Origin of the sequence: Streptomyces sp. NPDC015242, from assembly GCF_043079125.1 — a bacterium.
Classification (GTDB): domain Bacteria; phylum Actinomycetota; class Actinomycetes; order Streptomycetales; family Streptomycetaceae; genus Streptomyces.
Genome location: NZ_JBIBUF010000001.1, coordinates 1,243,380 through 1,301,050 on the forward strand (window position 1 = coordinate 1,243,380; position 57,671 = coordinate 1,301,050).

Here is a 57,671-nt window from a genome sequence, read left to right on the forward strand (position 1 = left end):
GCTGGAGGGCCAGTTGCGCGGTCTGCAGGCCGTGCATCACCCAGAAGACCTTGACGTGGGGGACGTTGTCGAACAGCAGCCGCGACACCGCGAAGGTCTTCAGCGCCTCCGCCCCGGTCGCCATCCGGGTGCGGGCCTGGAGCCGGTTGCGGACCTTGCCGTCCTTCATGTCGACGAAGTCGTGCTGGTAGCGCAGCGGGATGAAGACCTGGAAGCCGCCGGTCTCGTCCTGGAGCTCGCGCAGCCGCAGCACGTGGTCCACGCGGTGGCGGGGCTCCTCGATGTGCCCGTACAGCATGGTGCACGGGGTCTTCAGCCCCTTCTCGTGCGCCAGCCGGTGGATCCGGGACCAGTCCTCCCAGTGGGTGCGGTGGTCGACGATGTGCTGCCGGACCTCCCAGTCGAAGATCTCCGCGCCGCCGCCGGTCAGCGACTCCAGACCCGCGTCGATCAGCTCGTCCAGGATCTCGGAGGCGGACAGGCCCGAGATCGTCTCGAAGTGGTGGATCTCCGTGGCCGTGAAGGCCTTCAGCCCCACGTTGGGCAGCGCCTTCTTCAGCTCGCGCAGGGAGCGCGGGTAGTAGCGCCACGGCAGGTTCGGATGCAGGCCGTTGACGATGTGCAGCTCGGAGAGGTGCTCGTTCTCCATCGCCTTCGCCAGCCGGACGGCCTCCTCGATGCGCATCGTGTACGCGTCAGCCTCGCCCGGCTTGCGCTGGAAGGAGCAGTACGCGCAGGAGGCCGTGCACACGTTGGTCATGTTGAGGTGACGGTTGACGTTGAAGTGCACGACGTCACCGTTCTTGCGGGTGCGCACCTCGTGCGCCAGACCGCCCAGCCAGGCCAGGTCGTCCGACTCGTACAACGCGATGCCGTCCTCGCGGGACAGCCGCTCACCGGAGTGGACCTTCTCCTCCAGCTCGCGCTTGAGCCCAGCGTCCATGGCCGGGAACCTCCTCGGTCAGTGCCTCGTGGCACACGTAGTGGGTCCGAGCACGCGCAGCACGTGGCTCGTCGGCCCCCCGGAACGGAACGATCTCCCGCGGACCGTGGACCGGCCGTCCCGCCCAGGGACGGGCGGGCGGGACGGACCGAGCCGCACCATCCGGGCGGCCGCGTCGGGGCCGTCCGGCGGGAGCCCGCGGAGCCGGCCAACGATCCGGGTGCCACGGGCCACGACCGGACGACGGGGGCATCGACACCGCTCCGGGTGGGGCGCTCCCATCCTCGCGGACGGCAGTCTGGGGAAAACCCCATACCCGCAACGGCTTTGCTGAGGACGACGGCCCCGTGCCGCCCGGCACGTCCCTGGCCGCCCGGCATCTCCTTGGCCGCCCGGCACGTCCCCGGCCGCCCGGCACGTCCCCGGCCGTACGGCACGTTCCGGGCCGACCGCCGGACCGCAGACCGAGGGAGCCACCGCCCATGACGTCACCGCTGACCCTGGCGCACTCGCCGTGCCCCAACGACACGTTCGTCTTCCACGCCTGGACCGAGGGGCTGCTCCCGGAAGCCCCCGAGGTGCGGCTCACCTTCGCCGACATCGACGTCACCAACGGGATGGCCGCACGCGGTGAACTGGACGTGCTGAAGATCTCCTACGGGGCACTGCCCCACGTCTTGGACGACTACGCCCTGCTGCCGTGCGGCGGCGCCCTCGGCTACGGGTGCGGCCCCCTGGTGCTGTCCGCCCGACCCGCCGGGCCCGCCGCGCTGGCCGGGGCCCGGATCGCCGTCCCCAGCACGAGCTCCACCGCCTACCTGCTGTTCAGGCTGTGGGCCGCCGAAGCCGTACCGGGCGGCGTCGGCGACATCACCGTCCTGCCGTTCCACGAGATCATGCCGGCCGTCCGCGACGGCCGCGTCGACGCCGGTCTGGTCATCCACGAGGCCCGCTTCACCTACGAACGCCACGGTCTGCACCGCGTCGCCGACATGGGCGAGGAATGGGAGAAGCTGACGGGCCTGCCCATTCCCCTCGGCGCCATCGTCGCCCGCCGCTCCCTCGGCGAGCCCCTGCTCCACCGGATCGCCGACACCGTACGGGCCTCGCTGCGCGCCGCCCGCCGCACCCCTGCCGCCTCCCGCGCCTACGTACTGCGGCACGCCCAGGAGATGGAACCGGACGTCGTCGACCGGCACATCGGCCTCTACGTCAACGAGTTCACCGCCGACCTCGGCCAGGACGGCTTGCACGCGGTCCGCACCCTGCTGGACCGCTCCGCGCGACTGGGCCTGCTGCCGGCGCTGCGGGACGCAGCGCTGGAGATGACCGCCCGCCTGTGAGCGGCACCCCCGCCGCACGCCCCGCCGCACAGGGCTTGGGCGGCACAGGGCTTGGGTGGCTCGGCGCTTGGGCGGCTCGGGGGTCCGGGCGGCTCGGGGCAGGGGCGGCCGCCGGACCCGAACGGCACGCGCGCGCCCGGGAAACGGCCCGGCAACGCTAGAAGTTCTCTTAGAGCCCCCGGCCGAACCTCCGGAACCGTCGACGGCCGTCCCCATAATCGCCCTGGAGGACGGCCCGGCACCGGGAGCGCCACGGCCGCCCGCAGCGAGGGCACCGGCCGCCGGACCCGCCCTCGCCCGGCCCCGGCACCCAGGTGCCGGGGCCGACACGATGGCCCGTGCCCCACCGGCGAGCCTCCGCGCCCGCCGCCGAAGGGAGACCGATCCGTGAGCGAGGACAAGCTTCGCGACTTCCTGACCCGCGTCTCCACCGACCTCCAGCGCACCCGCGCACGGCTGCGCCAGGTCGAGGCCAGGGCAACGGAACCCATCGCCGTCGTCTCCATGAGCTGCCGCTACCCCGGCGGCGTCCGCACCCCCGAGGACCTGTGGCGCCTCGTCGACACCGGCACGGACGGCGTCTCCGGCTTCCCCGAGGACCGGGGCTGGGACCTGGACGCCCTCTACCACCCCGACCCCGCCCACCCGGGGACCTGCTACACCCGGGAAGGGGGATTCCTGCACGACGCCGCCGACTTCGACCCCGCCTTCTTCGGCATGTCACCCCGCGAGGCACTCGCCACCGACCCGCAGCAGCGGCTGCTGCTCGAACTGACCTGGGAAGCCCTCGAACGCGCCGGCCTGCGCCCCTCCGACCTGCGCGGCAGCGCCACCGGGGTGTTCGCGGGGGTCATGTACAACGACTACGCCACCCGCTTCCCCGAGCCGCCCCCCGGGGTCGAGGGCCACCTCGGCAACGGCAGCGCGGCCAGCATCGCCTCCGGCCGCATCTCCTACACCTTCGGTTTCGAGGGCCCGGCCCTGACCGTCGACACCGCCTGCTCCTCCTCGCTGGTCGCCCTGCACCTGGCCGTCCAGGCACTGCGCGCCGGGGAATGCGACCTCGCCGTGGCCGGCGGCGTCGCCGTGATGTCCACCCCCGTCACCTTCCTGGAGTTCAGCCGGCAGCGCGGACTCTCGCCCGACGGACGCTGCAAGTCCTTCGCCGAGTCGACCGACGGCACCGGCTGGGGCGAGGGCGCGGGCCTGGTCCTGCTCGAACGGCTCTCCGACGCACACCGCAACGGCCACCAGGTCCTCGCCGTCATCCGCGGCTCCGCCGTCAACCAGGACGGAGCGAGCAGCGGCCTCACCGCCCCCAACGGCCCCGCACAGCAGCGCGTCATCCGCGCCGCACTGGCCTCCGCCGGGCTGTCCCCGGCCGACGTCGACGCCGTCGAGGCGCACGGCACCGGCACCACCCTGGGCGACCCCATCGAGGCGCAGGCCCTGCTCGCCACCTACGGCCAGGAACGGCCCGACGGGCGGCCCCTGTGGCTGGGCTCCCTCAAGTCGAACATCGGCCACACCCAGGCCGCGGCCGGGGTCGGCGGCGTCATCAAGATGGTCCAGGCCCTGCGCCACGAGCGCCTGCCGCGCACCCTGCACGTCGACGCCCCCACCACCAAGGTCGACTGGACCGAGGGCGACGTACGGCTGCTCACCGAACCCGTCGCCTGGCCGCGCACCGAACGCCCGCGCCGTACGGGCGTGTCCGCGTTCGGCGTCTCCGGCACCAACGCCCACGTGATCCTGGAGGAGGCCCCGGCCGCCACCCCGGGCGACGCCCCGGACACGGCCCGGCCGCCCGCCCGCACGTCGCCGGTACTGCCCTGGATCCTCAGCGCGCGCACCCCCGCGTCCCTCCAGGGGCAGGCCCGCGCCCTCCTGGACCACATCGAGGCGCACCCCGGCACGGACGACCGGGCCGTCGCCCACACCCTGGCCACCCGACGCACCTTCTTCGAACACCGCGCCGTCGTCCTCGGCACCGACCGGGACGCCCTCCTCGCCGGCCTGCGCGCTCTCGGCGCCGGCGGGTCCCCGGCGAACACGGTGACCGGCACCGCACGCCGCGGCGGCAAGGTCGCCTTCCTGTTCTCGGGCCAGGGCGCGCAGCGCGCGGGTATGGGGCGCGAACTGTACGAGGCGTTCCCGGTGTTCGCGGAGGCCTTCGACGCGGTGTGCGCGCACGTCGGCGGGGAGCTGAAGGACGTCGTCCTCGGCACGGACGGCGACGTGCTGGAGCGCACGGAGTGGACGCAGCCGGCGCTGTTCGCGGTCGAGGTGGCACTGTTCCGGCTGGCCGAATCGTGGGGTGTGCGGCCGGACTTCGTGGCCGGCCACTCCGTCGGCGAGATTGCGGCCGCTCACGTGGCGGGCGTGCTGTCCCTGGAGGACGCCTGCACGCTGGTGGTGGCACGTGGACGGCTGATGCAGCAACTCCCTCCGGGCGGCGCCATGGTGGCGGTCGAGGCCGCCGAGGAGGAGGTCCTCGCGCTGCTGGAGGGGCGCGCCGCGGAGGTGTCGGTGGCGGCGGTCAACGGCCCCCGTGCCGTGGTGATCGCGGGTGCCGAGGCGGCCGTGACCGAGGTCGCCGACGAACTGCGCGTCCAGGGGCGGCGTACGTCCCGCCTGCGGGTGTCGCACGCGTTCCACTCGCCCCTGATGGAACCAATGCTGGCCGGGTTCCGCGCGGTCACCGAACGCCTCACGTACCGGCCCGCCGCGATCCCGGTCGTCTCCACCGTGACCGGCCGGGTGGCGGCGGCCGGTGAGCTGGACGCCGAGTACTGGGTGCGGCACGTCCGGCAGCCGGTGCGGTTCGCGGACGGTGTCACCACCGCCGCGGCGGAGGGGGTCACCCGCTTCCTGGAGATCGGTCCGGACGCCACCCTCACCGCACTGGCCCGCACCTGCCTGCCGGACGAGCAGGGACCACTGTTCGTGCCCATGTGCCGCAAGGACCGCGACGAGGTGCACACGGCCGTGTCCGCCCTCTCGTCCCTGCACACCACGGGACTCACCGTCGACTGGAACGCCCTCGTCCCGGGCCCCCAGCCCCACGTCGACCTGCCCACCTACGCCTTCGAGCGGCACCGCTACTGGCTCGATCCGGTCGTCGGCCACACCGGCCACCGCGGCGAGCACCCCCTGCTGTCCCACGGCACCCATCTCGCCGACTCGGCCACCGTCATGGCGACCGGACGCCTCTCCCGGCGGGTCCAGCCGTGGCTGGCCGGCCTCCCCACCGGCGGCGGCACCTCGGTACCCGGATCCGTCCTCACCGACCTCGCCCTGCACACCGGACGCGCGCTCGGCGCCCACCACCTCGCCGAACTGCACATCGACGTACCGCTGCCGCTCCCGGCCACCGGTGAGACCGAGGTGCAGACGGTCACCGAAGCGGGCGACGGCGAGGACCGCTGGACCTTCGCCCTCTACGCACGGCCCTTCGACCCCGACGCCGACCGGACCGACGAGCTGCGGCCCTGGACGCGTCACGCCCACGGCACACTGACCCGTGCCCAGGACGGGGAACCGGCCGCGAGCGCCGCCCTCACGGAGGGAACCTGGCCGCCATCCGGCGCGGTCCCGGTCGACCCCGAGGAACTGTACGGCGCCCTCGACCTCCCCGACGCGCCGAACCGGGCACCGCGCCCCCTCAAGGCCGTGTGGCGCCGGGCGGACGAGATCTTCGCCGACGTCGCACTGACCGAGGGACTGGAGGCGGACGCCGCACGGTTCGCCGTGCACCCAACCCTCCTGGACGGCGCGCTCGTCGCACTCACCGCGCTCGGACACCCCGCCCCCCGGCTGCTCACCTGGTCCGGCCTCACCCTGCACGCCCACGCGGCCACCTCGGTCCGCGTCCACATCACCCCGAACTCCGGCACCGCGGCCACGCTCCGGCTGCTGGACGGCGCGGGCGCCCCCGTCCTGAGCGCGCGAGCGGTCACGGTCACGCCCCACGAGCGGGACGACCTCCCGGCGGACGCCCCGCAGCCCACCGGAGACCTCTACACCGTCACGTGGACCCCCGCCGGGCCCCCCGCGCTGCCGGAACCCGCCTCGACGACCCTCCTCACCGGCCCGGACGACATACTCGCGGACGTCTCCGACACCCCCTACGGCGAACTGGTCGTCGTCCCCTGGCACTCCGCCGAAGCCGACGCCGCCTCGGCGGCCGGCACGCACACGTCCACCGCGCACGCCCTGGCCCTGCTCCAGCGCTGGCTCACCGACCCCCGCGCGGCCCGCTCACGGCTCCTCCTGGTCACCCGGCGCGCGGTCGCCGTGACCGGCGACGACACGGTCACCGACCTGGCGGCCGCCGCGGTCCGCGGACTCGTGAAGTCGGCCCAGTCCGAGAACCCGGGCCGCTTCCTGCTCCTCGACACCGACGGCACCCCTTCGGGCGACGACCTCGCACTCGCCGCCCGCCTCGACCACGAGGACGTCGCACTCCGCGACGGCCGCCTCCTCGCCCCCACCCTCACCCGAGCGGACACCACCCGGACGGACACCACCCGAGCGGACATCACCGGGACGGACACCACCCGGACGGGCACGACCGCGCGAACCTCCGTCGCGGCCTTCGACCCGGACCGGACCGTCCTGGTCACCGGCGGCACCGGCACCGTCGGAGCGGCCACGGCCCGCCACCTCGTCGTCCGCCACGGCGTCAGGCACCTCCTGCTCGTGACACGCCGTGGAACGGACGCCCCCGGAACGACCGAACTGGTCGCCGAGCTGGCCACCCACGGCGCCCGTACCACCGTGGTGAGCTGTGACGCAGCCGACCGTGACGCCCTCGCCGCCGTCATCCGCGCGATCCCCGACGACCACCCCCTCGGTGCCGTGGTGCACGCCGCCGGCGTGCTCGACGACGGAGTCATCACGTCCCTCACCCCGGCCCGGCTCTCCACCGTGCTGCGCCCCAAGGTCGATGCCGCGTGCCACCTGCGCGACCTCACCAAGGATCACGAGCTGTCGGCGTTCCTGATGTTCTCCTCTGCCGCTGCCACCCTCGCGGGCCCCGGCCAGGGCAACTACGTGGCCGCGAACAGCTTCCTCGACGCCCTCGCCTCCGCCCTGCGCGCCGAGGGCCGCCCCGCGCTGTCCATCGCATGGGGACTCTGGGAAGCCGACAGCGCCATGACCCGGGAGCTGACCGGCGCCACCCACCACAGGGCCGCCCGCCACGGCATCACCGCGCTGCCCACCGACGACGCCCTGGCCCTCTTCGACCGCGCCCTGGCCCACACCGGCGGCACCCCCGTCCCGCTGCGCCTGGACCGGTCCGCCCTGCGCCGCACCGCCGACCGGCTCCCGCCGCTGCTGCGTTCCCTGACGGGCCGCCCGGCCCTGCGCACGGCCGTCGCACCCGCGCAAGGGACCCCTGCCGCTCAGGGCTTCGCGCGGCTGACGGAGCCGAGGCGCCGCGACGCGGTGACCGATCTCGTGCGCAGCACCCTGTCCCTCGTGCTGGGACACGCCCCGGGCACACCCGTCGGACTCGACCAGCCCTTCACCCAGCTGGGGTTGGACTCCCTGACCTCCCTCGAACTGCGCAACACCCTCAGCCGCGAGACCGGCCTGCCCCTGCCGGCCACACTCGCCTTCGACTGCCCCACCCCGCGGGCGGTCGCGGACCACCTGCTGACCGCCCTCGCCCCGCCCGCACAGCAGGACGTCCACACGGCCTCCGCGCACCCGAACGGCACCAGTGGCACGCTGGCCGACGACCCGATTGTCATCGTGGGCATGAGCTGCCGCTTCCCGGGCGGAGTGGAGAGCCCCGAACAGCTCTGGGACGTACTCCTCCGGGCCGAGGACACCATCGGTGAGTTCCCCACCGACCGCGGCTGGTCCGAGGTGCCCATCCCCGGCGGTCCGGACGCGGACTACGTGCGCCTGGGCGGTTTCCTGGACGATGTCGCCGGGTTCGACGCGGAGTTCTTCGGTATCTCGCCGCGTGAGGCGTTGGCGATGGATCCGCAGCAGAGGTTGTTGCTGGAGTCGTCGTGGGAGGCGGTGGAGCGGGCGGGGATCGATCCGAGGTCGCTGCGTGGTCGGCAGGTCGGTGTGTTCACGGGTACCAACGGGCAGGACTATCCGGCCTTGTTGGGTGTGACGGAGGGTGACTTCGGCGGGTACGTCGGCACGGGCAACGCGGCCAGTGTCATCTCAGGACGTCTGGCCTATGTCCTGGGCCTGGAAGGACCGGCCGTCACCGTCGACACCGCCTGCTCCTCCTCGCTCGTCGCCCTGCACATGGCGGCGCGCTCCCTCACCTCAGGTGAGTGCTCGATGGCCCTGGTCGCCGGAGTCACGGTGATGTCCACCCCGGCCGCCTTCGTGGAGTTCAGTCGTCAGGGTGGTCTGGCGGGTGACGGCCGGTGCAAGGCGTTCGCGGAGGGTGCGGACGGTACGGGCTGGGGTGAAGGCGTCGGGGTGCTGCTGGTGGAGCGGCTGTCCGATGCCCAGGCGAACGGTCATCGGGTGCTGGCGGTGGTGCGCGGCTCGGCGGTCAACCAGGACGGTGCGTCGAACGGTTTGACGGCGCCGAACGGTCCGTCGCAGCAGCGCGTGATCCGCGCGGCCTTGGCGGATGCCGGGGTGTCGGCGGCGGACGTGGACGCGGTGGAGGCGCACGGCACGGGTACGCGGTTGGGTGACCCGATCGAGGCGCAGGCGCTGCTGGCCACCTACGGGCAGGACCGTGAAGTCCCGCTGTATGTGGGGTCGGTGAAGTCGAACCTGGGCCATACGCAGGCGGCTGCTGGTGTGGCCGGTGTGATCAAGATGGTGGAGGCTTTGCGGCGCGGTGTGCTGCCGGCGACGCTGCACGTGGACGAGCCGTCCTCGCGGGTGGACTGGTCGGCGGGCGCCGTGCGACTGGTCACGGAACGGCTGGAGTGGCCGTCGGTGGACCGGCCCCGCAGGGCGGGTATCTCCTCGTTCGGCTTCAGCGGCACCAACGCCCACGTCATCCTCGAACAGGCCCCGCGGGAGACGACCACTCGGTCGACGGAACTCGACGCTCCGCCCATGACCCCGTGGCTCGTCTCGGGCGAGGGGGGCGACGCCCTCCGTGCGCAGGCGGTCCGTCTGCACGCTTACGCCCGGACCAGCCCGGACGTCGACCTCGACGCGGTGGCCGCCGCGCTGGCGACGCAGCGGACGTCCTTCACGAACCGCGCCGTGATCCGAGGCCGTGATCGTGAGGAACTCATGGCCGGACTCCTCGCGCTCGCCGAAGGCCGTACCGCGTCCCAGGTCACCGTGGGAGCCGTCGCCGAGGGCCGCACGGCGTTCCTCTTCTCGGGTCAGGGTGCGCAGCGCGCGGGTATGGGGCGTGAGCTGTACGAGGCGTTTCCGGTGTTCGCGGATGCCTTCGACGCGGTGTGCGCGCACGTCGGCGGAGAGCTGAAGGACGTCGTCTTCGGTGACGACGCGGAGCGCCTGGCGCGTACGGAGTGGACGCAGCCGGCGTTGTTCGCGGTCGAGGTGGCGTTGTTCCGGCTGCTGGAGTCGTGGGGCGTGCGCCCGGACTATGTGGGCGGGCACTCCATCGGTGAGATCGCTGCTGCGCATGTGGCCGGGGTGCTGTCCCTGGAGGACGCCTGCACGCTGGTGAGTGCGCGGGGTCGGTTGATGCAGGCTCTGCCGTCGGGTGGGGCGATGGTGGCGGTGGAGGCCGCCGAGGAGGAGGTGCTGCCGCTGCTGGCCGGGCGTGAGGTGTCGGTGGCGGCGGTCAACGGCCCCCGCGCCGTGGTGATCGCGGGCGACGAGGCGGATGTGTCCGAGGTCGCCGCCGAGCTGGCCGGGCGCGGCCGCCGAACGACCCGTCTGCGCGTCTCCCACGCCTTCCACTCACCCCTGATGGAACCGATGCTGGCGGAGTTCCGCCAGGTCGCCGAAGGCATCACCTACACCACCCCGTCCCTCCCGGTCGTCTCCAACGTCACCGGACAACTCGCGGCCGAAGGGGAGTTGACCACTGCCGAGTACTGGGTCCGGCACGTCCGCGAAGCCGTCCGGTTCGCCGACGGTGTGGCCGCTCTGGCGGCGGAAGGCGTCACGCGCTTCCTGGAGATCGGCCCGGACAGCACCCTCACCGCACTCGCCCAGAACTGCCTGCCCGACGCGCACGGTTCGCTCCTCGCTGCCACCCTCCGCAAGCACCGTGACGAGGTGGACACCGTGCTGGAGTGCGTGGCCGCCGGGCACACGACGGGGATGGCGGTCGACTGGACGTCGGTGATCGGCGCCCGGGCCACGGAGGGTGTGGAACTGCCGACCTACGCCTTCCGGCACGAGCGGTTCTGGCCGCAGACAAAGCGTGCTCGGACGGCAACGCCGGCCGAGGGCACCGGGGGCGTGGAAGACGCCGACACCTGGGAGACGGTTGCTCCCGCGGAGTCGCGCGAACTGGCGCGCTCCCTCGGCATCGGTGAGGAGGTCGTCGAGGAGATCGTGTCCGGTCTCGCCGCTCGGCGGCGGGAGCGAGCCCTGCGCGCTCGGGTGGACGGCTGGCGATACCGCGTCGAATGGGAGGCGGTCACCCCGCCCTCGGCGCCCAGCGGAACGGGCCGATGGCTGGTGCTCCACCCGGCCGACGGAACGGACGGGCTCGACACCGTCGTCGAGGCACTCCCCGGCTGCCGCACCCTCGCCGTCCCGACGGGCACCGGCCGTGCTTCTCTGGCACGCGATCTGGTGTCCGCGGCCCGCGGCGATTCCCTCGCCGGCGTGGTCGTCCTGCCCGACTCGCTGTCCTGGGCCCTCACCGCCGTCCAGGCGCTCGGCGACGCCGGCACGGCCGGCCCCCTGTGGTGCGTCACCACGGGTGCCGTGTCCGTCGGGCATTCCACCGACGGCGCTGTGAACCCGGAACGGGCCGCCGTCTGGGGACTCGGGCGGGTGGCCGCCCTGGAGTACCCCGATCGCTGGGGCGGACTGGTCGACCTGCCGTCCACGCCCGACGCGGACACGGCCGGCCTGCTCGCGGCAGTACTCGCCGGCTCGGACGAGGACCAGCTCGCCCTGCGGGCCGGCAGGACGTTCGCCCGTCGCCTCCGTGAGCATCCGGCCCCCCTGCCCGCCGTGACCGGCTGGAAGTCACCGGGGCGGGTGCTCGTCACCGGCGGCACCGGTGCCCTCGGCGGGCACGTGGCGCGCTGGCTCGCCGAGCGCGGCGCGTCCGAGATCGTGCTCGCCGGCCGGCGCGGCCCCGACTCCCCGGACGCGGACCGGCTCGTGGAGGAGATACGCGCCGCCGGAGCGGAACGGGTGCACGTCGAGCGGTGCGACATGGCCGACCGCGGTTCCGTGTCCGCGCTGCTGGCCCGACACCGCGTCGACGCCGTCTTCCATGCCGCCGGCATGCCCGACTCCACGCCCATCGACGAGGTCGACGACGCTCACCTGGCCGACGTGTGGTCGGCGAAGGCGTCGGGTGCGGTGTACCTGGACGAGTTGACGCGGGGATGGGGATTGGAGGCGTTCGTCGTCTTCTCGTCGATCGCGGGCGTGTGGGGGAGCGGCGGACAGAGCGTGTACGCGGCGGCGAACGCGTGCGCCGACGCCGTGGTGGAAGCGCGTCGTGGCCGTGGCGAGACGGGACTGTCGGTGGCGTGGGGCCCGTGGTCGGGCGGGGGAATGGTGTCGAGCGTGGGCGCGGTGGAGCTGAAGCGCCGAGGGTTGCAGGTGATGGAGCCTCGGCACGCACTGCTGGGACTGGGGCGTGCGTTGGAGGCGGGTGACGGCGCGGTGGTGGTGGCCGATGTGGCATGGGAGCGGTTCGTCCCCGCGTTCACGAGCCGTCGGCCCAGTCGCCTGCTGAGTACGGTCCGCGCCCTCGGCACCGGCGGCTCCGCCGGGAGCGCAGGGACGACGACCGAGAGCATGACGCGGAGTGCGACGAGCACGACGGCCGACTCGGCCGAGGACACCCGCGAGCGTCTGGTGCGGCGCCTGGCCGACCGGCCGGAGAAGGAACGGCGCCGGGCCCTGCGCGAGCTCGTCCAGGAGCGGGCGACTGCGGTGCTCGGCCGGTCCGCCGATCGCGTGGTGCATGTCGACCGGCCCTTCAAGGACGTCGGATTCGACTCCCTCACCGCCGTCGACCTGCGTAACGGACTGAGCGCCGAAACCGGCCTGCGGCTGCCTCCGTCCCTCGTCTTCGATCACCCCACCCCGCGGCACCTCGCCGATCACCTCCACGACGAGCTCTTCGCGGAACGGTCGGGCTCCAGCCCGCTTCCCGCGGCGACCGGGCGGGACGAGACCCGTCTCCGCGACGCCCTTGCCGCCATCCCCTACGCCACATGGCAGGAGAGCGGCCTGCTGCCGACCGTGCTCGCGCTGGCGGAGAGCGAGAACCGAGCGTCGGGCACACAGCTCCGGACCGCCGACGCCGACGCCGGCGCTACCGATGCCGACGCCAACGGCATCGGCACCATGGACGTCGACGCCCTCGTCCAGCTGGCCCTCGGCGACACCTCCTCCTGAGGCTGCGCCGCCCGAGGCACCGTGCCCCACCGGGCCGCTGTCCTTACCGCCCGCACCACGCCGCCTCATCAGGTGACTCCCGCCCCTCCCGCCCGCCCGTCCGCCCGAGTACGGATCACCCACCAGTGGAGCTGAGCATGTCCACCCCCGAAGAGCGCGTCGTCGCCGCGCTGCGCGCGTCCCTGCTCGAGAACGAGCGCCTTCGCCGGCACAACGAGGAACTCCTTCGGACGGTGAAGGAACCGATAGCCATCGTCGGCATGGCCTGCCGTTACCCGGGTGACGTCACCGGTCCGGACGATCTGTGGCGGCTGGTCGACGCCGGCGTCGACGCCATCTCCCCGTTCCCCGCCGACCGGGGCTGGGACGCCGAGGACCACACGGGTCAGGCCACCACGGACCAGGGCGGGTTCGTCTCCACGGCGACCGAGTTCGACGCCGGGTTCTTCGGCATCTCACCGCGTGAAGCGCTGGCCATGGACCCCCAGCAGCGGCTCGTGCTTGAGGCGTCCTGGGAGGCGCTCGAACGGGCGGGCCTCACCTCAGCCTCCGTACGCGGAAGCCGGACCGGCGTGTTCATCGGCTGCAGCAACCAGAACTACGGCGCCGACACAGGTGACGAACTGCCCGAAGGGATCGAAGGGCACCTGCTCACCGGCAACGCGGCGAGCGTGGTGTCGGGCCGGGTGTCCTACGTCCTGGGTCTGGAAGGACCGGCCGTCACGGTGGACACCGCGTGCTCGTCGTCGCTGGTGGCCCTGCACCTGGCGGTCCAGTCGCTCCGGTCGGGGGAGTGCGACCTCGCGCTCGCGGGCGGTGTGACGGTGATGTCCACCCCCGATGTCTTCACCGAGTTCAGTCGTCAGGGTGGTCTGGCGGGTGACGGCCGGTGCAAGGCGTTCGCGGAGGGTGCGGACGGTACGGGCTGGGGTGAAGGTGTTGGGGTGCTGCTGGTGGAGCGGCTGTCCGATGCCCAGGCGAACGGTCATCGGGTGCTGGCGGTGGTGCGCGGCTCGGCGGTGAACCAGGACGGTGCGTCGAACGGTTTGACGGCGCCGAACGGTCCGTCGCAGCAGCGGGTGATCCGCGCGGCTCTGGCGGACGCGGACCTTTCCGCCGCGGACGTGGACGCGGTGGAGGCGCACGGGACGGGTACGCGGTTGGGTGACCCGATCGAGGCGCAGGCGTTGCTGGCCACCTATGGACAGGACCGTGAAGTCCCCCTGTTCCTGGGGTCGGTGAAGTCGAACCTGGGCCATACGCAGGCGGCGGCTGGTGTGGCCGGTGTGATCAAGATGGTGGAGGCGCTGCGGCGCGGTGTGCTGCCGGCGACGCTGCACGTCGATGAGCCGTCCTCGCGGGTGGACTGGTCGGCGGGCGAAGTGCAGCTCCTGACCGAGCGGCGCCCATGGCCCGACACCGGCAGCCGTCCCCGACGCGCCGCCGTCTCGGCGTTCGGCGTCAGCGGCACCAACGCTCACGTCATCCTGGAACAGGGCCCCGCACCTGCGGTCTCCGAGCCGCCCGCCTCCGTGACGGGCAGCGAGCCGACCGTCTGGCTGCTCTCCGGCCGCAGCGAGGGGGCACTGCGCGCCCAGGCACGCAGCCTGCGCGCCTTCGCCACCCAGCACGCGGAGACACCGGCCGCCCTCACCGGACTCGCCCTCGCGAAGACCCGCACCCACTTCGAGCACCGGGCTGTCGTCGTCGGCGGGTCTCCGCGTCTTACCGACGCGCTGGCCGAACTCGGCTCCGGGACCACGCCGCACGACGTCGTGATCGGCCGGGACCGGGGCGAGGCACGCCAGGCGTTCCTGTTCTCGGGTCAGGGTGCGCAGCGCGCGGGTATGGGGCGTGAGCTGTACGAGGCGTTCCCGGTGTTCGCGGAGGCCTTCGACGCGGTGTGCGCGCATTTCGGCGGCGAGTTGAGGGATGTCGTCTTCGGTGATGACGCGAAGCGTCTGGGGCGTACGGAGTGGACGCAGCCGGCGTTGTTCGCGGTCGAGGTGGCGTTGTTCCGGCTGTTGGAGTCCTGGGGCGTGCACCCGGACTTCGTGGGCGGGCACTCGATCGGTGAGATCGCTGCTGCGCATGTGGCCGGGGTGCTGTCCCTGGAGGACGCCTGCACGCTCGTGGCAGCCAGGGGCCGGCTGATGCAGGCCCTGCCCGAGGGCGGCGCCATGATCGCGGTGGAGGCCGCCGAGGAGGAGATCGTCTCGCTGCTGGAGGGGCGTGTGGTGTCGGTGGCGGCGGTCAACGGGCCGAGGGCCGTGGTGATCGCGGGCGACGAGGCGGCTGTGTCCGAGGTCGCTGCCGAGCTGGCCGCGCGCGGCCGCCGCACCACCCGTCTGCGCGTCTCCCACGCCTTCCACTCACCTCTCATGGAGCCGATGCTGGACGACTTCCGCCAGGTCGCCGAAAGCATCACCTACACCACCCCGACCCTCCCGGTCGTCTCCAACGTCACCGGACAGCTCGCGGCGGCCGAAGGGGAGTTGACCACTGCCGAGTACTGGGTCCGGCACGTCCGCGAAGCCGTCCGGTTCGCCGACGGTGTCACCGCCCTCGCGGCGGAAGGCGTCACGCGCTTCCTGGAGATCGGCCCGGACAGCACCCTCACCGCACTCGCCCAGAACTGCCTGCCCGACGCGCACGACTCCCTGTTCGTGTCCGTTCTGCGCAAGGACGACTCGGAGCGCGTCGCCGTTCTCCGGGCGGTCGCACGCCTCCACGTCGACGGCGGTGAGGTCGACTGGCCCGGCGTACTGGGCGACCGCGACGGGACACCCGACGTGGAGCTGCCCACCTATCCCTTCCAGCGCAGCCGCTACTGGCTCGGGCCCAAGGAGTCGGCCAAGGACGCTCCGACAGGCCCCGCCCGCGCCTCCACGGTCGTCGACGCCGCCTTCTGGTCCGCCGTCGAGCGGCAGGACGTCACCGGCCTCGCCGCGGATCTCGACCTGGCGCCGGAGGCGCTCGACGCGGTGGTCCCCGCGCTGTCCGACTGGTACCGGCGCCGGCAGGACCAGGCGGAACTGGACGCCCTGTGCCATGAGGTCTCCTGGCGGCCTCTGACGGGCGACGACATAGTGCCCGTCGCCGCATCCGGAGCATCCCGCGTGAACCGCTGGACGGTCCTCGCGCCGGAGGACCCGGATCCCTCGGTGCGGGCGCTGGCGGACGAACTCGCGGAGGGACTGCGCGCCCAAGGACTGGCGGTACGGATCCGCCAGGTCGACGCCGCAGATCCCGAAGCCTGCGCCTCAGCCGTCCTCACCGCCACTGCGACGGACACGGACACGGAGACGGACACGGCGGGAGTCCCGCGAGAGGCCGAAGGTCCGCACGGCATCCTCTCCCTGCTGGGCTTCTCCACGTCGACGGACGCCGTCGTCGCAACGCTCACCGCCGTGCAGGCCCTGGCCCGGGAGGTTCCCGGCGCGAGGCTGTGGGCGATCACTCAGGGTGCCGTCGCCGTCGGCGGCCCGGACCGCATCACCCGCCTGTCCCACAGTGCCGTCTGGGGCCTGGGCCGGGTCGCCGCCCTGGAGCACCCGGACCTGTGGGGCGGCCTGATCGACCTCCCCGCGCGGACGGATCACCGGGTATGGACCCGACTGGCGTCGGCGCTGACGCGCCTGAAGCCGGGCGAGGACCAGGTCGCGGTGCGTTCCCACGGCATGTTCGGACGCCGGGTGAAGCCCGGCGCACCCCTCGCAGCGCGCACGGCTTCCGTCGCCGACGCGGTCGGCTGGACACCGGGTGAGGGCGCCGTGCTCATCACCGGCGGCACCGGCGCCCTGGGTGCTCAGGTGGCACGCTGGGCCGTCCAGCGGGGCGCCCGCCACCTCCTCCTGGTCAGCCGCCGGGGCGAGCAGGCCCCCGGCGCCGCGGAACTCCGTACCGAACTGGAGCAGTCGGGCGCCCGCGTGACCATCGCGGCCGTGGACCTCTCCGTCCGCGAGCAACTGGCCGCCCTCCTCGCCGAGTACTCCGTCGACGCGGTGTTCCACGCGGCCGGGGACCTGGAGGACGGGACGGTCCTCACCACGGATGCCGACCGGGTGCGGCGCGTGATGGGACCGAAGGCCGAGGGGGCGCTGCTGCTGGACGAACTGACCAGCGGCACCGACCTCACCGCGTTCGTCCTGTTCTCCTCCCTGGCCGGAACGATCGGCAGCCCGGGACAGGGTGCGTACGCGGCCGCCAACGCGGTACTCGACGCGCTGGCCGAGCGGCGCCGCGCCGAGGGCCTGCCCGCGACGTCCATCGCGTGGGGCCCCTGGGCGGGCGCCGGTATGGCCGCAGTCGCCGGCGACCGACGCCGCGGACAGGGAGCAGTGACGCCGCTGGCTCCCGAGACCGCCCTGTCGGCGCTGGGAGCGCTGGTCGACGCCGGAGCCGTCACCCGGCTCGTCGTCGCCGCCGACTGGAGCCGCTTTGTGCCCGCGTTCACCACCTCCCGGCCCAGCGCACTCCTCACTCCGCTGAGTCCGGTGTCGACGGCCTCCCCGGGCCGGGCCGCCGCCCGCGACGCCGGAGGGACCGAGGACGACCTGCGCCTGCGCGTGAACTCCCTGCCCCGCGAGGCCGGACAACGTCTGGTCCTGGACGAGGTACGCGAGCGTGCGGCGGCCGTCCTCGGTCACACCGGGACGGAACAGGTGGGCCCGGACCGGGCCTTCCGCGACCTGGGCGTCGACTCGCTCATCGCGGTGGAACTGCGCAACGTTCTGGCGGCGGGCTGTGGCGTCACGCTGCCGGCCACGGCCGTCTTCGACCACCCGACCCCGCAGGACCTCGCCGCTCACCTCTACGGCGCGCTGCGCGAGGACACCGACACCGCCGTCACGGCCACCGCTTCCGCGGCCGCCGTCACCGACGAGCCGGTGGCGATCGTCGGGATGGCCTGCCGTTTCCCGGGCGGCGTCGACTCTCCGGAGAGCCTGTGGGCGCTGCTGGAGGAAGGACGCGACGGCATCACCGACTTCCCCGCCGACCGCGGCTGGGCCGGCCTGGACGCACTCTACGAACACTACGCACGCACAGGGGACGGCACCGCGGACGCGGACTACGTGCGCCTGGGCGGTTTCCTGGACGATGTCGCCGGGTTCGACGCGGAGTTCTTCGGTATCTCGCCGCGTGAGGCGTTGGCGATGGATCCGCAGCAGCGGTTGTGGCTGGAGTCGTCGTGGGAGGCGGTGGAGCGTGCGGGGATCGATCCGAGGTCGCTGCGTGGTCGGCAGGTCGGTGTGTTCACGGGTACCAACGGGCAGGACTATCCGGCCTTGTTGGGTGTGGCGGAGGGTGACTTCGGCGGGTACGTCGGCACGGGCAACGCGGCGAGCGTGATGTCCGGTCGCCTGGCCTACGTCCTGGGTCTGGAAGGACCGGCGGTCACCGTCGACACCGCCTGCTCCTCCTCGCTCGTCGCGCTGCACATGGCGGTGCGGTCGTTGCGGTCGGGGGAGTGTGATCTGGCGCTGGCCGGTGGTGTGACGGTGATGTCGACGCCGGGTGCTTTCGTGGAGTTCAGTCGTCAGGGTGGTCTGGCGGGTGACGGCCGGTGCAAGGCGTTCGCGGAGGGTGCGGACGGTACGGGCTGGGGTGAAGGTGTCGGGGTGCTGCTGGTGGAGCGGCTGTCCGATGCCCAGGCGAACGGTCATCGGGTGCTGGCGGTGGTGCGCGGCTCGGCGGTGAACCAGGATGGTGCGTCGAACGGTTTGACGGCGCCGAACGGTCCGTCGCAGCAGCGCGTGATCCGCGCGGCCTTGGCGGATGCCGGGGTGTCGGCGGCGGACGTGGACGCGGTGGAGGCGCACGGGACGGGTACGCGGTTGGGTGACCCGATCGAGGCGCAGGCGCTGCTGGCCACCTACGGGCAGGACCGTGAAGTCCCGCTGTATGTGGGGTCGGTGAAGTCGAACCTGGGCCACACGCAGGCGGCGGCTGGTGTGGCCGGTGTGATCAAGATGGTGGAGGCTTTGCGGCGTGGTGTGCTGCCGGCGACGCTGCACGTCGATGAGCCGTCCTCGCGGGTGGACTGGTCGGCGGGCTCGGTGCGACTGGTCACGGAACGGCTGGAGTGGCCGTCGGTGGACCGGCCCCGCAGGGCGGGTGTCTCCTCGTTCGGGCTCAGTGGCACCAACGCGCACGTCATCCTCGAACAAGCCCCGCCGATGGAAGCGCAGTTCAGTCCCGACGCCGATGGTGTGATGGTGCCCTGGCTCGTCAGCGGCCGGAGCGAGGCGGCTCTGCGTGCCCAGGCCGGTCGACTCCTCGCTGCGTTGGAGGAGCTGCCTGCGCCCGGTCTGGCGGACTTCGCGGGGGCGCTCGCGAGCGCCCGGTCGTCGTTCCAGCACCGTGCCGTGGTGATCGCCGCTGACCGGGACGCGTTCGTCCGCGAGCTGCGCTCCCTGCACCTGGGCGGCGAGCCGGGCGCACACACGGTCACCGGCGAGACCCGCCACGGTCGCACGGCGTTCCTCTTCTCGGGTCAGGGTGCGCAGCGTCCAGGTATGGGGCGTGAACTGTACGAGGCGTTCCCGGTGTTCGCGGAGGCCTTCGACGCGGTGTGCGCGCACGTCGGTGTGGAGCTGAAGGACGTCGTCTTCGGTGACGACGCGGAGCGTCTGGCGCGTACGGAGTGGACGCAGCCCGCCCTGTTCGCCGTCGAGGTGGCTCTGTTCCGGCTGCTGGAGTCGTGGGGCGTGCGCCCGGACTATGTGGGCGGGCACTCCATCGGTGAGATCGCTGCTGCGCATGTGGCCGGGGTGCTGTCCCTGGAGGATGCCTGCACGCTGGTGGCGGCAAGGGCCCGTCTGATGCAGGCCCTGCCTGAAAGCGGCGCCATGATCGCGGTGGAGGCTGCCGAGGAGGAGGTGCTGCCGCTGCTGGCCGGGCGTGAGGTGTCGGTGGCGGCGGTCAACGGCCCGAGGGCCGTGGTGATCGCGGGCGACGAGGCGGCTGTGTCCGAGGTCGCTGCCGAGCTGGCCGGACAGGGCCGCCGCACCACCCGTCTGCGCGTCTCCCACGCCTTCCACTCACCCCTGATGGAGCCGATGCTGGACGACTTCCGCCAGGTCGCCGAAAGCATCACCTACACCACCCCGACCCTCCCGGTCGTCTCCAACGTCACCGGACAACTCGCGGCCGAAGGGGAGTTGACCACCGCCGACTACTGGGTCCGCCACGTCCGCGAAGCCGTCCGGTTCGCCGACGGTGTCACCGCCCTCGCGGCGGAAGGCGTCACCCGGTTCGTCGAGATCGGCCCCGACGCCACTCTCACCGCCCTCACCCGCACCGTCCTCGGCGACGCCACCGACCCGGTCTGCGTGCCGTTGATGCGCCGCGACGCGGCCGAAGAACTCGCCCTGTTGCGCGGACTGGCCGCCTTCCACGTGAGCGGTGGCAGCGTCGACTGGACGGCGTTGCCGGTCATGCGTACGCAGGCCCACGTCGACCTCCCCACGTACGCCTTCCAGCGCACCCGGTACTGGCCCGCTGCCGACGCGCACGCCGCCGCGTCGCGCATGTCCGCCGCGTCGGTCTCCCGGGTGTCCTCCCGGGCGTCCACCTCGGACGGGGCCTTCTGGTCGATCGTCGAGCAGGAGAGTCCCCAGGACCTGGCCGGCCGTCTCGGGGTGCCCGAAGACGCCTTGGAGACCGTGCTGCCCGCCCTGGCGTCGCTGCGGCGCGATCACGCCGTACGCGAGGAGGTCGACCACTGGCGGTACCGCGTCGACTGGGAGCCGGTCGATGCGGGAGCGGCCGGGCCCGTGCCGGGGCGCTGGCTGCTGCTGCAGCCGCCTGGCGACGCCGTCCCCCTCGACGGGCTCCAGGAGTTCGTACCGGGGCTGGAGCGCGTGGACTGCGGGGTCCGGGACCGTGAAGGGCTGACCCGTCTGCTCGGTACGGTCGTCGAGGGGGAGGCGCCGGCCGGCGTGCTCTCCTGCCTGACGGGCGCCGCGCCCGGTGCCGACGACGGCGTTTCCGGCGTGGTCGCCGCCGTGGCGGACACCATGGCGCTGGTCCAGGCGCTCGGTGATGCCTCCGTGACCGCGCCGCTGTGGGTGGTCACGCACACCGGCCCCGGGCCGGGCGACGCGCCCGAGGACCCGGCGCAGGCCGCTGTGTGGGGTCTGGGACGGGTGGCCGCGTTGGAGCATCCCGACCGGTGGGGCGGGCTGATCGACGTTCCGCACCGGGCGAGCCGGACAGAGCTCACTCACCTGGCCTCCCTTCTGGCGCGAGCCGGCGAGGATCAGGTGTCCGTGCGTGGTACCGCGGTGTACGCGCGACGCCTGCGTCCCGCCCTGCCCGCCGGCACAGCGTCGGCCGGCGACTGGACGGCTCCGGCCCGGATGCTGGTCACCGGAGGCACCGGTGCGCTCGGCGGCCGGGTCGCCCAGTGGTTCGCCGAACACGGCACGCGGGAACTCGTCCTGACGAGCCGCGGCGGGTCCGCCTCGCCCGGCGCCGCCGATCTCGTGGCGCGGCTGCGGGCGGCCGGAGCGCGGCGCGTCGACGTCGTGGCGTGCGATGTCGCCGAGCGCGCCGAGGTGGCCGACCTGCTCACCGCCCACCGGGTCGACGGCATCGCCCACGTGGCGGGCGTGCTGGACGACGACCTGATCGACGCGATGACTCCGAAACGCCTGGAGCACGTGCTGCGGGCCAAGGCCCTGGGGGCGGTGCACCTGGACGAGCTGACGCGGGGGTGGGCTCTGGAGGCGTTCGTGGTGTTCTCGTCGATCGCCGGTGTGTGGGGGAGCGGCGGTCAGGGCGCCTATGCGGCTGCCAACGCGTGCGCCGACGCGGTCGTGCGGGCACGTCGCGTGCGGGGCGAGGTGGGAACCTCGGTGGCGTGGGGCCCCTGGTCGGGCGGGGGGATGGTGTCGAGCGCGGCGGCGGTGGGACTGCGGCGTCGCGGGCTGCGGGTGATGGAGCCGGCCCGTGCCCTCGTGGGACTGGGGCGTGCGATGGAGGTGGCGGACGGCACGGTGGTGGTGGCGGACGTGGAGTGGGAACGGTTCGTTCCCGCGTTCACCAGCCGCCGGCCCAGCCCGTTGCTGACCACCCTCCCGCAAGCGACGGCCGTGGCGGACCAGGGAGGCGCTCCCGAGCGGTACGGCGACGGCGGGGCCCGGCCCGCACTGGTGGAACGGGTGATGTCGCTGCCGGACGCGGACCGGTCGGCCGCCCTGCAGCACCATGTGCGGCAGGTCGCTGCCGTGGCGCTGGGGCACGCCGACCCGGGCGCCGTGCCCGCGGACCGGGCCTTCCGCGACATGGGTTTCGACTCGCTGACGGCCGTCGAGCTGCGTGACCGGCTCACGAAGGACACGGGACTGCGACTGCCCTCGACGCTCGTCTTCGACCACCCCACCCCCGCCGCCCTCGCCCGCCACCTGGAAGCCGAACTGACCGGTGGGGGCGGGACGATGACGGGCATGCTGGCCGATCTCGAGACCGGCATCGCGCGCATCCTCCAGGCGGGTCCGGACCGGGACGCGCGCACGTTGCTGGGTACCCGGCTGCGGGCGCTGCTCGCGGAGGTCGAGGGCGAGCCGGCCGACGAGACGGACGTGGGCGGTGCCTCGCTGAGCGACCTTCTGGAGGAGGCGAGCGACGACGAGTTGTTCGACCTCATCAGCCGCGAACTGGAGCAGTAGGCGGCAGGCCCGGGGCGGCGGACGACCGCCTCGGGCACACGTGCCGGCGGCCGTACCAGTAGGGATGGTACGGCCGCCGCTTCAGCCGAGGTGAGGGCCGGAGCCCGGCTCGGTCGTTCGCGGTCCGCGCCCGCTGCCGGAGCAGGACCGCCCCATGGTCACTTGATGAACTCCGGCAGCACGCGAGGCGGCCACTGACCCACCGTCAGCATGCCCATCGAATGGGCGCGGGCCACCAGCGCGGCCCGGTTGGGGGCCTTGAGCTTCCGCAGCATGAGGCCGACGTGGTACTCGACGCCCTGTCTGCTGAGATAGAGCTTGGCGGCAAGCTGCACGGTCGAGGCGCCCGCGGCGACCCCCTCCAGGACCTGTGCGTCGAGCTTGCTGAGCAGCCGCTCGCGGGGGATGCCGACCACGTCCTTCACGTCCGTGCCGTCCGCCTCCGTGTCCGGCCGTACCTGCACGACGATTCCGGCCAGGCGCCCGGTGACGTTCTGCACGGCGATGCCGGTCAGTTCACCGGAGAAGATCCGGCCGGCGTTCCCCAGGCCGACCATGCGCTCGGCGAAGCGCTGGGAGCGGCCCTCGGCGAGCCGGGCGAAGTGACGGTTCAGCACGGTAGGGGCCGAGGGGTGGAGCAGTTCGTACAGGTTGCGGCCGCAGGTGTCGGCCGAGGTGCGGCCGAACTGGCGCGAGAAATTGGGTTCCGCGGCCACGATGTGCATCTCGGGATCTATGTGGGCCGTGTAGAAGCGTCGATTACTCAGTGCATGAGCTCGGTTCTCCTGGGTGTTCCTGTGGGCGCCCGCAAGATGCGGCGGGGAGATCCTGTCCCTGGTGTGCGAAGCACTAGCTGCGTGCGTGGTCACTGCGACGCACCGTCTTTCTGCGTTCAGATGTGGGGGATGCCCGTACCACCTGGGAGCGCATCTGATCACAGGTGGTACGAACTCGGCCGGGCCGCGGTCACTGACCCGCCGAGTTTTCTCTGATCAACTGCGCAAGAGCCTAGGAATGTCCCTACAGACCGGTCAAGCAAACCTTTGCGTGGCGTCAAAACACTGTGGTTCGGTGGTTCGGTGGTGCGGCCCGTGACGGTCCAGGGGGTCCCGCCCGAACGGCTGTCGCCCGGCCTGACCAGCCAAGTCCTCGCCGAACGGGTGCGTTCCGGCTGCTTGTTCCCGTCGTTTCCGTGATGACCGAGGCCGGCCGGCCGGCGGGATCGCCCGAGGTGCCGGTCCTGCCCGCGTGACCGTTTGCCGCCCTCGGATGCCCGTTTGCTGCCCGATCGGGCGGCGGGCAGGGGAAGGGGGCGGACCGGTGCGCGTCACGAGTCCGGTGTTTCACCGAGTTTTTCGAGGGCCCGGGCAAGATCCGGGCGGCCGGGGATACCCAGTTTGCGGTACGAGTTCGTCAGATGCTTTTCCACCATGCGTGAACTCGTGCCCAGCCTCGCTGAAATCGCCGAATTGCTGAGACCGGTCGCCGCCAGCTCCGCCACTTTGCGCTCGGACGGAGTCAGCAGGTCCGTTCTGGAGGAAGTCCGGGGAGTGTGCTCGTCCCTCTTCCGTGCGATGGCCCGCGCCAGGGAGTCGGCTCCGTTGCCGACGGCGAGTTCGTGTGCCCGTTTGAGTGCGGACGCGCGCCGTCTGCGGTCCGTTTCGCGGTGGGTGCCGAGGGCGTACAGCGCCTGGCACAGCTCGTGCGTGTTGCTGCCCTTCTCCAGCACCTCGACGGCCTCCTCCAGCAGCGTCACGCCCTCCCGCCCCCGGGAGACCCTGCCCAGGGCCACCAGGGCCCGTCCCAGCCTGACGGGGGCGCCCCAGGCGCGGGAGCGCTCCACCTCCAGGAGCGCGGAGGCCACCGCTTCCTCGTGCTCGCCGAGACGGTGGTGCATGAGGGCGGCGCAGGACGCCCACGGGACCGCGACCGGGTTGTGCCAGCCGATGCGCTCCGCGCGCTGGCCCGCCGTCCGGAAGTGGACCAGCGCGGTGCGGGTCTCGCCGCGCCCGGCCGCGAGGGTGCCCCGGGCCAGGTGCAGCAGGGCGGCCAGGTGCTGGTTCTCGACGTGCAGTCGGTGCCGGGTGAGGATCTGCTCCGCGAGGTGCGGCTCTTCGGTGTGCAGGGCGACGATGGCCAGGACCGCGGCGCAGATGGTCGGCAGGCCACCGCTGTCGGGCCCGGCCAGCGCGTCGGCCTGAACCACCTTCTGCCGGGCGTGCGCCAGCCGGCCGTCGGCGAGCGCGACCAGGGCCTGCTCCGCGCGGATGACGGCCTGCTCCACCTCCCCGCCCCTGCGCTGGGCGAGCAGGTGCGCCTCGCGCAGCCAGCCGGCCGCGCCTTCCGTGCGGCCGGCGCCGGCGAGGATGTTGACGGCCAGCGGCATGGTGCTGTGGACGTGCTCGGGGGCGGGGGGCTCACGCTCCAGCAACCGGGTGCACAGCGCGGTCAGCTCCTCGGCGGAGGCGGAGTTGGAGACGAACGCGATGTGCATGAGGGACGTCACCAGCTCGCGTTCCCCGGTCGTCCGCAGGGCGGGGGAGGGGCCCAGCGACCGGAACCGCCGCAGGGCCCGCTGCGCATGGGCGGGATCCTGCGCCGACAGCACGTGCTCCCGGGCCTCCAGGCGCAGTGCGAGCTCGCGTTCGATCCAGTCGTCCGGCTCGGACCGGCCCAGTTCCTCGGTCACGGCGCGCCGGACGGCGTCGATGCGGAACGCGGCGGGGTCCATCAGCAGCGGACCCAGCCGGGTCACGGCGTCGGCCCGCTCCCGTACCGACTCCAGCAGCGGTACGGCCTCCGCGACGTGCCGCAGCGAGGCGGCGGAGGCGAAGCTGCGCTCCGCCGTCGCGAGATCGACGAGCAGCCGGGCGCGGTCGTGGTCCGTGGGGGAGGTGTCCAGCAGCGCGCGTCTCAGGTAGCGGGCCGCGTCCCGGGGCGAGCCGCGCCTCACGGCGCTGTCGGCGGCGGTCCGCAGGATCTCCACCGCCTGCGGGCCGTGCAGGGTGATCACCGACATGAGCTGTTCCGCGGCCAGTTCGGCCGGATGGCCGGTCCGGTGCAGCAACTCGGCCGCCACACCGCGCATGGCGGTGCGCTCGGCCGCCGGCATGCTCTCCTCCAGCAGGTCCCGCAGCAGCGTTCCGGGGATGAGGGAGCCCGAGTTCTCCGCCACGAGGCCGGCGAGCCGCAGGACGTCGACGGCCTCCGCCCGCCGGGGTTCGTCGATCTCGGCCAGACGGGTCACCAGGTGCGGGTCCGCGACGGCGTCGAGCACGGTCAGCGCGTAGGCGACGCGCCGGACGTGGTCCGGCTGGGAGCGCAGGAAGGCGGCCAGGCGCCGACGCGCCCGTTCGGGACGGAGCGAGGCCGCCGCCGCGGCGCCGGCCTCGGTGGGCTGGAGCGCCTGGTACTGCGCCTCGTCCGCCAGGGCCGTCGCCAACAGCGGGTTCCCGCCGCTGCGTCGGAGCAGCGTGTCGACGAACGCGCCGTGGGGCGGTGTGCCGCAGGCCTCCTCCACCAGCAGGCTCACGCTGTCACGGCCGAGGGCGGTCAGCTCCACCGTACGGTCCGCCTGCTCCAGGAGTTGCCCGACATGGTCCCGGGCGCCGCGGACGTCGCCGGGCAGGACGGACAGGACGAACAGGACGCGGTTCTGTCTTCGCCGTGCGAGGGACGGCGCCAGCGCCAGCAGGGAGTCGGTGTCCGACCACTGGAGGTCGTCCACCATCACCACGACCGGCTGCCTGGACGCCATGGACTCCAGGAGGGCGGTCAGCCGGTGCGGCGCCTGCTGGGGGGTCACCGTGGACCACGGGGGGACGGGACCGGCGTCGGGCGGCGCCGCGGTGCACGCGGAGATGGCCGCTTCCCGCAGCTCGCGTCCCTGCTCGTCGGCCGGCACGGCCGCCAGGACGGAGTCCACCAGTTGCCGTACGACGCCGAGGGTGTAGGTCTCCTCGGCGGCGGCCGCCTGGGCCCGCAGCGTCAGAAACCCCTCACCGTGCGCGTGTGCCGCCACCGCCTCCAGGAAGGTCGACCGGCCGACCCCCAGTGGGCCCCGGACGACCAGGAGGGAACCCTCTCCCTCCGCGGCGCGGCGCAGTGCCGACGCCGTCCGCGCCAGTTCGGACTCGCGCTCCAGCAACAAGGCGGTGGCCCTCCTTCGATGGCACGGGCCGTCGGCCACCGCCCGGGGCGTGGCCGGACGGGACTCCGTGAGCGTGACGCGGGGTGCCGGCCGTGCGCGGACAGCACCCGCGAGGGAGTCGATGCCCATGCGCACGGGAGCCCCTGCGGCTCCACCCCGGAAAGCGTTCATCACTGCTCTCAAACCTTTGGGGAGGAGCAGATCACAGAGATGCGCAAGGCAGCAAGGGGACTTGGGTGATAGCGGTCCCCCGTGCGGGCGTTGAAAAGTGAACAGCCATCACCTGAGGTGTGACGGACGAGTAAGCGGAATGCCCTGAGAAAACGGTTTCTATTGCGGGGTGAGGAGGCATGGACCGTCCTGCCGCAGCCGAGGGGCCATGCCTACCTGTGACTTCACCGTGCCGGACGCCCGCGAAGCGATGCCCGCCTTTCGTGGGCGAGAAAGCGCCGAAGGTGAGCGGAAGACCGGGACGGCGCGGGCGGAAAAGTGTCGGAACACACAGTGCGGCAGGGCGGGAAAAGCGGCACTGCCGGCCGGTGGGACCGGCGTGTTACCCGCCTCCTCTACCGCACGATTCCGTCCGACGGGAGGGCCCGCCCGGAATTGACAGCAACACGACAGAAACGCGGTGGCGCGGCACGGCCGCCGGCACGGCGTCCACCGGGGCGCCGCGCGGTCCACCCCGGCGGACGGCACATGCGATCAATTCCGGCGGCCCCCGCGGTCGACGTCCGCCGACTCCATGGCGTCGCGCAACTCCCGCCGGCCGGACAGATCGAGCTTGCGGTACACGGACGTCAGATGGACCTCAACGGTCCGCTGGGTGACGAACAGGGTCTCCGCGATCCACGCGTTGGAACGCCCGTCCGCCGCCAGACGGGCCACCTGGGCCTCACTGCGGGTGAGGGCCGCCAGCCCCCGGGACACGGGCCGGCGCGGACGGGCACCCGTGGCCAGCAGCGCCCGGTGGGCGACCTCGTGCAGCGGGCGGGCGCCGAGCGCGTACGCCTCCTCCCACCCCTGCCGCAGCACCTCTCGGGCAGCCTTGCGGTAACCGAGCTCGTGCAGCGCGCGGCCCCGGGCGACCTTCACCCGTGCCGTCAGCAGAGCCGCCCTCGTCCCATCCAGCGCGTCCTCCGCCTCCTCCAGCAGCCTCGCCCGTTCCTCGGGGGCGGCCGTCGCGGCCCACAACTCCAGTCCGGTGCCCAGGGCGAGACGCAGCCGCGCCGACCGAGCCAGGGCGACGGCCTCCTCGGCCAAGGCGCGGGCCGCGCGCTGGTCACCCAGGGCCAGGTGCGCCCGGCCGGCCCAGTACCACCAGGGCGAGACGGCCGGGTTGGTGCGCTGCCAGGCCTCCTGCCGGCGTCCGCACTCCCGCAGGTCGGCCAGTGCGCGCTCGGCGTCCTCCTGCGCCAGCCGGAGCCGGCCGCGGGCGCACAGCAACTCGTTCCACTGCCACGCCTCGCTCCGGGCCGGATCGGGCACGCGCCCGCACAGCTCCTCGGCCTCCGCCAACTGGCCGCGGTCCAGGAGCGTGTGCAGCCGCACGGACAGGGGGAGCGCGTCGTGCGCGTTGGCACGGGCCACGGTGGTGCCGCGCAGCGCCTCGGCCGTGTGCCGCAGCGCGCTGTCGAGGGCGCCGAGCCGTTCCTGCGCCTCGGCGCTCAGCGCGAGCAGGTTGGGGCGGATCTGGTCGAGCAGCGGGTCGGTGCCGTCGATCAGCTGGCGGTAGACGTCCTGTGCCTCGTACGGCAGGTCGGCGTACAGCAGCACAGACGCGGCGATCGCGAGGAAGGCGGGGGAGTTCTCGGTCGGGCCGCTCCGCCCGGTGATCCGGCGTGCCGCCGCCACCGATTCTGCCACCCGGTCCATACGGGCCACCGAGATGACGGCCCGGGCGGCGAGCAGCGCCCGCTCCGGGGCGGTGTCACCCGGCAGGGCGAGGTCCAAGGGCACCGTGTCGAGCAGCCGCCGGTACGCGGCCCGGTCGACCGTGGCGGCCATCAGCAGCTGCGCCTCCAGCAGTTGGACGCTCTGCGTCCCCAGGGGCAGCAGGGCCGGGTCCGAGCGGTACCGGTCGAGCAGGTCGAAGGCACGGTCCATCCGGCCCTGGCGGGTCAGCGCGTCGGCGAGGGTGCTGACGGCTTTGAACCGCAGGTCCGCGGAGGTCGTCCGGTCGAGGGCCGCCGTCAGGTGCCGGACACTGGCCTCCGGGTCCAGCCGCGCCTCGGCCGTGCCCAGTTCGATCAGCAGCCCGGGGTCGCAGTCCTCCGCGGCACCGTCCGGAACGCAGGACCGCAGGAACATGACCGCCGTGCCCGGCGAGGCGTGCAGCATCGCCTCGCGGGCCGCTTCCCGCAGGACCGTCGTGGCCCAGGGCTGGGTCGCTGTGGCGGGGGAGCGGCACAGGTGGTCGGCGACGTCCGCCGCTCCCGCGCCGATGTCGTGCAGCAGACGGGCCGCCCGGCCGTGCGCGGCGGCGCGCTCGTCGTCCGGCAGGTCGTCGAGCACGGCGCGGCGCACCAGCGCATGGGTGAAGGCCCAAGTGCCCGCGGCGCGACCGCCGTTCACGAGTCCCAGGGAGCCCAGCACCAGCAGGGACCGGTCGAAGGAGGCGGAGTCCACCAGGGCCAGACGCGCGCACAGTTCGTGGGCGGCCCCGTCCCCCAGCACCGCCATGGCACGGGCCGCGCTCACCGTGGCCGGCGCCTGCCGGTGCAGCAGACGCACCACCCGGGCCCCGAAGGCCTGCATGTCCTGCTCGCTCACCGCGCTGAGTTCGGCGCCCGTCAGCGGCAGGTCCTCCGCGTTCAGCGTCCGGATGAGCCGGGTCGCCAGCAGTGGGTTGCCGTGGGTGGCGGCCAGACACGCCTGCTGGAACGCCGCGTCGGTCTCGGCTCCGGTGAGGCGGCGGGCCAGCAGGCCGATGCCCGCCCCGGTGAGCGGGCGGGGCCGCAGCACCCGGCAGGACGCGAGCGTGGTGATCTCGGCGAGGGCCGGCGCGTCGGAACCGCTGCGGCCCACCAGCGCCAGCAGGACCGGCAGACCTGTCAGCCGCCGCGCGGTGTGCGCCAGCAGGCGCAGGGAGGCGGGGTCGGCCTCGTGCGCGTCGTCCACCGCGATCAGCAGCGGAGTCCGGGCGGCGGCACGCCGGATGACGTCGTGCAGCCGCGTCAGCACACCGAACGAGACGTCCCTGACGTCGTTGTCGCAGCACAGCAGCGTGGGTGGCCGCCGGTCCGCGAGCCCGTACGCCACGGACTGCCCGGGCCCGGCGCTGTCCGGCAGGCCGGACAGCAGGGCGTGCGCGGTACTGAGCGGCATCCGGTGCCCGTCGGCGGCCTCCGCGTGAACGACGCGCAATCCGAGGCCGCGCGCTTCGGCGACCAGCGCCCGCAGCAAGGCCGTCTTGCCGATGCCGACCGGGCCCTCCAGGACGACGAGACCGGAGCGGCCCGCCGGGGTGCGCCGCACCAGCTCACCGAAGAGGGCGAGCTCGCGTTCCCGCTCCACGAGTGGTGGGGGCTCCGGGGAATCGTGGCCTCCCGAGGCAGCGATCATGACCGTGTCCCTCTCTCCCCCTGCTCCCGGCTTCGCACGGCATCCCACGCACCGGGGCCGCCGCGGCCGGCTGCCGCCGGCGCGCGCCCGGCGGTCCGGCCGGACGGCCCCAGCGCTGCTCGCCATCTTGGCTCAGACCAGCTCGGCCGTCGTCGCCGGCTACCCGTTTCCCGCCCGGCACTGTCCGTCCCCACCGTTCCCCCGGCGCGCGGGTCCGCCGCCCGGCCACCCGCCGCACCTGCCGCACTCACCCAGCCGCTCACCGTTACCGCGCGCGGGACCTCACCCCGCGCGGCCGGAGACCGCGCGGGGGTGCAGCCGCTCCTGCCAGCGCGGGGAGCGGGCCAGGTCCGCGTGCTCCTCGGACAGGCACAGGTACACGTCCCGGCCTCCGTCCTCCTGCGGCGTCGGGGTGACGTGCACGGTGGGGACCGGCAGGTCCGGGAACTCGTACCAGAACGGCTGCCCCGCGCCGAGGTCGATCCGGTACAGCGGGAATCGCGACCAGTTGTTGACCGACAGGGACGTCTCGGACACGTCGAGGGCGTGTACCGACATCACGTGCCGGGAGACGCCGCGCCGGCGGTAGGAGCCGAGGAAGGCGATCTCGTCGCGCAGCTTGTCCTCCGTGTTGCTCCCCAGGCACCGCCGCACGTCGCCCGCCACCGCGCCCAGGGACCGGCCGCGCAGCTCCCCGGCCGGCAGTGACGTCCAGCTCTTCGTGACGCAGTTCCCCCAGTACGACGACGGCAGCGCGCCGCCCAGCACGGGCTGCGCGCCGACGACGAGGCCCAGCCACTCCACCGCCTCGTCCGGGTGTCCCCGCAACTCGCCCAGCACGCGCCACAGATGGGCCGTCAGCACATCGTTGGTGGACACCCACGCGCTCGGGTCCGTCAGGGCGCCCAGCGCCTCGCTCTTCATCGCGGCCAGCTCCGCCGCCTCGAACCGTGTGGTGACGGTGGCGCGTTTGCGCAGCCCCGGGCGCAGGGTGCGCAGCAGACGCCGTGTCCGGCCCACCCCGGCGAAGGCCCGGTTGTCCCGCGTCTCCGGACGGTCCGACAGCCGGCCGAGCGCCTCCAGCGCCCCACGGTCGTGACTGGGGGCGTCCCAGGGCAGTCCGAGGTGCTCACGCGACCAGCTCTCCAGGAAGGCCAGGGTGCTGCCGCCGTCCGCCAGACTGTGGCTGACGAGGACGCCGAGCACCGACCCGCCACCGCGCATCTGCGTGAGCCGGATCTTCAGCAGGGGAGTGTCCCTGCCGACCACACCGAAGGGACTCACCTCGCGCAGCACGTCCCCGACGACCGGCTGCGCGCGCAGCAGATGACCGTACTCGCGCATCGGCTCGGGACTGGACGCCTCGGTGAAGCGCACGCCCGCGTCGTTGCAGAGCACGCTCAGCCCGCCGTCGGCGTCCCGCAGCAGCCGCCCCGCCAGCAGCGGGTACCGCAGCAGCGTGCGGGCCAGCGAGTCGCGCAGCGCCGCGCCGTCGAGCGTCTTGCGGTAGAAGAACGTCAGCGGCGTGTACCAGGGGCCGGTCAGCAGGTCGTAGGGGGTGAGCCGGATCCGGTCGCCGCCGGCCGTACCGGCCCGCACCGTGTGCACGCTCTCGACCCGGCTGTCGACCACCGTCCGGAACGGCGGCGTCTTCGTTCTCGCCACGGCCGCCTCAGTCCCAGGCCACGAGCAGCCGGTCCACGCCGTAGTGCACGGCGCGGTCCCGCAGCGGCACCTTCTCGGCCGGCTCCGCCAGCCGCAGTGCCGGGAACCGCTCGAACAGCGCGCGCAGCCCGATCCGCAGGCTGGCGCGGGCCACGTGCTGGCCCAGGCACTGGTGCGCGCCGAAGCCGAGCGCCAGGTGCTTGCGCGGCACCCTGGTGACGTCGAGCCGGTCCGGGTCGTCGAAGACCTCGGGGTCGCGGTTGGCCGCCGGCAGCGACAGCACCACCGTCTGGCCCGCCTTGATCGTGGTGCCGCCGATCTCCACGTCCTCCAGCGCGCACCGGCTGGAGCCCATCTGCGAGATGGTGAGGAAGCGCAGCAGCTCGTCCACCGCCCCCTGCGCGTACAGCTCGGGCCGCTCCCGCAGCAGGGCCAGCTGGTCGGGGTGCTCCAGCAGGGCGAAGGTGCTCAGCGCCAGCATGTTCGGCGTGGTGTCCAGCGAACCGGCCAGGGTGAGCACGGCCATGTTGACCAGCTCCTCCTCGGTCAGTTCACCGGTCGCCGCCAGCCTGCCGAAGAAGTCGTCCCCGCGCTCGGCCATGCGCGCGCGGATCATGGGGCGGATGAGGGCGTCCATCGCCTCCACGTGGTGGATGAACTCCTCCAGCGTGTAGGTGAGCGCCATCAGTACCGAGAAGTGCTCCTGGATGCCGTCCATCAGCTCCGGCTCGACGTCCATCAGCGAGCACGTCGAGCGCAGGCCGACCTTCTCGGCGAAGGCGGTCACCAGATCGGCCGGCGAGCCCTCGGCGGCCATCTCCTCCAGGGCGTCGTCGACGATGCGGGCCAGTTGGGGCTCGTGCCGCTGGACGTTGCGCAGCGTGAAGTGGCCCGCCAGCAGCCGCCGGTACTTGGTGTGCTCGGGCGCGTCGGTCTTGGCGAAGGAGCCGGGCGGCGAGGGCTGCGGCGCGTACTCGGTCATCGGGAACGGCGGGGCCACGACGTGCGCGAGGAGTTCGTTGCGGTGGCTGAAGCGGTCGTCGGCGAGGATCTGGCGGACCAGGTCGTGCCGGGTCACCAGCCAGCCGGAGGGGTCTTTCGGCGCCACCTGGAAGGTGATCGGGCTGACCGGCTCCTCGGCGCGCAGCCGGGCGTAGGCGGCGGGCGGGTCGAAGGGGCACGTGCCGCGCTCGGAAGGGATGACCGGGGGATCGGGGCGGGTCTTCATGGAATCACTCCGTCGCAGGGCGAGGATGGCGTGCGGGCAGGACGGGTGGTGCGGGGGACGTCAGGCGCGTTCCACGCACAGCGGCAGGTGCCGGGCGCCGAAGACGTTGGTGCCGTGCCACGAGAGCCGGACCGTGGGGTCGACGCGGATGCCGGTGAAGCGGTCAAGCAGGGCCTCCAGGGCGATCCGGCCCTCCAGCCGGGCCAGCGGGGCCCCGATGCAGTAGTGGATGCCGTGACCGAAGGCCGCCTGCCGGGCGTTGGCGCGGTCCGGGCGGAACGTGTCCGGGGCCTCGAAGACCCGCTCGTCGCGGTTGGCGGCCAGCAGCCACAGGTGCACCAGCGTGTTGGGCTCCACCTCCAGGCCCGCGACGGTCGTGGTGGTCGTGGTGACCCGCTCGATCCGGGTGAACGGCGGCCGCAGCCGCAGTGTCTCCTCGATGACCGCGGGGATCAGCGAACGGTCCGCGCGCACCTTCGCCAGCAGGTCCGGGTCGGAGTCCAGGCAGATCAGCGCGTTGCCGACCAGTACCGACGTGGTGATGTGCCCGGCGAGCAGCAGGAGGGTGGCGAAACTGGCGATGTCCTCGTCCTCGAGGCGTTCCCCGTCGACCTCGGCGCCGACCAGGGTGCCCAGCAGGTCCGCTCGGGGTTCCTCGCGCCGGGCCTCGATGAAGCCCTGGAGGTAGGCGGTGATGGTGACCGCGGTCTCCTCCATGCGGCGCACGCTCTCGGGGTCCTCCGGATCGGTGGACAGCAACTGGTCGGCCCAGCCCTGGAACAGTTCCCGGTCCTGTGTCGGCACGCCCAGCATGCGGGCGATGACCGTCACCGGCAGCGGGTTGGCCAGCGCGTCCACCAGGTCGAAGCGGTCCCCGGTGACGGCGTCCAGCAACTCGCCGGTCAGCTCCGTGATCCACGGCTCCAGCCCGGCGATCAGACCGGGCGTGAACGCCTTGCTCACCAGCCGGCGCATCTTCCCGTGCAGCGGCGGGTCCAGCAGCAGGAGCGTGCCGCGCGGTGCCTTCTTCTCGCCGCCCGACAGGCGGCCCACCGTGTCCGAGGAGAAGGTGGCGGGATCGGAGAGCACCTGCTGCACGTCGGCGTGCCGGAAGACGTGCACGTGACCGGAGTCGTCCCGCCAGGCCCGCTGCTCCTCACGCATCCGCGCCGCCCACGCCAGCAGGGTGGCGCCGCCGTCCGGTTCGACGGACGGCGCGCGGCCGGGCCGGGGGGCCGCCGCGGGCGTGGGGTCGAGCACGTCCGAAGTGCCTTGCTGCGCCACCCGGATTCCCCTTTCACGAGAGTGTTCGTACGGCCGCTCGCGTCCCGCGTCGCGGCCACGGCCGCCCCCAGGCCGTACCGGCCACCGGCACCACGACGGCCGGTCCGCGAGCGCGCCGCGCCCGGCACTGGTGTCCGGCACCAACTGCGTTACCGCGAGCTGCCGTTGCCGCCGGGCCACTCCAGCACGGCCGCGGCGTGCCCGGCCAGCGGCGCCGCCGCACTCTAGGGATTTTCCGAGTACCGGCCGGTCACCTCCGCCCCCGGAGCCAGGCGCTCCGCACGAATCACTGGAGGAAACCCCAGACAGCGCCGCTCCGCGCGCCCCATCGCCCCGGGACGCCCTCAAGATGGGCACGACCCGGCACACGTGACCGGACCGACCGGCGAACAGGGGGCGGCCATGGACATCACCATCGATCACGACCGGTGCATCGGCGCCGGCCAGTGCGCGCTCGTCGCACCCGACGTCTTCGACCAGCGCGACGAGGACGGACTCGCCGTACTGCTCGTCGACCGGCCCGGAAGCGACCAGCACGCCGCGGCGCGCGAGGCGGCCGAGTCGTGCCCGCTGAGCGCCATATCCGTACGTGAGGACCGGAAGCCGACGGACTGAGCTCCGTCGCGCACCGCCTGCGCGGCCCCGACGAGGAGAGAAACGAATGCGCGTCCTGTTCGCCGGCTTGCCGGAGAAGTCGCACGTCTACACGATGGTGCCGCTGGCCTGGGCCCTGACGGCCGCCGGGCACGAGGTGCTGATGGCCAACGCCCCGTCGCTGACCGAGGCCATCACCGGCGCCGGCCTGGTCGCCGCGCCGGTGGGCGACGACCACGACCTGCACCGCGACATGGCCGTCGCCCGCGACTCCCAGGACGCCGACGTCGCCAACTGGAGCCACCTCGGCTACGGCGACGTCGACCACGCCGGCCTGGTCCAGCGCTACAGCATCAGCGTCCCCTACGGGTTCGCCCGCTACAACGACCCGATCCTCGACGACCTCGTCGCCCTCGCCCGCGACTGGCGGCCCGACCTCGTCGTACGGGACCCCATCGCCTACGCCGGCGGCATCGCCGCCCGGGCCTGCGGTGCCGCCCACGCCCGTCTGCTGTGGTGCGCGGACGTCTACGGCCGGGCCCGCGCCACCTTCGTCGAGCTCGCCCGGGACATGCCCGAGGAACAGCGTGCGGACCCCCTCGCCGACTGGATCGACGAGCGGGGCCGCCCGTACGGCGTGCGCTGCGACGAGGAGCTCCTCAACGGGCAGTTCACGCTCGACACCCTGCCGCCGAGCCTGCGTCCGGCGACCGACCTGCGCACCGTCTCCATGCGGTACGTCCCCTACAACGGCCGTGCCGTGCAGGAGGCCTGGCTGCGCGAGGAGCCCAAGCGGCCCCGGATCTGCGTCACCCTGGGACGCACCAACACCGAGGCGTACGGCGGCGACTACGTGCGCGTCGAGGACATCCTGCGCTCCCTGTCCCGGCTCGACGCGGAGGTCGTCGCCGCGCTGCTGCCCGAGCAGACCCGGCACCTGGGCGAACTGCCCCCCAACGTACGGGCCGTCAGCGGCGTCGCCCTCAACACGCTGCTGCCGGGCTGCGCCGCCGTCGTCCACCACGGCGGCTGGGGCACCTTCTCCACCGCCCTGGTGCACGCCGTGCCGCAGCTGGCGCTGTCCACCCTCGTCGCCGACCAGGAACTGCGCGGCCGGTCCCTGGAGGAGGCCGGCGCCGGATTCTTCCTGCACCACTCCGAGAGCGACCCCGACCGGGTCGCCGACCTCACCCGACGGCTTCTGGACGACCCCTCCCACGCCGCAGCCGCCCGCCGGCTGCGCGACGAGTCCGCCGCCATGCCCAGCCCCTACGACGTCGTGCCGGACCTCGCCGACCTGGCCAGGGGCAACTGAGGCGCGCCCGCCTCGCGCCCACCGGGCCGCCCCCACCGCACCACCGAAGAGGAAGGAGGACGGCGCACGCTCGGCACCGCCCGCTGACGCGCCGCATCCACATGAGTCAGACGCGCATCCTGGTGACCGGCGGTGCCGGCTTCATCGGCTCCCACTACGTCCGCACCCTGCTCGGCCCGGACGGGCCCGACGACGTCACCGTCACCGTCCTCGACGCCTTCACCTACGCCGCCAACCCGGCCAACCTCGACCCCGTCCAGGACTCGCCCCGCTACCGCCTGTGCGTCGGCGACATCTGCGAACCCACCGTGGTCGACGCGCTGATGGCCGAACACGACCAGGTGGTGCACTTCGCCGCCGAGTCCCACGTGGACCGCTCCCTGTCCAGCGCCACCGAGTTCGTGCGCACCAACGTGATGGGCACCCAGATCCTGCTGGACGCCGCCCTGCGCCACGACGTCGACCGGTTCGTGCACATCTCCACCGACGAGGTCTACGGCTCGATCCCCGAAGGCTCCACCTCCGAGGAGCACCCCCTCCACCCCAACTCCCCGTACGCGGCGTCCAAAGCGGCCTCGGACCTGGTGGCCCTGTCCTACCACCGCTCGCACGGACTCGACGTACGGGTCACCCGCTGCTCCAACAACTACGGGCACCACCAGTTCCCCGAGAAGATCATCCCGCTGTTCGTGACCCGCCTGCTCACCGGCGCGAAGGTGCCGCTGTACGGCGACGGACTCAACGTGCGCGACTGGCTGCACGTCGACGACCACGTCCGGGGCGTCGAACTCGTCCGCACCCGCGGCCGGGCCGGCGAGATCTACAACATCGGCGGCGGCACGGAACTGGACAACCGCCGGCTCACCGAACTGCTGCTGCGGGCGTGCGGCGCGGACTGGGACAGCGTCGAGTACGTCGCCGACCGCAAGGGTCACGACCGCCGCTACTCCGTCGACTGGAGCAAGGCGCACGCCGAACTCGGCTACACGCCGCGCAAGGACTTCACGGAGGGCCTCGCCGAGACCGTCGCCTGGTACCGGGACAACCCCGACGTGTGGAGGGAGGCCGCCCGCCGCGCCGCCCTCCCCGAGCCGTCCTCCGGAGCCGTGCCGTGCTGACGTGGCGAACCCTGGGCCCGCTGCGCGCCACCCACGACGGCCGGGACGTCACTCCGACGGCGCCGAAGGTGCGCCAGGTCCTGGCCCTCCTGCTGGCCCGCCGCAACACCGTCGTGCCCCTGGCCGCCATCGCCGAGGAACTGTGGTCCGGCCAGGCCCCCCGCAGCGCGGTCACGACCGTGCAGACGTACGCCTACCAGCTGCGCAAGGCGCTGCACGAGGGGCAGGAACCGGACAGTCCCGACGGCGGGCCGCTTACCACCCACGCGCACGGCTACCTGCTGCGGGTGGGCCCCGGCGAGTGCGACGCGGAGGAGTTCACCTCGCTGACGGGCGAGGCACGCACCGCGCTGGCCTGCGGCGACCCCGCCACCGCCGAAACCCTGACCGGCCGGGCCCTGGACCTGTGCGACGGGCCGCCGTTCGCCGACGTGGCGCACGGCCCTCTGCTGCGCGGATACGCCCTGCGCATGGGGGAGTTGCACCTCCAGGCGCAGGAACTGCGCGTCACCGCAGGCCTGCAACTGGGCCGGCATCGTGAACTCGTGGGCGATCTGAAGGAACTGGCGTGCGCGTACCCGCTGCACGAGTGGTTCCAGGGCTCCCTCATCATCGCCCTCCAGCGGTGCGGCCGGCGCAGCGAGGCACTCGAGGTCTACCAGCGGCTGCGCGTGGTGCTGCGGGACGAGCTCGGTCTCGACCCCTCGCCCGGACTCCAGCAACTGCGCCAGCACGTCCTGACCGACAGGGTCAGCACCGCGGACCTCGACCTGCTCCCCGGCTGAGCCGCGCCCACCGCCGGCGCCCCGCGCCCCCGGCCGGGCGGACGTCCTCGTGCGTGCCCCGTCACCCGCGGCGCGACGGCACGCCCCGGCGCCCCGGGCGCCGGGGCGGTCACTCCTGCCCTGCCGCGGCCCGCCACAGGTCCTCCACCATGTCCCGGGGGGTGCGCCGCGGCTCCCAGCCGAGCACCGCGCGCGCGGCCGAGACATCCACCCCCGTCCAGCCGTTGTCCGCGCCCGGACGCAGCTCCGCCGTGCCCCGTTCCACCAGCGTGGCCCGCCGGCCGCTGATCGCGAGCAGCAGATCGACCATGTCCCTCACGTGCTGCGAAGTGCCGCTGGCGATGTTCAGCACCCGGCCCGAGGCGCCGGGCGCCCGCAGCGCCGCGACCACGGCACGCGAGACGTCCAGCGCGTCGACGAAGTCACGGCTGCTGCGCAGCGGGGAGACCCGTACCTGCGCCGGCGCCCCGTCCCCGCCGCCGGCCAGCAGCTGCGCGGCCACCTGACCGAGCAGGCTCGCCCTGGGAGTGCCGGCGCCGATGACGTTCGACAGCCGCAGGACCACCGCGTCCGCGTCCCCGGCCCGCACGGCCCGCAGGACCGCGCGGCTGCCCATCAGCTTGGTCCGCCCGTAGTCGGAGACCGGCTCCTCCGGGGACGACTCCGTCAGCCACACCCCGTGCGGCTGCGGCGCGTACTCGTGCACCGACCCGAGCTGGATCAGCCGCGGCCGCGCCCCGGAGGCGGCGAGTGCCGCGAGCAGCCGGTCGACGAGCAGCTCGTTGTTGCGGCGCATCCCCTCAGCATCGGGGGACCACACCTCGCCGGCGGCGTTCACGATCGCCACGGGCCGTTCCGTCCCGATCAGCCGGGTCAGCGCCTCCGGGTCGCCGTGCGCCAGGTCCATCGGCCGGAACCGCCAGGACGCCGGGGTCTTGAGCGGGCGGCGCGCCACGGCGAGGATCTCGTACCCGGCCGCCTCCAGCGCAGCTCCCACGTGCCTGCCGACGAAACCGGTCGCTCCGAGGACGACCACCCGGCCGGACCCGGGACCCGGCCCGTCCGGTCGTCCCCGGACACCGACCTCCGTCATGCCGTTCTCCTCCCGGGCCCGCCGAGGCGTGCCCGTTCGTCTCCGCAACCCGCGACGCGGACGCGCGGGGCTCGGCAGCCACCTTGGCACCCGCCGGTCCAGGATCCCTCGAGGCTCCGTCGACCCGATCCGTTCACGGCCGGTCCTGGATCGGTCCTCGACCGGGGTTGCCTACGGTGTTGCCACCATGAAGGTTCGAGAGATGGCCGTGCGGGACGCGTACCACATCACCCCGCGTCACCTGCGTGACGCGCGCGGCAGCTTCTACGAGTCGTTCCGGCACGACCGGCTGGCCGAGGAGATCGGCCGCCCCGTGCCCGTCGCGCAGGTGAACTACTCGGTCTCGCGCCGCCACACCCTGCGCGGGCTGCACGGGACACTGCTCCCGCCGGGCCAGGCCAAGGTCGTGTGCGTGGTGCGGGGCGTGGTCCTCGACATCGTCGTCGACCTGCGGGTCGGCTCGCCGACCTGGGGCGTCTACGAGGTGAACGAGCTGTCCGCCGAGACCGGCGAGACGCTGTTCGTCGCCGAGGGGCTGGTCCACGGCTTCCTCGCGCTCACCGACGACACCTGTGTGTCGTATCTGTGCTCCACCGAGTTCGTGCCCGGCACCCAGGTGGACATCGACCCCTTCGACCCCGAACTCGACCTGCCCTGGGGCCTGTCGGAGGCGCCGCTGATGTCGGCCAAGGACTCCTCGGCCATCTCCGTCGCCGAGGCCCGCCGGGCCGGGATCCTGGCGGGGTACGAGGAGTGCCTGGCGCACTACGCGGCGCTCCGCGAGGCCGCCCGCTGATCACGGCCCGGCGGGCCTCGCCGTCCGCCCGACCCCTAGGAGAGCCGATGCCGCCCGGCACCCCCGCGCCCCACCTGCACTACGCCCTGCTGCTCTTCGCGGACTTCGGTCACATCGCCCCCACGCTGGGCGTGAGCCGCGAGCTGCTGGACCGCGGGCACCGCGTCACCTACGTCGTCGACGAGAAGTTCGCCGCCACCGTCGAGGAGATCGGCGCGCAGGCCGTCACCTACACCTCCGCCCGCGGCGACTTCTACCGCGCGGCCGATCCCACCCCGGACCGGCTCGCCGAGGACGGCTACGACCTGCTCGTCGACACCGTGCGTACCGTCTTCCCCACGGCCATGGAGGCGTTCGCCGCCGACCCGCCCGACGTCGTCCTGTACGACTTCGAGACGGTCGCCGCCGGGCGGGTCGCCGCCCGCGTGCTGGACGCGGTGCCGGTGCAGCTGTGCCCGAGCCACGCGGCCAACGAGTCGTTCTCGATGCGTGCCCAGATGTGGGGCGCCGACCACCCGGTGATGGCCAAGGGCGCCAAGGTGATGGTCGACTTCATGGGCGAACACGGCATCGGCCTCGACGAGATGGCCCGCTACGGCGCCGAGTGGGACCGGCACAACCTGGTGTTCCTGCCCCGGGCCTTCCAGATCGAGGGCGACAGCTTCGACGACCGGTTCGCCTTCGTCGGCCCGACCTTCGCCGAGCCCGCCCCCGGCCGGTGGACGCCGCCCGACGACGGCCGGCGCGTGGCGCTGGTGTCCCTGGGGACCGAGGCGGGGGACCGGGGCGACTTCTTCCGGCTGTGCGCGGAGGCGTTCGACCCGGCCGGCTGGCACGTGGTGATGACCCTCGGGCGCGGCAGCGATCCGCAGGCGCTGGGGCCGCTGCCCGCGCACGTCGAGGCGCACCCCTGGCTGCCGCATCCGCTCGTCCTGCCGCACGCCGACGTCTTCGTCTGCCACGCCGGCATGGGCAGCCTCATGGAGGCCCTGTACTACGGGACGCCCGTGGTGGCACTGCCCCGCGCTCACGAACTGGCGTTGAGCGCCGACCAGTTGGAACGGTGCGGCGTCGGCCGCTCGCTGCCCCGCTCCGGACTGACCGCGCCCGGTCTCGCCGCCGCGGTGGCCGGCCTGCTCGCCGACCCGCAGACGCCCGCCGCGCTCGCCCGCATGCGGGAGGCGGTCCGTACGGCCGGTGGCGCCGCCCGGGCCGCCGACCTGCTGGAGACCTGGGCCGCCGACCGGCACGTGGTCCGGGCAGCCGGCTGAACACCCCCGCGCTTCCCTCGCGCGCCCGCCCGTGGGTCCCCGGCACCGGTGCCGGGGACCCACGGGCGGACAGGGGAGGAGGTGGGGTGTCAGTGCGGCAGCGTCACGTACTCGCTCACCGTGTTGATGCTGTGGTCGATCATCTCGTCGGTCAGGCCCGGGTAGACGCCGATCCAGAACGTGCACTCGGTGGTGATGTCACTGTTCGTGAGCGGCCCGCTGACCCGGAACTCCCGCCCCTCGTACGCGGGATGACGGGTGAGGTTGCCCGCGAAGAAGCGCCGGGTGGCGACCTTGCTGGACTCCAGGTGATCGATGAGCGCACCCGGTGCGAAGGGCGCGTCGGGGTGCACGGTGATGGCGAACCCGAACCAGCTGGGGTCGCTGCCCTCGGTGGCTTCGGGCAGCAGCAGGTGCGGCAGCCCGTCCAGCCCCTCCCGCAGCCGCGCCCAGTTCCGCCTGCGCGCGGCACCGAACTCCTCGATACGACCGAGCTGCTGGAGCCCCAGGGCCGCTGCCACGTCGGTCGACTTCAGGTTGTAGCCCACGTGGGAGAAGATGTACTTGTGGTCGTAGCCCTGGGGGAGCGACCCCATCTGATGCTCGAAACGCTTGAAGCACCGGTTGTCCTCGCCCGGCTCGCACCAGCAGTCCCGCCCCCAGTCGCGCATCGACTCCACGATCCGGGCCAGCACCAGGTTGTCGGTCAGCACACAGCCGCCCTCGCCCATCGTGATGTGGTGCGCGGGGTAGAAGCTCTCCGTCGCCAGGTCGCCGAAGGTGCCGGTCAGCTGCCCGCCGTACGTGCTGCCCAGGGCGTCGCAGTTGTCCTCGATGAGGAACAGATCCCTGTCCTGCGCCAGTTGGGCGATCTCCCGCACCGGGAACGGGTTGCCCAGCGCGTGCGCCATCATGATCGCCCGGGTGCGCGGGCCGATCGCCTGCTCCACCCGCTCGAACGAGGCGTTGTACGTGCCCAGTTCCACGTCGACGAACACCGGCACCAGGCCGTTCTGCAGGATCGGGTTGACCGTCGTGGGAAAGCCGGCGGCCACCGTGATCACTTCGTCGCCGGGCCGCAGGCGGTCCTCGCCCAGCTGCGGCGACGTCAGCGAGCTGAGCGCCAGCAGGTTCGCCGAGGACCCCGAGTTGGTCAGGTGCGCCTTGCGCAGGCCGAAGTACTTCGCCAGTGACCGTTCCAGCCGGCGTGTGCTGACACCCGCGGCGATCCGCATGTCGAGCGCCGCCTCGACCAGGGCCACACGGTCGTCCTCGGTGAGCACGGCGCCGGAGGCCTGCACCGGGGTGACGCCCGGCACGAACCCCGACGAGACGCTGGAGCGGTGGTATGCGCGAACCAGATCGAGGATTTCGGTCTTGTCGTACCCCATCGGCTGATGGCCTCCTGTGTGTGCCGGTGGGGACGAGACGTACGGCCGGCTCGCAGTCGAAGCGGGTCCCCACGCCCGTATCGATCGATCGGGGAGCCCCAGACCAGCACGCGGGCGCAGCCGCGGGCCAGCGCTGCCGGACAACTCTAGGGATTCACCAAAAGGCGGGCCCCGCCCCGGGTCTAGGGATTTCCTCGCCCCGTTCCGGACAGGCTGGAGCCTCCGGCCACCGCCCCTCCGACCGACCATCTGGAGACGCTCATGAAACGCGGCCCCGCGGAAGGTGACGCCGACCGTACCGTGCTCCTGCGGTCCGGAGCGGCCAGTGGCGAACGCGTCCGGCTGAGCGTCTACGACCTGATGACCGGCACCTTCGCCACGGCCCGCACCTTCTACTACCGGCAGCGCCTGGACGCCGCCGCCCTGCGCGAGTCGCTGCGCCGGACCCTCGTGCACTACCCGCTGCTCACCGGGCGCCTCGAACGGGACACGGACGGCGGCCTGAGCGTCGTCTGCAACGACGCCGGTGCCGTGTTCGCCGAAGGCCACCGCGACCGGCCCATGCCCGACTACGGCCCCGGCCGACCGGCCAGGACCGATCTGCGCCACTACGTCCACTCCGTCAACCCCTTCCGGGTCGTCGGTCACGACACCCCGCTGCTGACGGTCAAGGTGACGCACCTGCGTGGCGGCTCCGTCCTCGGCGTCACGATCAACCACAGCCTGGTCGACGGCGGCGCATACCTCGACTTCCTCCTGCACTGGTCGCGCACGCACCGGGGACTGGACCATCCGGCGCCGTCCCACGACCGCACCCTCCTGGACGGCCTCGCCGCCGGCACGCCACCCGCTCCGGACGACCCGCAGTACACGGTGGTCACCGGACGGGGCAAGTTCGGCTTCCTCTGGCGGGTCAACGCGCGTGCCCGCCGCATCCAGACCCTCACCACCCGTTTCTCCTCGGCGGAGGTCCTCGCGCTGCGGGACACCGCACGCACCGGGGGCGACGGCACCCGGGCGTCCAGCGGCGACGCCCTCGGCGCCCACGTGTGGCGGGTCCTGGGCCGGCTGCGCGACCGGGACCCGGAGGCGACGGAGCGACTGGGCATCGTGGTCGGTCTGCGCACCGCACTGGCGGACCGGCTGCCGCGCGGATACTGGGGCAACGCCGTCTCCAACACCACCGCCGCACTGCCGGCCCGTGCGCTGCGGGAGGAACCCCTGGCGCACACCGCCTCAGCGGTCCGTGAGGCCCTCGACCGTGTCACCGCGCGCCGGATCAGCGAGGAGACCGCGTTCCTGGAGGCGCAGCGGCGCGCGGGCCGGACGAACCGGGTACTCAGCCGCATGGCCCTGGACGCCTTCGAAGGCACCGTCGCCCTCAACAACGTCAGCCGGCTGCCGGTGTACGCGATCGAGTTCGGCGCCGGCCGGCCGTTCTGGTTCGAGTACCCCGCCATCCCCATCCCGTGGACCGTCCTCATCACCCCCACACCGGACGACGACCACAGCCGCGACGTGCACCTCAGCGTCCCCCGCGAGGCGGCCGAAGCCCTGCGCACCACCGAGTGGTCACGACGCCTGCACCCCGGGGAACCCTCGCGCGACCGCCCCTGAGCCGCCTGCCCGTCCGTGCACGCTTTGCGGAGCGATCGTGCACATATCCGCAGGGGCCGCGCCCCCGGTGGCATGATGGGATCGTGTTCATGGTCGATCACGTCGGCGCCGTCTTCTTCTCCTTGGACTGCGTCCTGGTGCGGGGACGAACCCTCACCCATGTCGTCGAGGAGCGTCTCGGCCTGCGCGCGTCCACGACCGCTGCCGAGCCGGACGACGCGCGCCCCGACGCCGCCCGCTGGGCCGGAGTGTCCGAGGACGCGCTGCGCGCCTCACTGGAGGATTTCGCACCGCTCCCCGGCGTCCAGGAGACCACCGACTGGTGCTGGCGCAGCGGACTGGTCCCGGTCGCCCTGTTCCTCACCTGGACGCCGATCGCCGCTCACCTGGCCGACCGGTTCGGCTTCCACTCCTACTACGGCCGGCCCCTGGAGGTCAGGTCGGGCCACTTCACGGGCCGCGCGACCGCCCCGGTGCGGGTCCTGACGCAACGCGAGTTCGCGGTCCGACGGGCCGACGAACTCGGAGTGCCTCTCACCGACTGCGCCGCCGTCGGGGCGTGCCCGGCCGACGGCCCGCTCCTCGACGTGGTGGGCATCGGCATCGCCTTCAACGCTCCGGACGACGTCCGCGCCCTGGCGACCACGGCCGTGGACGGCGACGACCTCCGTACGATCATCCCCGCACTGGAGCGGCTGGCCGCCCGGACGAGGTAGCGCGCGTCCGCACGGCGGCGGTGCGACGCGACGTCGAAGGACGCACCGGGCAGTCCGCCGCCGGGGGGCGACCACGAATGACGGACACGGCAGAACACCGAATGCGTGATCGGTGAGCGGCGCACTTCGGGGTACACGGGCCGGCATGGCATCGAAAACTGATCGCGTCATGTCCCTGCGGGCCGTACGGCAGTTGCGCCGGATCCGCGCCTTCTACACGGCGGGCCTCCTGCTGTGGGCGGCGTCCACCGCCTGGACGGGCCTGGAAGCCCCCGGGAGCCGTCAGATGTGGGTGTCCACCCTTCTCCTGATCGTCTTCACCGGCCTCCTGCTCACGGCGTCCCTATGGCTGCGGCGCCTGGAGGCCGCGGCTCCGGCCAGGCCCGCGCACCACGCCGCCTCACGGAAGACGGCCGCACCGCGCCAGGCGCATGCCTGACTTACCGTCAGAGGGTGTGTATCAGCTGCCTCGGCCCCGCCCGTCACGTCAGACGGCGGTGAAGCCGCCGTCTGCGGGTACCACGGCTCCGGTGACGAAGCCGGAGCGTGGTGAGGCGAGAAAGCAGAGAACCTCGGCGATCTCTTCGGGCTGTGCGACTCGGCCCAGGGGCTGGGCGTCGGCGAACGACGCGAGGTAGGCGCGGCTGTCGGGTCGGATCGTGTCGAGGAAATCGGTCTCGATGACGCCCGCGGCGACAAGGTTGGCGCGGATGCCCCATGGTCCGCCTTCGACGGCGAGCACCTTGGTCAGTTGGGCCAGGGCGCCTTTGGACGCGCTGTAGGCGGCGCCTTCGGGCAGGGCGACCGTGCCGGCGTACGACCCGGTGCTGACGATGCTCCCGCCGCCCCGGCTCTGCATGGCCCGGAAGGCCTCCCGGGCGCAGAGGAAGGAGCCGCGGGCGTTGACGGCCATCACGGTGTCCCAGTCCTCGGCGGTGGTATCGGTGACGGGTTTGTTCAGGGCGCGTCCGGCGTTGTTCACCAGGATGTCCAGCCCTCCGAAGGTGTCCTGCGCCGAGCGGACCGCGTGGACGGCGGTTTCCTCCCGCGTGATGTCGCCCCGCATCGCGAGGATGCCGGGGAATGCGTCCTGCAGGTCCGTGACGTCGGGACGCAGGTCGACGGCGACGACGCGGGCGCCGCGGGCATGGAGCAGTGCCACGGTCTCCCTGCCGACGCCGCGCGCGGCTCCGGTGACCAGGGCGGTCTTCCCGGCGAACTCGCCTGCTTCGGCAGACGCGGCGGTGGGCGTCATGATGAGGTCCTCTCTCAAAGATCGGGGTAGCGCAGTTTCCTGCGCCGGCTGTCCGGGCTGCTGTACGGTCACGCCCTCACGAGGCGGGGCACAGGAGATGAGCGCGCTTGCCGGGCGTGCCCACGGGTGGCGTCGGGGACGCCCGGCGAGCGGCCTGTTCAGTGCGCGGTGAGGCCGCCGTCGACGACGAGTTCCGAGCCGGTGACGAAGGAGGAGTCGTCACCGGCGAGGAAGAGGATGGCGGTGGCGATCTCGTCGGCGCGGCCGGCTCGGCGCATGGGGGTGCGCTGGATGTCCGGTTGCCGGTCGCCCTGCTCCTCCAGGAGGTCCTGGATCATCGGTGTGGCGACCACTCCGGGATGTATCGAGTTGACCCGTACGCCCTGCCGGGCGTACTCGACCGCGGCCGTCTTGCTCAGCAGGCGCACCGCGCCCTTCGACGCCTGGTAGGCCGCGGCCGCGCCGCTGCCCACCAGGCCGAGCACGGACGAGGTGTTGATCACCGACGCGTTGCCGCTCGCTCGCAGCAGCGGCATCGCCGCCTTCATACCGAGCCAGGTGCCTTTCTGGTTCACGTCGATCACGCGGTCCCACACCTCCTCCCGCGTGTCCTCGATACCCGGCCAGTCCAGGATTCCGGCGACGTTCACCAGCACGTCCAGCACGCCGAAACGATCGCGTACGAGGGCCGTCACCTCCTCCCACTGCCGGGCGGAGGAGACATCGAGGAGGGCGGTCGCCACCTCCGCGCCACCCGCCTCGATGCGCCGCGCCAGCTTCTGGAGGGGCTCCCGGGCCACATCGGTGATCACCAGCCGGGCGCCCTCCCGGGCGAAGAGTTCGGCGGTCGCCGCACCGATCCCCCCGGTCGCGCCCGTGATCAGGGCCACCTTGCCCTCAAGACGTCCTCCGGTCATGAATACGGTCCTTCCCTCGCGTTTGATACGTCTGTCAGCGGCTGCTGCCTGCCCCGGCAGTCGGTCCGCTCCGGTGTTCGTGGTGGAGCACTCCGGCGCGGATGCGCCCGGTCTCAGTCACCCACATACCGACCACGAGCACGTGGCCGTCCTCTCGGGCGCGGCCATGGCGGCCCCCTCAACCCGAACGGTGCGGTCCCTCCCGCTCCACCGAGTCTGCGCAGGTCAGCGGCGGCCAACCAGGACGCGTGCTGCCTGGGTGCAGCACACCCAGGCAGCCCGGCGGCGCGCCACCTAGCCTGAAGACATGGACGACAACCGCATGGGGGACTTCCTGCGCGCACGCCGCGCCGCCCTGCGCCCGCACGACGTCGGGATGCCGAGCCACGGCACCCGCAGAGTCGCCGGGCTGCGCCGCGAGGAGGTCGCCGTCCTGGCCGGAGTGAACGCCGACTACTACACCCGCCTGGAACAGGGCCGCGAACGCAACCCCTCACCCCAGGTGATCGACGCTCTCAGCCATGCGCTGCACCTCGACGAGGACGCCAGGTCGCACCTGTACCGGCTGGCCGGGGCCACGCCCGGCGGCCGGCTCTCACCTCGCTCCACCGGGCGCGTCAGCCTCGCCCTGCGACAGCTGATGGACGGCTACCCCAACACCCCGGCGTTCGTCATGAACCGAACCCTCGACCTCCTCGCGGTCAACGCGCTGGCCCAGGCCCTCTACTCGGCGTTCACCCCGGCGGACAACCTCGCCCGCATGACCTTCCTCGACCCCGCCGGCCCCGCCTTCTACACGGACTGGAACCGGGCGGCACAAGCCATCGTCGCCAACCTCCGCGAGGCGACCGGCTTCGAACCGGACAACCCGCGGCTGCGCGAACTCGTCGGCACCCTCACCGAGCACAGCGCGGACTTCGCGCGCCTGTGGCAGTCCCACACCGTGCGAGGCAAGACGCAGGACGCCAAACACTTCCTCCACCCGGACGTCGGTCCGCTCACGCTCACCTACCAGGCGTTCGACGTACGCGACGCACCCGGCCAGCAGCTCGTCATCTACCACGCCGAGCCGGGCAGCCCCAGCGCCCACTCCCTCCACTTGCTCGGCTCCCTCCACGCCACCCGGCGCCAGGACCGCTCCCAGCACACAGCTGATCAGCCGACACGATCCGGAGACCCCGACCGATAGTGCGACTTCGCCCCAGCGCGTCCCGGACGCACCGGCGCCCGCCTGCCACGAGGTCACGCACGAGCCGGCGGCGGTCGCTCCGCCGGTGGGCCTCCTCAGCGACGCCTACGCCCTGACCGGCGAGGCCGTCGTCCAGGGTGCCGCCCTCGGCATCCCCGTCGAAGGGGCTCAGTCGGTCCTGTGGGTGTGCGTCAGCGCCGACGATGACGCACACGCGGCCATCACTGTTCGTGTGCCCCGAGCCGAGCGCTACGGTGAGCGTGCTTCATGAACCGGCTGGCCGGGGCGCGACCGCCTGCGGGAACGTGAACAGCTCCTCGGGGTCGCAGGTGGCCTTGACGTGTTGCATTCTCGGGTAGTTGTCGCCGTGGTAGGCGGCGGGCCAGTCGGTGAGTTCCGGGTCCATGCCGTTGGTGTAGCCGCCGGTGCCGAGGTGGGGCTGCATCGTGGCATGCACGTCGCGCAGCCAGTGAAGCCGCCGGTCGACGTGTCGGTGGTCGGTGAACTGGTGCCAGTAGGAGTGGTACTGCACGACCCCGACGGCGTTCCGGTGGGGGAAGGCGGTGGCGTGCGAGGACCGGTCGTTGACGGCGCCGCCGAGGGCGTCGATGAGCAGGCCGCCGGCCCCGCCCACGCCGGTGAAGGAGTGCAGTTGTTCGAGGGCCGAGGCCATCAGGTCCGCCGTTGCCGACTCGAGTGGGTGCCGCACGATGTGTGATTTGGCGGCGAAGGCGACCCGGGGTCCGAGGGTGCCGGCGCCCCAGCGGTCCGCTTCGCTGGCGGCCCGCGTGTAGTCGCACGGGACGATCACCCGGCGGTTCTCGGGCAGGCCCACCGTGGCGGCCAGCCGGTCCAGCGCCGGCTGAAGGTCGCCGGGCGTGCCGATGAAGGTTCCGGTCACCGTCGGCAGTGCGGGCATGCCGGAGTCGCTGAGTTGCTCGAAGGCGCAAGTGACCTCACGTGGTACGGCCGGGTCGGCGTTCCACTGCGACCAGCCGCGGATGACGTCCGAGGACGCGGTGGCCGGCCAGCTGACCAGGAACCTGGCGTAGGTGAGGTCGCGGATGTCTTCGGTGGTGAACGTGAGTGCGGTGACGGCGCCGTAGTTGCCGCCTCCTCCGCCACACAGAGCCCAGAACAAGTCGCCCTCCGGCGCGGGCGAGTCGGCGCGGACGCGGCGGATGCGGCCGTCGGCGGTGACGATCTCGACTTCTTCGAGGTGGTCGCAGGCCAGGCCCCAGGCCCGGGTGAAGGCGGACAGGCCGCCGCCGAGCGTGACCCCGGCCAGGCCGATGGTGGGGCAGCGGCCCAGCGGCAGGCCGGCTCCGGCCGCGGCCAGCGCCTGATGGGCCTGCCCGCCCTTGACGCCGGCCCCGAACACGGCCCGGCCGCCGCCGACGGCGGTGGAGTTCAGGGAGCTGGTGTCGAGGACGAGTCCGGGGCCGGTGGAGTATCCGGCGTAGCTGTGCCCGCCGGAGCGCAGAGCGAGCGGGACGCCGCTGGTGCGGGCGAAGTCGATACAGGTGACGACGTCATGGACGTCGGCCGGGTAGGCGATCGCCTGCGGCCGTGATGCGTCGAAGCGCTGGTTGACCAGCAGGCGGGCCTGTTCGTAGGCGGCCTGCTCGGGTGTCAGCAGCACGCCCTGAAGGCTCGCCTGCAGAGCTGACCAGTCGGCCCGCCGCGTCCGGGACGGCGTCGGCCGGGCTCGCGCGGCCGGTTCCCGAGAGGGCGCTGGCGGAATGACTGCGGTCGGCAGGCGGGCGGCGCGTAGCGCGGACAGGGTGTGGATGTCGGTGAGGACGGGATAGTCGAACGGCAGTGGCCGGGGGCCGACCTGGTCGGGCGGCGCGGTGAAACCACCGTCGGCATCCTGGTTCGCCAGCAGATACGTCACCGCCCGGCTCACCGACAACGGGTCCCCGTGCCGCGCGAGGACGGGGACGGCTTGGGCGGTGGAGAGCACGTCGCTGGGATCGTCGGGATGCTGTCCCCAGCCGCCGTCGGCGTGCTGCGAGGCGACGAGCCGCGCCACGGACCGGGCGGTGGCGGCGGCGATCCGGGCGGCGAGAGCGGCATCTGTCGCGGGGATCGCGTGCAGGGCGTCCACGGCGCGCAGGATGGCGCTGGACTCACTGACGGTCCAGCTGCGCTCGAAGGTGCCGTCGTCGTGCTGGGCGTCCAGTACGAAGCCGAGCGCACCGGAGAGGAGTTGCTCGTTCTCGTCGGCTCGCGGGGCCAGGGCGAGGATGGCGCCGGCGGTCATGTCCAGATCCGGTGCGTCACCGCTCACCCAGGTGGGGAAACCGCCGTCCGGCCCGGCGATGTCGCTCAGGTACCCATCGGCCCGGGCCAGCGCCTGGCGGTACCGGTCAGGGCCGGCGGCGTGCAGGAATTCCATGCACCGGGTGGTGGTGTCCACGTCGGTCTGCCGCATCCCGGTGGCGAAAGGCCAGCCCCCGTCCGGTGCCTGCCAGGCGGCCACGAGATCAGCCATTCGTGCCACGTACGGCGCGAGAGCCTGCTCGCCGGTGAAGGCCAAGCCCGCCACGGCAGTCAGCCACAGATCCTGGCTGTCCAGGAACGGCACGCCGCCATCAGCGTTGATCGCCAGGCACAGCCTCAGGACACCGTCGTCGACAACGGGATGGTCGGGCCGGAAGGTGCGCGCCGCGTGCAGGCCGAGCAGGTGGGTGGTGGCGCTGGCCTCCCACAGCACCCTGTTGCGCCCGCGGGACAGCAGCGACACCAGACGGCTGCGTTCGGCGTCGCTGACGGTGCCGGGTCGGTTGCAGGCGTGCGCGTGGATGATCCGCGCCGACAGCACGTGCACGTCGGTGAAGGTGGTGATGCCCTCCGGCCCGGCCGGAGCCGGGGCGTCGCCGGCGGTCAGCGGCGCACCGCACAGCAGGTGCAGCACCGTGCTCAGCATCACGGACTTCAGCCGCCCCCGCCCAGCGGTGCCCCCGCCAAGGCCCATGGACAGTCCGGCGGCCCGGCCGGACACGTGCTCGGCCGTGCCCGCCGGGTCGAGGCAGGCGTCGATCAGCAGCGCGTCCACGGCGCTCGCTCCGGCCCGTCGCCGTTCGAGGAACCTGGTGAGGCGCGCCTGCTCGCCGGGCGCGAGGCCCTGTTCGCGCAGCAGGGCCAGCAACAACGCGGACTCCAGCACGCGACTGCCGCACCGGTCCTCGACGTGGCCGGCCGCGTCGACGGCGACGGCCAAGTGCTGCACGAGCGCAGCCGTGCCCCGCTCCTCGGCGTCGGCGGCATGGCCGCCGCCTGCCGGGTTGCGATGGGTCTCCCGCTGCCAGGCCAGGGAGCCGTCCCGCACGCGGCGGATCACGGCCGCCCGCTCCCCGTGCAGGGTGGCCCGGTCGAAGTCGTCCATGCGCTCGTCCAGCATGGCACGGGCGTGCGCCGCGGCCCTGGAGCGGCTGCAGCGGTGGTGGCGGGCGAGCACGCCGACGAGGTTCTCGGCGCCCTCCTCCTGCTCCCGTGGTGCGGAGCGCAGGTCATTGGTCCAGGCGACGATGTCGGCGGCCGCTTCACGCAACCCGTCAAGCCTGTCCTCGGCGGGGAACGAGCGTTCCACGACGGCCAGTACGGGCAGCACCGTGATGGTGCGCCGACGTAGCGCCAGGTAATCCTGAAGGCCCAACAGCTCGCCGCACGCGCGCAGCCGCGTCTCGGTGACCGTGGCATCGGCGAAGTCCCGGTACGATGCGACGAATCGCTGCTTCCACCCGGGCCGGGCCGCGACCCGGCTACGCCCCCACAGGTCGGTGAGCGCACGCGCCGCCGGCGACGCCGACCCGGGGCACCGGCTTCCGTCGGCGGCCTCGAGCACACCGAGCAGCTCGTCCAGCACGGCCCGGACGTGCGCCGGGGACTGGCCGTGCCGGTCGAACCCGTCGTCGACCAGCGCGATGAAGGCACCCCACTGCGCGAGCAGCCCCAGCTCCGCCGGACTGGCCCTGGGCGCGAGCCAGCCGGCCATCCGCCCGTGCCCCATCCGTGCCAGCCGCCGCAGTTCCTCCTCGCCGGTGACCAGAGCGTGCCGTGCCGCCCAGGACCGCACCTGACGTTCCGCCTGAACCCAGTCCGGGCTGCACACCGCCTCCGGTGTCCCCGCCGTGCCGCCATCCGGCCGTGGACGGTCGGCGGGGATGGCGACCAGGACCTCGCTCGTCCGCGCGTGACCGGTCATGACCCGCCCGACTCGAGCTGCCCGCAGGCGCCTCGCACAGCTTTCCCGCAGGTTGCGGTCCCGTCGGTGGTGCTGTCGCTTCTCGGCCGGATGGCCGGGAGGGCTACCCGCTTCTGCATTTCGTCCTCCGTCCCGTCACACCGCGGCACTCGCCGCGTACTCCAGGACACCCCGGCCACATACGGCCGGGCCCCGCCGACAGCGGTAAACCACCCTTTGGTGCGAGCGGTCCTCACCATGGCAGCGCTCCCGGCGACCACGTCGGCCTTCGCGGCCGACGACACGAACTTCGGCAGCGGCGTGAACGCCGCGAACAAGGTCGGCGTTCAGGCGCTCCCGTTCACGATCGCGCCGAAGGCCCCCCGGGGGGGGCGACCGCCTCGTTCGTTCGAAGCGACGGCACCTGCAGCGACACCGCTCTCGCCGTGATGTCCTACACCACCGCAGCCGTCAGCGACGCCTACTGCCGCCGCCCCGGCACACCTGGACCGACGACCGACTGATCACCCCGATGAAACCGCCCAGCTGGCCCGCAGGAACCTCGCCCACATGCCGCACCGCGATCAGGTTGCTGTCGGTAGTCAGGGGTGGCCGGGCCCCGCCGTACCGCCCCCGACCGCCTCAGGCAGTCGCTGTCAGGTGGTCAGCCTGCGCGTGGCCGACATCGCACGCATCCTGCGCGACCGCATGGGCGAACGCGCCGCGAAGGCCCCCACCCGCGAACTGCCCGTCTGGCTCACCCGCGCCCTGGCCACCGTCAATCCCGAACTACGCCTGCTCAAGCACCAACTGGGCCGCAACCTCGACGCCACCAGCGCCAAGGCGGAAACGCTCCTGGGCTGGAAAGCACGCCCGATCGACGAGACCATCGCGGACACCGCAAACAGCCTCCTGGCCCACGGCATCGGCACCTGACGTAAGGCTGGAAACCACCCCGAGCACCACGACGCACACCCCGCTCCAGTGGGGGCGCCGTGAACTTCCGCCGCCAGGCAAGCGAGACATACGCCAGCGCCACGAAAACCGGCACCTCGACGAGCGGGCCGACGCCGCCGGAGACGGCCTGGGCGTGTGCGAGGTGTGCGGGGCGTCCAGTGGGGTGAACGTCACGGGCTGGCCGGTGGACTCCATGAGACGGCGGGCCTGGGGGCCTGGATGTCGGTCATGGCGCCCATGGAGCCGCCCGGTGTCAGGGCCGGTCATGTGGAAGTGGTGGGTGAGCAATACCGGGGCCCTGACCTGGGAGAGCATGGTGGTGTGGTCGCAGCCGGCGTTCGCGGTGCCGTCGGCCCTCCGCCTGCTTTCCTGTGCTGCACGGTCCGGTCGACGGAATGCCGCTGTGGCCGTGCGAGCCGGTTCATGCGAGGTCGAAGGCGCGGCGGGCTCGTTCCACCTCGGGCATGTGAGTCGCGGCCCACTCCAGGAGCACTTCGACGGGCTGCCGCATGGTCTTGCCCAGGGGGGTGATGCGGTACTCGACGGCGACAGGGCGGGAACTGAGCAGCACGCGCTCCACGATGCCGTTCCGTTCCAGCCTGCGCAGCGTCGCGGTGAGGGACTTCTGGGTCACTGCGGGGATGGCTCGGCGCAGGTCGTTGAAGCGACAGGGACGTTCGCAGAGTTCGTTGAGGACGCTCAGCGACCACTTGTCGAGCACTTGGTCGAGAAGCTCTCTGTGGGGGTGCTCGATCCTGAGCTCGTCGTCGTGGCTGTGTGCAGTATCCGGCACGATACCTGGTCTCCTTGAAGTGTCCTTCGTCCACCAGGTAGCAAAGGTATACCGAGTTGGTCGAACTGAGGAGACCTCCATGTCCGTCCGTCGTTTCACGCCCGAAGGCATGCTGCAGCCCACCCCGTACGAGCATGTGGCCGTGGGTACCGGAACGCGTCACGTGCACGTCAGCGGCCAGGTCGCACGGTCGGCGGACGGGACACCCGTCGCTCCGGGCGACCTCGCGGGACAGGTCGCTCACGCGCTGCGGAACACCGCGAAGGGCCTTGCAGGGGCGGGAGCGTCGTTCGACGACGTCCTGAGGCTCACGTTCTACGTCACGGACTGGGCCCCCGAGAAGATCGACGCGTTCATGGCAGGGGTCGGGCAGGTGGCGGAGGAGATCGGGCTGGCGCTGCCGCTTCCGCCTTCCTCGCTGATCGGCGTTGACTACCTGTTCGAGCCCGACGTCCTGGTCGAGGTGGAGGCGACCGCGATCCTCGACTGAGCCGGCCGGCCGAGGTCCTGCGGTCGCTGGTGTGCCTGGAGGGGCCACCGGGGCACCGCAGGAACCCGACCTGCGCGGCCCGGGTGGCGGCGGCGTCGGCCGTCAGATGGGCGGAGGTCGAGGTGGTTGCCAGGAAGAGCACGTCGGCCGGGCCCTGGCAGAACCGAGTTCTCCATCAGGAGTGCCATCACGTGGACGGGCCCGTGCGTCCGGACTGCTCGTCGTCACAGGCGCATACCGCCGGAGATCTCGATGCGCTCGTCGTTGATCCATCCCAGATCGTCGGACAGCAGGGCGGCGATCGCGGAGCCGGTCTCGTCCGACTCGGCCGGCCGGCCGAGAGCGATGACGACGCCGACGCGCTCGCGGTACTCCGGATCGTCGCGGATGATGCCACCGCTGAAGTCGCCGGCGGTCGCCCCGGGCGCGACGGCGTTCACACGGATGCCGCGTGGAGCGAGCTCCGCGGCGAGACAGCGGGTCAGCGGCTCGATCGCTCCCTTGCTGGCGGCGTTCGCGGCCTTGCCCGGGAAGACGAACCGCACCAGACCCGACGACAGGCCTTCCGCGCGAGCGTGGCCGGCACCGCCGACGCTCCCCGGGTGACCGAACTCGTAGTGCCGGGCCCGTGTCTTCGACGAGGGCGGCCGGGGTCTGTTGCCCGTCGCCCAGCTCACGCAGGGGTGGGGAACCCGGCACATGACCAACGGCGAGACGATCTGGTGCGCACAAGCCCTCCCTCAGGGGTCGCTGGCGGGCAGGCGGAACCGCGTCACCCACCCGTCGGCGGACGAGCGATGAACACGTGAGCCGGCTGGCGACGAGCTGACGCGGTACCAAGGGCGCACTCCGGCCGCCGGAGCCGTCTCGTTACGCAGAGCGGAGGTGTGCCTGGTGTCTCAGGCGCGGTGGGTCCCCTCCGCGCCGTATCGGGCGAGCATGGTCAGCACTGCTTGGTCGACCGCGTTGGTGACGGCGGTGTCGTCGGGCTCCCAACGCGCGAGCAGCATCCGCGGCCAGAAGACGTAGTTGGAGATCATCCCGAGAAACTGGGTCGCCGCCACCTCTGCATCGTCGAGCCGGGCTGTACCGGCGGCGTTCTCCGCTGCCAGGTAGCGGCGGACCGATTCGAAGTAGGGCATTTTGCCAAGCTTGAACTGGGTTTCGCCGAGTTCGGGGAAGCGGGGGATCTCTGCGATGACGATGCGGAAAAGGGCGGCCATGCCGGGCTGGGTGAGCAGGCCCACGTATCGGCGTCCGATGGTCTCGAGCCCGGCGCGGAGGTTCCCGGGTTCGGGGAGGGGTGCCTTCCCGTCGTCGACTTTCCAGTATTCGGTGACGATCGCCTCGAACAGGGCCGCCTTGGTGGTGAACTGCTTGAACAGAGTCGCCCGCGACACGCCGGCCACCTCTGCGATGCGGGCAAGCGAGGTGCCGTCGTAGCCCGAGTCGAGGAACAGCTTCGTCGCCGCCTCGATGATGGACGTCCGCTTCTGCGCTGCCACGCGCCGGTGGTAATCCGAAGGCTGTGCCGTCATGCCCTCCAGTATGCCCCGCACCATGAGGTGAGTCGCTTGACTCACCTCTAGCCCTGCACCTACCGTGAGAAGGGAGGTGAGTCACTCAGCTCACCTCTCCGGAAGCCTGGAGGGAAGCAGCATGGAACGCTTCAAGGGTCAGACCGTCATCGTCACCGGCGGCAGCGGGGGTATGGGCAGCAGTCATGTGCGGGGCTACCACGCCGAGGGGGCGAATGTCGTCATCGCCGGCCGCGACGACGCCGCTGGCCGCGATCTCGCTGCTCAGCTCGGCCATCGGGCTCTGCCCGTTCACCTGGATGTCACCAGCGAGGACGACTGGGCGGCACTGTTACGAGAAGTCGAAGCCGAGTTCGGGCCGATCACGGTTCTGGTGAACAACGCGGGCATCCAGAACCCGGCGGCCCCTATCGAGCGCACCGAACTCCGCACCTGGGAGCAGAATTTCGGTGTCAACGTCACCGGCCAGTTCCTCGGCATCAGGGCCGTGGCTCCGTCGATGCGCAGGGGCGGGGGCGGGACCATCGTCAACATCGCCTCGACCATGGCCCACGTCGGTACGGCCTTCTACGCCCCCTACACCGCCAGCAAGTGGGCCGTGCGCGGGCTGACCAAGACGGCCGCACTGGAGCTGGGGCGGGACAACATCCGTGTGAACTCCATCCACCCCGGCGTCGTCTCCACACCGCTGATCAACGAACCCACTGTCGCAGGCCAGCCGGCCATCGCCGACCTCTACTCGCCCGATCCTTTCGCCATTCCCCGGCTCGCCGAACCGTCCGACGTCACCCGCCTGCTGCTCTTCATCACCTCCCAGGAGGCATCGTTCGCCACGGGCTCGGAATTCGTCCTGGACGGTGGCCTGCTGCTCGGCCCCGCGCTCCAACCCGAATCCGGCGTCGCAGCTTGAGTCGGGGGCGCCGTCCGGCGTGAGGAAGCGGCCGGCCTTGTCGGCCGGATCGAGGTACCCGGCAAAGCGCTGAGGCCCGCTGAAGGTCACCGAGGAAGCACCGGTCGTGAGCGTGTCACGAGCCTTCAGCTGCACCTCACGCCACTCGCCCGGAAGGCCGGCCGCGTCTGGAGGAAGTCGGGCACCCGGCCCCACGCCCGATCCGTGTCCAGGGCGAAGCCGCCCGTGAACACGACGAGGTCGTCCATGGTCACAACTTCGACCTCGGCCCCGGAAGGTCAGGATCAGCACCGTGAAGTCCATGTCCGGCGTCCGAGCCTCCGAATACCCCTGGCCGTAAGAACGCAGATCGCTGAAGCGATCCGACA

The 57,671-nt window shown here is 72.7% G+C and carries 31 protein-coding genes and 2 pseudogenes (1 of these 33 only partly in view); 17 read left to right on the forward strand and 16 right to left on the reverse strand.

What is annotated here, in order from left to right:
- A protein-coding gene (gene mqnE / locus ACF07N_RS05125; RefSeq protein ID WP_351366600.1) for an aminofutalosine synthase MqnE crosses the window boundary here: on the reverse strand, positions 1-943 show its 5' portion. 221 nt of this gene lie to the left of the window's left edge; the window shows 943 of its 1,164 coding nt (coding positions 1-943); the start codon lies at positions 941-943; the stop codon falls past the left edge of the window.
- Positions 944-1,425: 482 nt separating this feature from the next.
- Between mqnE and ACF07N_RS05130 the strand changes: the two genes are divergently transcribed.
- From ACF07N_RS05130 to ACF07N_RS05140, 3 genes and pseudogenes are all read left to right on the forward strand, one after another.
- Complete coding sequence (locus tag ACF07N_RS05130) at positions 1,426-2,286, forward strand: 1,4-dihydroxy-6-naphthoate synthase (protein WP_392108522.1); 861 nt, start codon at positions 1,426-1,428, stop codon at positions 2,284-2,286.
- A gap of 396 nt (positions 2,287-2,682) precedes the next feature.
- Positions 2,683-12,804: pseudogene (locus tag ACF07N_RS05135) on the forward strand (type I polyketide synthase); the annotation flags it as partial.
- Positions 12,805-12,941: 137 nt separating this feature from the next.
- Positions 12,942-22,478, forward strand: coding sequence for a type I polyketide synthase (locus tag ACF07N_RS05140; RefSeq protein WP_392108525.1), 9,537 nt, complete (start codon positions 12,942-12,944; stop codon positions 22,476-22,478).
- A 158-nt stretch (positions 22,479-22,636) separates the two neighbouring features.
- Here the strand turns inward: ACF07N_RS05140 and ACF07N_RS05145 are convergent, their stop codons facing one another.
- The 6 genes from ACF07N_RS05145 to ACF07N_RS05170 all read right to left on the reverse strand — a co-directional run bounded on the left by ACF07N_RS05145 (position 22,637) and on the right by ACF07N_RS05170 (position 34,369).
- A complete protein-coding gene (locus tag ACF07N_RS05145) occupies positions 22,637-23,347 on the reverse strand; it encodes a LuxR C-terminal-related transcriptional regulator (protein WP_392108528.1) in 711 nt (236 codons plus the stop codon).
- A gap of 458 nt (positions 23,348-23,805) precedes the next feature.
- Positions 23,806-26,628: an AAA family ATPase gene (locus tag ACF07N_RS05150; protein ID WP_392108530.1), complete on the reverse strand. Its 2,823-nt coding sequence runs from the start codon at positions 26,626-26,628 to the stop codon at positions 23,806-23,808.
- Positions 26,629-27,333: 705 nt separating this feature from the next.
- The gene (locus ACF07N_RS05155; protein ID WP_392108533.1) at positions 27,334-30,192 is read right to left on the reverse strand and encodes an ATP-binding protein; all 2,859 of its coding nucleotides are present in this window, start codon (positions 30,190-30,192) and stop codon (positions 27,334-27,336) included.
- A 282-nt stretch (positions 30,193-30,474) separates the two neighbouring features.
- A complete protein-coding gene (locus ACF07N_RS05160; RefSeq protein WP_392108536.1) occupies positions 30,475-31,857 on the reverse strand; it encodes an acyltransferase in 1,383 nt (460 codons plus the stop codon).
- 7 nt (positions 31,858-31,864) lie between these two features.
- The gene (locus ACF07N_RS05165; protein WP_383335264.1) at positions 31,865-33,085 is read right to left on the reverse strand and encodes a cytochrome P450; all 1,221 of its coding nucleotides are present in this window, start codon (positions 33,083-33,085) and stop codon (positions 31,865-31,867) included.
- Between the two features lie 60 nt (positions 33,086-33,145).
- Complete coding sequence (locus tag ACF07N_RS05170; RefSeq protein ID WP_392108539.1) at positions 33,146-34,369, reverse strand: cytochrome P450; 1,224 nt, start codon at positions 34,367-34,369, stop codon at positions 33,146-33,148.
- Between the two features lie 369 nt (positions 34,370-34,738).
- On the opposite strand from ACF07N_RS05170, the gene ACF07N_RS05175 reads away from it, so the two are divergent.
- The 4 genes from ACF07N_RS05175 to ACF07N_RS05190 all read left to right on the forward strand — a co-directional run bounded on the left by ACF07N_RS05175 (position 34,739) and on the right by ACF07N_RS05190 (position 38,181).
- Positions 34,739-34,984, forward strand: a complete 246-nt coding sequence (locus ACF07N_RS05175) for a ferredoxin (RefSeq protein WP_392108542.1) — start codon at positions 34,739-34,741, stop codon at positions 34,982-34,984.
- Between the two features lie 46 nt (positions 34,985-35,030).
- The gene (locus ACF07N_RS05180; protein ID WP_392108545.1) at positions 35,031-36,278 is read left to right on the forward strand and encodes an activator-dependent family glycosyltransferase; all 1,248 of its coding nucleotides are present in this window, start codon (positions 35,031-35,033) and stop codon (positions 36,276-36,278) included.
- A 101-nt stretch (positions 36,279-36,379) separates the two neighbouring features.
- Positions 36,380-37,396, forward strand: coding sequence for a dTDP-glucose 4,6-dehydratase (gene rfbB, locus ACF07N_RS05185; protein ID WP_383335256.1), 1,017 nt, complete (start codon positions 36,380-36,382; stop codon positions 37,394-37,396).
- Positions 37,390-38,181, forward strand: a complete 792-nt coding sequence (locus ACF07N_RS05190) for a BTAD domain-containing putative transcriptional regulator (protein ID WP_392108548.1) — start codon at positions 37,390-37,392, stop codon at positions 38,179-38,181. Before rfbB ends, ACF07N_RS05190 begins: the two co-directional genes overlap by 7 nt.
- A 109-nt stretch (positions 38,182-38,290) precedes the next feature.
- Here ACF07N_RS05190 and ACF07N_RS05195 read toward each other — a convergent pair whose 3' ends face one another.
- Positions 38,291-39,274 carry an NAD-dependent epimerase/dehydratase family protein gene (locus ACF07N_RS05195; protein ID WP_392108551.1) on the reverse strand — a complete coding sequence of 328 codons (984 nt, stop codon included), beginning with the start codon at positions 39,272-39,274 and terminating at the stop codon, positions 38,291-38,293.
- 187 nt (positions 39,275-39,461) lie between these two features.
- On the opposite strand from ACF07N_RS05195, the gene ACF07N_RS05200 reads away from it, so the two are divergent.
- Together ACF07N_RS05200 and ACF07N_RS05205 are read left to right on the forward strand one after the other, a co-directional pair.
- Positions 39,462-40,070 carry a dTDP-4-dehydrorhamnose 3,5-epimerase family protein gene (locus ACF07N_RS05200; protein WP_392108554.1) on the forward strand — a complete coding sequence of 203 codons (609 nt, stop codon included), beginning with the start codon at positions 39,462-39,464 and terminating at the stop codon, positions 40,068-40,070.
- 47 nt (positions 40,071-40,117) lie between these two features.
- Positions 40,118-41,341, forward strand: coding sequence for a macrolide family glycosyltransferase (locus ACF07N_RS05205; protein ID WP_392108557.1), 1,224 nt, complete (start codon positions 40,118-40,120; stop codon positions 41,339-41,341).
- Positions 41,342-41,430: 89 nt separating this feature from the next.
- Here the strand turns inward: ACF07N_RS05205 and rfbH are convergent, their stop codons facing one another.
- Positions 41,431-42,732: a lipopolysaccharide biosynthesis protein RfbH gene (gene rfbH, locus ACF07N_RS05210; protein WP_383335246.1), complete on the reverse strand. Its 1,302-nt coding sequence runs from the start codon at positions 42,730-42,732 to the stop codon at positions 41,431-41,433.
- A gap of 261 nt (positions 42,733-42,993) precedes the next feature.
- Between rfbH and ACF07N_RS05215 the strand changes: the two genes are divergently transcribed.
- The 3 genes from ACF07N_RS05215 (at position 42,994) to ACF07N_RS05225 (ending at position 45,504) form a co-directional block, all read left to right on the forward strand.
- On the forward strand, positions 42,994-44,349 hold the full coding sequence (locus ACF07N_RS05215) for an acyltransferase (protein ID WP_392108560.1): 1,356 nt from the start codon (positions 42,994-42,996) through the stop codon (positions 44,347-44,349).
- An 83-nt stretch (positions 44,350-44,432) separates the two neighbouring features.
- On the forward strand, positions 44,433-45,065 hold the full coding sequence (locus ACF07N_RS05220) for a haloacid dehalogenase (protein WP_392108563.1): 633 nt from the start codon (positions 44,433-44,435) through the stop codon (positions 45,063-45,065).
- Positions 45,066-45,210: 145 nt separating this feature from the next.
- Positions 45,211-45,504: a hypothetical protein gene (locus ACF07N_RS05225; RefSeq protein WP_392108566.1), complete on the forward strand. Its 294-nt coding sequence runs from the start codon at positions 45,211-45,213 to the stop codon at positions 45,502-45,504.
- Positions 45,505-45,552: 48 nt separating this feature from the next.
- On the opposite strand, the gene ACF07N_RS05230 is transcribed toward ACF07N_RS05225, so the two are convergent.
- Entirely contained in the window at positions 45,553-46,320 is a 768-nt protein-coding gene (locus ACF07N_RS05230) for an SDR family NAD(P)-dependent oxidoreductase (RefSeq protein ID WP_392108805.1), read from the reverse strand.
- Between the two features lie 158 nt (positions 46,321-46,478).
- Positions 46,479-47,237 carry an SDR family NAD(P)-dependent oxidoreductase gene (locus ACF07N_RS05235; protein WP_383335236.1) on the reverse strand — a complete coding sequence of 253 codons (759 nt, stop codon included), beginning with the start codon at positions 47,235-47,237 and terminating at the stop codon, positions 46,479-46,481.
- Between the two features lie 307 nt (positions 47,238-47,544).
- Between ACF07N_RS05235 and ACF07N_RS05240 the strand changes: the two genes are divergently transcribed.
- Entirely contained in the window at positions 47,545-48,426 is an 882-nt protein-coding gene (locus ACF07N_RS05240) for a helix-turn-helix transcriptional regulator (protein ID WP_392108570.1), read from the forward strand.
- Between the two features lie 265 nt (positions 48,427-48,691).
- On the opposite strand, the gene ACF07N_RS05245 is transcribed toward ACF07N_RS05240, so the two are convergent.
- Positions 48,692-52,636: an FAD-binding protein gene (locus tag ACF07N_RS05245; RefSeq protein ID WP_392108573.1), complete on the reverse strand. Its 3,945-nt coding sequence runs from the start codon at positions 52,634-52,636 to the stop codon at positions 48,692-48,694.
- A gap of 654 nt (positions 52,637-53,290) precedes the next feature.
- Here ACF07N_RS05245 and ACF07N_RS05250 point away from each other — a divergent pair.
- Positions 53,291-53,551 (forward strand): hypothetical protein, encoded by a 261-nt coding sequence (locus ACF07N_RS05250; protein WP_392108576.1) that lies wholly within the window; start codon positions 53,291-53,293, stop codon positions 53,549-53,551.
- A gap of 442 nt (positions 53,552-53,993) precedes the next feature.
- On the opposite strand, the gene ACF07N_RS05255 is transcribed toward ACF07N_RS05250, so the two are convergent.
- Entirely contained in the window at positions 53,994-54,365 is a 372-nt protein-coding gene (locus ACF07N_RS05255) for a winged helix-turn-helix transcriptional regulator (RefSeq protein WP_392108579.1), read from the reverse strand.
- Between the two features lie 79 nt (positions 54,366-54,444).
- Here ACF07N_RS05255 and ACF07N_RS05260 point away from each other — a divergent pair, with 79 nt between their 5' ends.
- Positions 54,445-54,855: a RidA family protein gene (locus ACF07N_RS05260; protein WP_392108582.1), complete on the forward strand. Its 411-nt coding sequence runs from the start codon at positions 54,445-54,447 to the stop codon at positions 54,853-54,855.
- Positions 54,856-55,079: 224 nt separating this feature from the next.
- Here ACF07N_RS05260 and ACF07N_RS05265 read toward each other — a convergent pair whose 3' ends face one another.
- Positions 55,080-55,556 (reverse strand): SDR family NAD(P)-dependent oxidoreductase, encoded by a 477-nt coding sequence (locus tag ACF07N_RS05265; protein ID WP_392108585.1) that lies wholly within the window; start codon positions 55,554-55,556, stop codon positions 55,080-55,082.
- Here ACF07N_RS05265 and ACF07N_RS05270 point away from each other — a divergent pair.
- A pseudogene (locus tag ACF07N_RS05270) lies at positions 55,477-55,656 on the forward strand (hypothetical protein); the annotation flags it as partial. The gene ACF07N_RS05265 and the pseudogene ACF07N_RS05270 overlap by 80 nt on opposite strands.
- Before the next feature lie 98 nt (positions 55,657-55,754).
- On the opposite strand, the gene ACF07N_RS05275 reads toward ACF07N_RS05270, so the two are convergent.
- A complete protein-coding gene (locus tag ACF07N_RS05275; protein ID WP_392108588.1) occupies positions 55,755-56,393 on the reverse strand; it encodes a TetR/AcrR family transcriptional regulator in 639 nt (212 codons plus the stop codon).
- Positions 56,394-56,514: 121 nt separating this feature from the next.
- Between ACF07N_RS05275 and ACF07N_RS05280 the strand changes: the two genes are divergently transcribed.
- Complete coding sequence (locus tag ACF07N_RS05280; RefSeq protein WP_392108591.1) at positions 56,515-57,303, forward strand: SDR family NAD(P)-dependent oxidoreductase; 789 nt, start codon at positions 56,515-56,517, stop codon at positions 57,301-57,303.
- Between the two features lie 125 nt (positions 57,304-57,428).
- Here ACF07N_RS05280 and ACF07N_RS05285 read toward each other — a convergent pair whose 3' ends face one another.
- Entirely contained in the window at positions 57,429-57,551 is a 123-nt protein-coding gene (locus tag ACF07N_RS05285; protein WP_392108594.1) for a hypothetical protein, read from the reverse strand.
- Between the last annotated feature and the right edge of the window lie 120 nt (positions 57,552-57,671).

Coding starts and splice junctions, on each gene's coding strand:
- ACF07N_RS05130 (WP_392108522.1), top strand. CDS start 1,426: ATGACGTCACCGCTGACCCTGGCGCACTCGCCGTGCCCCAACGACACG.
- ACF07N_RS05200 (WP_392108554.1), top strand. CDS start 39,462: ATGAAGGTTCGAGAGATGGCCGTGCGGGACGCGTACCACATCACCCCG.
- ACF07N_RS05275 (WP_392108588.1), bottom strand. CDS start 56,393: ATGACGGCACAGCCTTCGGATTACCACCGGCGCGTGGCAGCGCAGAAG.
- ACF07N_RS05285 (WP_392108594.1), bottom strand. CDS start 57,551: ATGGACGACCTCGTCGTGTTCACGGGCGGCTTCGCCCTGGACACGGAT.
- ACF07N_RS05155 (WP_392108533.1), bottom strand. CDS start 30,192: ATGATCGCTGCCTCGGGAGGCCACGATTCCCCGGAGCCCCCACCACTC.
- ACF07N_RS05245 (WP_392108573.1), bottom strand. CDS start 52,636: ATGACCGGTCACGCGCGGACGAGCGAGGTCCTGGTCGCCATCCCCGCC.
- ACF07N_RS05265 (WP_392108585.1), bottom strand. CDS start 55,556: ATGTGCCGGGTTCCCCACCCCTGCGTGAGCTGGGCGACGGGCAACAGA.
- rfbH (WP_383335246.1), bottom strand. CDS start 42,732: ATGGGGTACGACAAGACCGAAATCCTCGATCTGGTTCGCGCATACCAC.
- ACF07N_RS05240 (WP_392108570.1), top strand. CDS start 47,545: ATGGACGACAACCGCATGGGGGACTTCCTGCGCGCACGCCGCGCCGCC.
- ACF07N_RS05140 (WP_392108525.1), top strand. CDS start 12,942: ATGTCCACCCCCGAAGAGCGCGTCGTCGCCGCGCTGCGCGCGTCCCTG.
- ACF07N_RS05195 (WP_392108551.1), bottom strand. CDS start 39,274: ATGACGGAGGTCGGTGTCCGGGGACGACCGGACGGGCCGGGTCCCGGG.
- ACF07N_RS05230 (WP_392108805.1), bottom strand. CDS start 46,320: ATGACGCCCACCGCCGCGTCTGCCGAAGCAGGCGAGTTCGCCGGGAAG.
- ACF07N_RS05280 (WP_392108591.1), top strand. CDS start 56,515: ATGGAACGCTTCAAGGGTCAGACCGTCATCGTCACCGGCGGCAGCGGG.
- ACF07N_RS05205 (WP_392108557.1), top strand. CDS start 40,118: ATGCCGCCCGGCACCCCCGCGCCCCACCTGCACTACGCCCTGCTGCTC.
- rfbB (WP_383335256.1), top strand. CDS start 36,380: ATGAGTCAGACGCGCATCCTGGTGACCGGCGGTGCCGGCTTCATCGGC.
- ACF07N_RS05225 (WP_392108566.1), top strand. CDS start 45,211: ATGGCATCGAAAACTGATCGCGTCATGTCCCTGCGGGCCGTACGGCAG.
- ACF07N_RS05165 (WP_383335264.1), bottom strand. CDS start 33,085: ATGAAGACCCGCCCCGATCCCCCGGTCATCCCTTCCGAGCGCGGCACG.
- ACF07N_RS05180 (WP_392108545.1), top strand. CDS start 35,031: ATGCGCGTCCTGTTCGCCGGCTTGCCGGAGAAGTCGCACGTCTACACG.
- ACF07N_RS05260 (WP_392108582.1), top strand. CDS start 54,445: ATGTCCGTCCGTCGTTTCACGCCCGAAGGCATGCTGCAGCCCACCCCG.
- ACF07N_RS05235 (WP_383335236.1), bottom strand. CDS start 47,237: ATGACCGGAGGACGTCTTGAGGGCAAGGTGGCCCTGATCACGGGCGCG.
- ACF07N_RS05215 (WP_392108560.1), top strand. CDS start 42,994: ATGAAACGCGGCCCCGCGGAAGGTGACGCCGACCGTACCGTGCTCCTG.